The organism is Sphingomonas sp. UNC305MFCol5.2, from assembly GCF_000712135.1.
Taxonomy (GTDB): Bacteria; Pseudomonadota; Alphaproteobacteria; order Sphingomonadales; family Sphingomonadaceae; genus Sphingomonas.
This window is the reverse complement of the sequence record NZ_JOOE01000002.1, coordinates 854,427-908,026: the sequence shown is the minus strand read 5'-3', so window position 1 is coordinate 908,026 and position 53,600 is coordinate 854,427. Positions and strand designations below refer to the sequence as shown.

General features: G+C 66.1%; 59 protein-coding genes (2 of these 59 cut by a window edge). 32 read left to right on the top strand and 27 right to left on the bottom strand.

Annotated features, from left to right (window positions below):
- Nucleotides 1–538, bottom strand: the 5' portion of a protein-coding gene (locus tag BR78_RS21735) for a peptidoglycan-binding domain-containing protein (protein WP_156022295.1). 293 nt of this gene lie to the left of the window's left edge; 538 of the gene's 831 nt are visible here — the first part of the coding sequence; its start codon is at nucleotides 536–538; its stop codon lies off the left edge, out of view.
- 212 nt (nucleotides 539–750) lie between these two features.
- Nucleotides 751–2,061, bottom strand: coding sequence for an adenylosuccinate lyase (purB, locus tag BR78_RS0111620; protein WP_029936523.1), 1,311 nt, complete (start codon nucleotides 2,059–2,061; stop codon nucleotides 751–753).
- Nucleotides 2,062–2,266: 205 nt separating this feature from the next.
- Here purB and BR78_RS0111615 point away from each other — a divergent pair, with 205 nt between their 5' ends.
- Nucleotides 2,267–2,905 carry a hypothetical protein gene (locus BR78_RS0111615; protein ID WP_231478235.1) on the top strand — a complete coding sequence of 213 codons (639 nt, stop codon included), beginning with the start codon at nucleotides 2,267–2,269 and terminating at the stop codon, nucleotides 2,903–2,905.
- A gap of 158 nt (nucleotides 2,906–3,063) precedes the next feature.
- On the opposite strand, the gene radC is transcribed toward BR78_RS0111615, so the two are convergent.
- Complete coding sequence (radC, locus tag BR78_RS0111610) at nucleotides 3,064–3,747, bottom strand: RadC family protein (RefSeq protein WP_029728782.1); 684 nt, start codon at nucleotides 3,745–3,747, stop codon at nucleotides 3,064–3,066.
- A gap of 265 nt (nucleotides 3,748–4,012) precedes the next feature.
- Between radC and BR78_RS0111605 the strand changes: the two genes are divergently transcribed.
- From BR78_RS0111605 to BR78_RS0111585, 5 genes are all read left to right on the top strand, one after another.
- Nucleotides 4,013–4,330, top strand: coding sequence for an AtpZ/AtpI family protein (locus BR78_RS0111605; protein WP_029936522.1), 318 nt, complete (start codon nucleotides 4,013–4,015; stop codon nucleotides 4,328–4,330).
- Nucleotides 4,331–4,399: 69 nt separating this feature from the next.
- Nucleotides 4,400–5,152: a F0F1 ATP synthase subunit A gene (locus BR78_RS0111600; RefSeq protein ID WP_081855754.1), complete on the top strand. Its 753-nt coding sequence runs from the start codon at nucleotides 4,400–4,402 to the stop codon at nucleotides 5,150–5,152.
- 49 nt (nucleotides 5,153–5,201) lie between these two features.
- Nucleotides 5,202–5,429 (top strand): F0F1 ATP synthase subunit C, encoded by a 228-nt coding sequence (locus BR78_RS0111595; protein WP_029936520.1) that lies wholly within the window; start codon nucleotides 5,202–5,204, stop codon nucleotides 5,427–5,429.
- A 54-nt stretch (nucleotides 5,430–5,483) separates the two neighbouring features.
- Entirely contained in the window at nucleotides 5,484–5,975 is a 492-nt protein-coding gene (locus tag BR78_RS0111590; RefSeq protein WP_029936519.1) for a F0F1 ATP synthase subunit B family protein, read from the top strand.
- Nucleotides 5,968–6,537 (top strand): F0F1 ATP synthase subunit B family protein, encoded by a 570-nt coding sequence (locus BR78_RS0111585; RefSeq protein ID WP_029936518.1) that lies wholly within the window; start codon nucleotides 5,968–5,970, stop codon nucleotides 6,535–6,537. Before BR78_RS0111590 ends, BR78_RS0111585 begins: the two co-directional genes overlap by 8 nt.
- Nucleotides 6,538–6,562: 25 nt before the next feature.
- Here BR78_RS0111585 and BR78_RS0111580 read toward each other — a convergent pair whose 3' ends face one another.
- Entirely contained in the window at nucleotides 6,563–7,486 is a 924-nt protein-coding gene (locus BR78_RS0111580) for a hypothetical protein (protein WP_029936517.1), read from the bottom strand.
- 108 nt (nucleotides 7,487–7,594) lie between these two features.
- On the opposite strand from BR78_RS0111580, the gene BR78_RS20510 reads away from it, so the two are divergent.
- Nucleotides 7,595–7,834 (top strand): hypothetical protein, encoded by a 240-nt coding sequence (locus BR78_RS20510; protein WP_037566474.1) that lies wholly within the window; start codon nucleotides 7,595–7,597, stop codon nucleotides 7,832–7,834.
- A 214-nt stretch (nucleotides 7,835–8,048) separates the two neighbouring features.
- Here the strand turns inward: BR78_RS20510 and BR78_RS0111570 are convergent, their stop codons facing one another.
- Nucleotides 8,049–8,795, bottom strand: a complete 747-nt coding sequence (locus BR78_RS0111570) for a class I SAM-dependent methyltransferase (RefSeq protein WP_029936516.1) — start codon at nucleotides 8,793–8,795, stop codon at nucleotides 8,049–8,051.
- 95 nt (nucleotides 8,796–8,890) lie between these two features.
- On the opposite strand from BR78_RS0111570, the gene uvrC reads away from it, so the two are divergent.
- The 3 genes from uvrC (at nucleotide 8,891) to BR78_RS0111555 (ending at nucleotide 13,060) form a co-directional block, all read left to right on the top strand.
- Nucleotides 8,891–10,813 carry an excinuclease ABC subunit UvrC gene (uvrC, locus tag BR78_RS0111565; RefSeq protein ID WP_029936515.1) on the top strand — a complete coding sequence of 641 codons (1,923 nt, stop codon included), beginning with the start codon at nucleotides 8,891–8,893 and terminating at the stop codon, nucleotides 10,811–10,813.
- 352 nt (nucleotides 10,814–11,165) lie between these two features.
- On the top strand, nucleotides 11,166–12,122 hold the full coding sequence (locus tag BR78_RS0111560; protein WP_029936514.1) for a polysaccharide deacetylase: 957 nt from the start codon (nucleotides 11,166–11,168) through the stop codon (nucleotides 12,120–12,122).
- A complete protein-coding gene (locus BR78_RS0111555; RefSeq protein WP_029936513.1) occupies nucleotides 12,119–13,060 on the top strand; it encodes a GNAT family N-acetyltransferase in 942 nt (313 codons plus the stop codon). Before BR78_RS0111560 ends, BR78_RS0111555 begins: the two co-directional genes overlap by 4 nt.
- Here BR78_RS0111555 and BR78_RS0111550 read toward each other — a convergent pair.
- Nucleotides 13,057–13,698, bottom strand: a complete 642-nt coding sequence (locus BR78_RS0111550) for a glutathione S-transferase family protein (protein WP_029936512.1) — start codon at nucleotides 13,696–13,698, stop codon at nucleotides 13,057–13,059. The two genes, BR78_RS0111555 and BR78_RS0111550, sit on opposite strands and share 4 nt — an antisense overlap.
- 178 nt (nucleotides 13,699–13,876) lie before the next feature.
- Between BR78_RS0111550 and recO the strand changes: the two genes are divergently transcribed.
- Genes recO through BR78_RS0111535 form a run of 3 tightly spaced genes read left to right on the top strand, consistent with a single transcriptional unit; the run spans nucleotide 13,877 to nucleotide 16,810 of the window.
- A complete protein-coding gene (gene recO, locus BR78_RS0111545) occupies nucleotides 13,877–14,608 on the top strand; it encodes a DNA repair protein RecO (RefSeq protein ID WP_029936511.1) in 732 nt (243 codons plus the stop codon).
- Nucleotides 14,609–14,657: 49 nt separating this feature from the next.
- Entirely contained in the window at nucleotides 14,658–15,710 is a 1,053-nt protein-coding gene (gene leuB / locus BR78_RS0111540; RefSeq protein WP_029936510.1) for a 3-isopropylmalate dehydrogenase, read from the top strand.
- Nucleotides 15,707–16,810 carry a glycosyltransferase gene (locus BR78_RS0111535; protein WP_029936509.1) on the top strand — a complete coding sequence of 368 codons (1,104 nt, stop codon included), beginning with the start codon at nucleotides 15,707–15,709 and terminating at the stop codon, nucleotides 16,808–16,810. The genes leuB and BR78_RS0111535 overlap by 4 nt, the downstream gene beginning before the upstream one ends.
- Here BR78_RS0111535 and BR78_RS0111530 read toward each other — a convergent pair.
- The gene (locus BR78_RS0111530) at nucleotides 16,807–18,072 is read right to left on the bottom strand and encodes a phospholipid carrier-dependent glycosyltransferase (protein ID WP_029728603.1); all 1,266 of its coding nucleotides are present in this window, start codon (nucleotides 18,070–18,072) and stop codon (nucleotides 16,807–16,809) included. The genes BR78_RS0111535 and BR78_RS0111530 overlap by 4 nt on opposite strands.
- Nucleotides 18,073–18,176: 104 nt before the next feature.
- Here BR78_RS0111530 and BR78_RS0111525 point away from each other — a divergent pair, with 104 nt between their 5' ends.
- The 5 genes from BR78_RS0111525 (at nucleotide 18,177) to BR78_RS0111505 (ending at nucleotide 21,458) form a co-directional block, all read left to right on the top strand.
- Nucleotides 18,177–19,382, top strand: a complete 1,206-nt coding sequence (locus BR78_RS0111525) for a trans-sulfuration enzyme family protein (protein ID WP_029728602.1) — start codon at nucleotides 18,177–18,179, stop codon at nucleotides 19,380–19,382.
- Between the two features lie 11 nt (nucleotides 19,383–19,393).
- Nucleotides 19,394–19,792 (top strand): Co2+/Mg2+ efflux protein ApaG, encoded by a 399-nt coding sequence (apaG, locus tag BR78_RS0111520; protein WP_029728601.1) that lies wholly within the window; start codon nucleotides 19,394–19,396, stop codon nucleotides 19,790–19,792.
- Between the two features lie 100 nt (nucleotides 19,793–19,892).
- On the top strand, nucleotides 19,893–20,684 hold the full coding sequence (locus tag BR78_RS0111515; RefSeq protein WP_029728600.1) for a LysR family transcriptional regulator: 792 nt from the start codon (nucleotides 19,893–19,895) through the stop codon (nucleotides 20,682–20,684).
- On the top strand, nucleotides 20,684–21,217 hold the full coding sequence (locus BR78_RS0111510) for a GNAT family N-acetyltransferase (protein ID WP_029728599.1): 534 nt from the start codon (nucleotides 20,684–20,686) through the stop codon (nucleotides 21,215–21,217). The genes BR78_RS0111515 and BR78_RS0111510 overlap by 1 nt, the downstream gene beginning before the upstream one ends.
- On the top strand, nucleotides 21,204–21,458 hold the full coding sequence (locus tag BR78_RS0111505) for a hypothetical protein (RefSeq protein ID WP_029728598.1): 255 nt from the start codon (nucleotides 21,204–21,206) through the stop codon (nucleotides 21,456–21,458). The genes BR78_RS0111510 and BR78_RS0111505 overlap by 14 nt, the downstream gene beginning before the upstream one ends.
- Before the next feature lie 16 nt (nucleotides 21,459–21,474).
- Here the strand turns inward: BR78_RS0111505 and BR78_RS0111500 are convergent, their stop codons facing one another.
- From BR78_RS0111500 to BR78_RS0111470, 7 genes are all read right to left on the bottom strand, one after another.
- Complete coding sequence (locus tag BR78_RS0111500; RefSeq protein WP_197021354.1) at nucleotides 21,475–22,074, bottom strand: hypothetical protein; 600 nt, start codon at nucleotides 22,072–22,074, stop codon at nucleotides 21,475–21,477.
- 72 nt (nucleotides 22,075–22,146) lie between these two features.
- Nucleotides 22,147–23,472, bottom strand: coding sequence for a serine hydrolase (locus tag BR78_RS0111495; RefSeq protein WP_029728596.1), 1,326 nt, complete (start codon nucleotides 23,470–23,472; stop codon nucleotides 22,147–22,149).
- A 31-nt stretch (nucleotides 23,473–23,503) separates the two neighbouring features.
- A complete protein-coding gene (locus BR78_RS0111490) occupies nucleotides 23,504–24,076 on the bottom strand; it encodes a hypothetical protein (protein ID WP_029728595.1) in 573 nt (190 codons plus the stop codon).
- Complete coding sequence (locus BR78_RS0111485; RefSeq protein WP_029728594.1) at nucleotides 24,073–24,591, bottom strand: RNA polymerase sigma factor; 519 nt, start codon at nucleotides 24,589–24,591, stop codon at nucleotides 24,073–24,075. The genes BR78_RS0111490 and BR78_RS0111485 overlap by 4 nt, the downstream gene beginning before the upstream one ends.
- A gap of 72 nt (nucleotides 24,592–24,663) precedes the next feature.
- Nucleotides 24,664–26,643 carry a DNA topoisomerase IV subunit B gene (gene parE, locus BR78_RS0111480; protein ID WP_029728593.1) on the bottom strand — a complete coding sequence of 660 codons (1,980 nt, stop codon included), beginning with the start codon at nucleotides 26,641–26,643 and terminating at the stop codon, nucleotides 24,664–24,666.
- Nucleotides 26,644–26,658: 15 nt separating this feature from the next.
- Nucleotides 26,659–26,820 carry a hypothetical protein gene (locus tag BR78_RS21730; RefSeq protein WP_156022294.1) on the bottom strand — a complete coding sequence of 54 codons (162 nt, stop codon included), beginning with the start codon at nucleotides 26,818–26,820 and terminating at the stop codon, nucleotides 26,659–26,661.
- Between the two features lie 1,032 nt (nucleotides 26,821–27,852).
- Nucleotides 27,853–28,506 (bottom strand): GcrA family cell cycle regulator, encoded by a 654-nt coding sequence (locus BR78_RS0111470; RefSeq protein WP_029728592.1) that lies wholly within the window; start codon nucleotides 28,504–28,506, stop codon nucleotides 27,853–27,855.
- A gap of 53 nt (nucleotides 28,507–28,559) precedes the next feature.
- Here BR78_RS0111470 and BR78_RS0111465 point away from each other — a divergent pair, with 53 nt between their 5' ends.
- The 7 genes from BR78_RS0111465 (at nucleotide 28,560) to queE (ending at nucleotide 34,790) form a co-directional block, all read left to right on the top strand.
- A complete protein-coding gene (locus BR78_RS0111465) occupies nucleotides 28,560–29,414 on the top strand; it encodes an ABC transporter permease (protein WP_029728591.1) in 855 nt (284 codons plus the stop codon).
- A 152-nt stretch (nucleotides 29,415–29,566) separates the two neighbouring features.
- A complete protein-coding gene (locus BR78_RS0111460) occupies nucleotides 29,567–30,763 on the top strand; it encodes an aspartate aminotransferase family protein (RefSeq protein WP_029728590.1) in 1,197 nt (398 codons plus the stop codon).
- Nucleotides 30,764–30,868: 105 nt separating this feature from the next.
- Complete coding sequence (gene argF, locus BR78_RS0111455; protein ID WP_029728589.1) at nucleotides 30,869–31,792, top strand: ornithine carbamoyltransferase; 924 nt, start codon at nucleotides 30,869–30,871, stop codon at nucleotides 31,790–31,792.
- Between the two features lie 107 nt (nucleotides 31,793–31,899).
- Entirely contained in the window at nucleotides 31,900–32,823 is a 924-nt protein-coding gene (gene hslO, locus BR78_RS0111450; protein ID WP_029728588.1) for an Hsp33 family molecular chaperone HslO, read from the top strand.
- 89 nt (nucleotides 32,824–32,912) lie between these two features.
- The gene (locus tag BR78_RS0111445; protein ID WP_025560654.1) at nucleotides 32,913–33,317 is read left to right on the top strand and encodes a hypothetical protein; all 405 of its coding nucleotides are present in this window, start codon (nucleotides 32,913–32,915) and stop codon (nucleotides 33,315–33,317) included.
- 160 nt (nucleotides 33,318–33,477) lie between these two features.
- On the top strand, nucleotides 33,478–34,161 hold the full coding sequence (gene queC / locus BR78_RS0111440; protein ID WP_025560655.1) for a 7-cyano-7-deazaguanine synthase QueC: 684 nt from the start codon (nucleotides 33,478–33,480) through the stop codon (nucleotides 34,159–34,161).
- Nucleotides 34,158–34,790, top strand: coding sequence for a 7-carboxy-7-deazaguanine synthase (gene queE, locus BR78_RS0111435; RefSeq protein WP_025560656.1), 633 nt, complete (start codon nucleotides 34,158–34,160; stop codon nucleotides 34,788–34,790). The genes queC and queE overlap by 4 nt, the downstream gene beginning before the upstream one ends.
- 60 nt (nucleotides 34,791–34,850) lie before the next feature.
- On the opposite strand, the gene BR78_RS0111430 is transcribed toward queE, so the two are convergent.
- From BR78_RS0111430 to lipB, 3 genes are all read right to left on the bottom strand, one after another.
- Nucleotides 34,851–35,534 (bottom strand): hypothetical protein, encoded by a 684-nt coding sequence (locus BR78_RS0111430; protein WP_025560657.1) that lies wholly within the window; start codon nucleotides 35,532–35,534, stop codon nucleotides 34,851–34,853.
- A 155-nt stretch (nucleotides 35,535–35,689) separates the two neighbouring features.
- On the bottom strand, nucleotides 35,690–35,935 hold the full coding sequence (locus tag BR78_RS0111425; RefSeq protein ID WP_025560659.1) for a hypothetical protein: 246 nt from the start codon (nucleotides 35,933–35,935) through the stop codon (nucleotides 35,690–35,692).
- A 108-nt stretch (nucleotides 35,936–36,043) separates the two neighbouring features.
- Nucleotides 36,044–36,688, bottom strand: coding sequence for a lipoyl(octanoyl) transferase LipB (gene lipB / locus BR78_RS0111420; protein ID WP_025560660.1), 645 nt, complete (start codon nucleotides 36,686–36,688; stop codon nucleotides 36,044–36,046).
- Nucleotides 36,689–36,780: 92 nt separating this feature from the next.
- Here lipB and BR78_RS0111415 point away from each other — a divergent pair, with 92 nt between their 5' ends.
- Together BR78_RS0111415 and BR78_RS0111410 are read left to right on the top strand one after the other, a co-directional pair.
- A complete protein-coding gene (locus BR78_RS0111415) occupies nucleotides 36,781–37,608 on the top strand; it encodes a hypothetical protein (RefSeq protein ID WP_025560661.1) in 828 nt (275 codons plus the stop codon).
- Nucleotides 37,605–38,342 carry a hypothetical protein gene (locus BR78_RS0111410; protein WP_025560663.1) on the top strand — a complete coding sequence of 246 codons (738 nt, stop codon included), beginning with the start codon at nucleotides 37,605–37,607 and terminating at the stop codon, nucleotides 38,340–38,342. Before BR78_RS0111415 ends, BR78_RS0111410 begins: the two co-directional genes overlap by 4 nt.
- Here the strand turns inward: BR78_RS0111410 and BR78_RS0111405 are convergent.
- The 3 genes from BR78_RS0111405 to BR78_RS0111395 all read right to left on the bottom strand — a co-directional run bounded on the left by BR78_RS0111405 (nucleotide 38,309) and on the right by BR78_RS0111395 (nucleotide 40,249).
- Nucleotides 38,309–38,905, bottom strand: a complete 597-nt coding sequence (locus BR78_RS0111405; protein ID WP_025560664.1) for a GNAT family N-acetyltransferase — start codon at nucleotides 38,903–38,905, stop codon at nucleotides 38,309–38,311. The genes BR78_RS0111410 and BR78_RS0111405 overlap by 34 nt on opposite strands.
- Complete coding sequence (hemF, locus tag BR78_RS0111400; protein WP_025560665.1) at nucleotides 38,896–39,738, bottom strand: oxygen-dependent coproporphyrinogen oxidase; 843 nt, start codon at nucleotides 39,736–39,738, stop codon at nucleotides 38,896–38,898. Before hemF ends, BR78_RS0111405 begins: the two co-directional genes overlap by 10 nt.
- A gap of 61 nt (nucleotides 39,739–39,799) precedes the next feature.
- Nucleotides 39,800–40,249: a tRNA (cytidine(34)-2'-O)-methyltransferase gene (locus BR78_RS0111395; protein ID WP_025560666.1), complete on the bottom strand. Its 450-nt coding sequence runs from the start codon at nucleotides 40,247–40,249 to the stop codon at nucleotides 39,800–39,802.
- 214 nt (nucleotides 40,250–40,463) lie between these two features.
- Between BR78_RS0111395 and petA the strand changes: the two genes are divergently transcribed.
- From petA to BR78_RS0111370, 5 genes are all read left to right on the top strand, one after another.
- Nucleotides 40,464–41,048, top strand: coding sequence for a ubiquinol-cytochrome c reductase iron-sulfur subunit (gene petA / locus BR78_RS0111390; RefSeq protein WP_025560667.1), 585 nt, complete (start codon nucleotides 40,464–40,466; stop codon nucleotides 41,046–41,048).
- Nucleotides 41,049–41,060: 12 nt separating this feature from the next.
- The gene (locus BR78_RS0111385; protein WP_025560668.1) at nucleotides 41,061–42,350 is read left to right on the top strand and encodes a cytochrome b; all 1,290 of its coding nucleotides are present in this window, start codon (nucleotides 41,061–41,063) and stop codon (nucleotides 42,348–42,350) included.
- Nucleotides 42,351–42,365: 15 nt separating this feature from the next.
- Complete coding sequence (locus tag BR78_RS0111380) at nucleotides 42,366–43,199, top strand: cytochrome c1 (protein WP_029725363.1); 834 nt, start codon at nucleotides 42,366–42,368, stop codon at nucleotides 43,197–43,199.
- Nucleotides 43,200–43,265: 66 nt separating this feature from the next.
- Complete coding sequence (locus BR78_RS0111375; protein WP_025560670.1) at nucleotides 43,266–43,823, top strand: adenine phosphoribosyltransferase; 558 nt, start codon at nucleotides 43,266–43,268, stop codon at nucleotides 43,821–43,823.
- 226 nt (nucleotides 43,824–44,049) lie between these two features.
- The gene (locus tag BR78_RS0111370) at nucleotides 44,050–44,448 is read left to right on the top strand and encodes a hypothetical protein (RefSeq protein ID WP_025560671.1); all 399 of its coding nucleotides are present in this window, start codon (nucleotides 44,050–44,052) and stop codon (nucleotides 44,446–44,448) included.
- A 3-nt stretch (nucleotides 44,449–44,451) separates the two neighbouring features.
- Here BR78_RS0111370 and BR78_RS0111365 read toward each other — a convergent pair whose 3' ends face one another.
- From BR78_RS0111365 to BR78_RS0111335, 7 genes are all read right to left on the bottom strand, one after another.
- Entirely contained in the window at nucleotides 44,452–44,904 is a 453-nt protein-coding gene (locus BR78_RS0111365; RefSeq protein ID WP_025560672.1) for a MaoC family dehydratase, read from the bottom strand.
- A 38-nt stretch (nucleotides 44,905–44,942) separates the two neighbouring features.
- Nucleotides 44,943–46,265 (bottom strand): alkaline phosphatase family protein, encoded by a 1,323-nt coding sequence (locus BR78_RS0111360; RefSeq protein ID WP_025560674.1) that lies wholly within the window; start codon nucleotides 46,263–46,265, stop codon nucleotides 44,943–44,945.
- Nucleotides 46,266–46,500: 235 nt separating this feature from the next.
- The gene (locus tag BR78_RS0111355; RefSeq protein ID WP_025560675.1) at nucleotides 46,501–47,925 is read right to left on the bottom strand and encodes an aldehyde dehydrogenase family protein; all 1,425 of its coding nucleotides are present in this window, start codon (nucleotides 47,923–47,925) and stop codon (nucleotides 46,501–46,503) included.
- Between the two features lie 93 nt (nucleotides 47,926–48,018).
- Nucleotides 48,019–49,479: a PQQ-dependent sugar dehydrogenase gene (locus BR78_RS0111350; protein ID WP_051683303.1), complete on the bottom strand. Its 1,461-nt coding sequence runs from the start codon at nucleotides 49,477–49,479 to the stop codon at nucleotides 48,019–48,021.
- Nucleotides 49,480–49,535: 56 nt separating this feature from the next.
- On the bottom strand, nucleotides 49,536–50,834 hold the full coding sequence (locus tag BR78_RS0111345) for a M20/M25/M40 family metallo-hydrolase (RefSeq protein WP_025560678.1): 1,299 nt from the start codon (nucleotides 50,832–50,834) through the stop codon (nucleotides 49,536–49,538).
- A gap of 195 nt (nucleotides 50,835–51,029) precedes the next feature.
- Nucleotides 51,030–52,082 carry a phytase gene (locus tag BR78_RS0111340; protein WP_025560679.1) on the bottom strand — a complete coding sequence of 351 codons (1,053 nt, stop codon included), beginning with the start codon at nucleotides 52,080–52,082 and terminating at the stop codon, nucleotides 51,030–51,032.
- A protein-coding gene (locus BR78_RS0111335; RefSeq protein ID WP_231478234.1) for a TonB-dependent receptor crosses the window boundary here: on the bottom strand, nucleotides 52,082–53,600 show its 3' portion. Its footprint extends 1,208 nt past the window's final position; the window shows 1,519 of its 2,727 coding nt (coding positions 1,209–2,727); its start codon lies beyond the right edge, outside the window; it ends in the stop codon at nucleotides 52,082–52,084. Before BR78_RS0111335 ends, BR78_RS0111340 begins: the two co-directional genes overlap by 1 nt.

The window sequence follows — 53,600 nt, the reverse complement described above, 5'->3', positions numbered from 1 at the left end:
GGATCGTGCAGCCGGCGATGGCGGGGACGTCGCGCGGCGCGATCGAACCGTTGGCGACGCGGAAGCAGAAATGCATCAGCTGCGCCCGGCTGCGATTGCGGCGCGTGGCCGAGACCTTCACGTCGGCGCCGGCATCGCGGAGCGCCTTGACGAACGCAGTGACATTGTCGCGGAACGGCGGCACGAGATCGGTGATCGCGGCGCTGTTGGGGAATTGGGCCTGATTGGCGCGCCACCAGACGGCGCCGCTGAGCGCGGTCGGGGTCGGCGCGGGCGCGGGTGCGGGTGCGGAGGTTCCGGCGGTGAGCGCTTGCCACGTCCTGCCGCCGGGATCGATGCGCCCGTCGGGGTTCGCGGCGCCGAGCATGCGCGACTGGAAGGTCTTGATCGCGTCGATCGTGAGCGGGCCGCAGATCCCGGTGGTGGGGATCAGCTCCTGCCTGGTGGCGGTGAGCCAGCCGTTCAGCAGGTGCTGGACGACGATCACGTCGGCGAGTTCGTTGACTCCGCCTTTGCCCACCGATGCGCCGATCGCCATGGCATTTCCCCTTTGCCCTGGCGGAGGATACGCCCGATCGCGTGCAGTGGAAAGCGCCGCGGCGCTACTTCCCCCTCCCTTTTAGTGAGGGGTTAGGGGTGGGTAAGGAAAGCCGGGCTTGATGCCCGGCCTTTCCTTCTTTTCCGAGCGGCCCGATGGGCTCGCTACGCTCGCACCCACCCCCAACCCCTCCCTTGCAGGGAGGGGAGCAATCAGGCGAAGACGCGAGCGAAGATCGTGTCGACTTGGCGGAAGTGATAGCCGAGGTCGAATTTGTCCTCGAGTTCCTCGACCGAAAGCGCCGCGGTGACTTCGGGATCGGCCTTGAGCAGTTCGAGCAGCGAAAGCTCGCCGTCCGATTCCCACACTTTCATCGCGTTGCGCTGAACGAGGCGATAGCTGTCCTCGCGGCTGACCCCGGCCTGGGTGAGCGCGAGCAGCACGCGCTGCGAATGGACGAGGCCGCCCATGCGATCGAGATTCTTCTGCATCCGCGCGGGGTAGACGAGGAGCTTGTCGACGACGCCGGTGAGGCGGGCGAGTGCGAAATCGAGCGTGATCGTCGCGTCGGGGCCGATATAGCGCTCGACCGAAGAGTGCGAGATGTCGCGCTCGTGCCAGAGGGCGACATTCTCCATCGCGGGGATGGTGGCACTGCGGACCATGCGGGCGAGGCCGGTGAGGTTCTCGGTCAGCACCGGGTTGCGCTTGTGCGGCATCGCCGAGCTGCCTTTCTGGCCGGGTGAGAAATATTCCTCGGCTTCGAGCACTTCGGTGCGCTGCAAGTGGCGGACCTCGACCGCGAGGCGCTCGATCGAAGAGGCGATCACGCCGAGGGTCGCGAAGAACATCGCGTGGCGATCGCGCGGGATGACCTGCGTCGAGACCGGCTCGACCGCGAGGCCGAGCTTCGCGGCGACATGCGCTTCGACGCGCGGGTCGATATTGGCGAAGGTGCCGACCGCGCCGGAGATCGCGCAAGTGGCGATGTCTTCGCGGGCGGCGAGCAGGCGGGCGCGGTTGCGCTTGAACTCGGCATAGGCCTCGGCGAGCTTGAGGCCGAAGGTCACCGGCTCGGCATGGATGCCGTGGCTGCGGCCGATCGTCGGCGTGAACTTGTGCTCCTTGGCGCGGCGCTCGAGCACTTCGAGGAGCTTGTCGAGATCGGCGAGCAGGATGTCCGACGCGCGGGCGAGCTGGACGGCGAGGCACGTGTCGAGCACGTCCGAGCTGGTCATGCCCTGGTGCATGAAGCGCGCTTCCTCGCCGACCTGCTCGGCGACCCAGGTGAGGAAGGCGATCACGTCGTGCTTGGTCACTGCCTCGATGGCGTCGATCGCGGCGACGTCGATCGCAGGCTTGGTCGCCCACCAGTCCCACAAAGCCTTGGCCGCCGCCTTGGGCACCACGCCCAGTTCGGCGAGCGCCTCGGTCGCATGCGCCTCGATCTCGAACCAGATCGCGAAGCGGGTTTCGGGGGACCAGATCGCGGTCATCTCGGGCCGCGAATAACGGGGGACCATGCTTATACTCCGTGGACGGGCGTTGCGCGAACGCAACACGGCAATCGAAATGCGACGAGGCGCCACCTAGCAGGGGTGAGCCGTGACCGCAACGGCGGAAATTGGGAACTACAGTGCCAGTTTAGATGTTCATGGCTGCGAATAGAGACAGTTTCATGCTTCGTCGACTCAGATCTGATGAAGCAAATCACAGGAGATTCGCCCGATGTTGAAGACAGTTATTCTGGCCACGTCTATGCTTGTTGCTGTGCCCGCCTTTGCGCAGGACAAGCCTGCGACCAAGACTACGCATCCGCAGCAGCAAACGCCGGCCGCGACTCAGTCCAAGCCTGAGACCCCGGCGACGACCGACGACGCCGCGCCGGGAACGCAGGGTTCGGGCACGGTGGAGGAAGCTCCGCCCGCTACGACTCCGCCGGCCACCGAAGCCGCGCAGCCTACGCCGACCCAGCCGGCAACGCCCGCAGAGCCTGCGACTCCGGCACAACCGGGCACCGCGCCGGCCCAGCCGGCGACGCCCGCCACGCCCGCGCAGCCGGGCGCCACGACGCCGAGCGGCACCAGTGGCGCCGGCACCGCGCAGCCCGCAGCGACGCCGGATCAGGTTGGCCAGGCAGTCGGCCGCGATTTCGGCACCTATGACAAGGATTCGAACGGCTCGCTGAGCGATGTCGAATTCGGTGCGTGGATGAGCACGCTGCGCAAGGCGTCGGAGCCTGCCTTCGTGCCGGGTTCGCCCGAGGCCGGCGTCTGGCTCGGCCAGGCCTTCGCGCAGGCCGACACCGACCAGAGCAAGTCGGTCGACAAGGCCGAGCTCGCGAAGTTCCTGACGCCGAAGCCCTAAGCTCACCGCGCCGCACGCATGGCGCACCTCCCGAGCGGTCGCCGGATATCCGGCGGCCGTTTGGCATGTGGGGGTTTCGTGTCGGGTGCAGTCATTCTTCATTCTCCTCCCTTACAGGGAGGGGCGTGCCAGACGGCCACGCTATCGTTGAACTACGACTAGATCAGCCCCCGCGCGCGCAGGCTGGTATGGCCTTCCGCGCCCAGGATGATGTGATCGTGCACCGCGATGCCGAGGCGTTTGCCGGCCTCTGCGACTTGCCTGGTGATCTCGATGTCGGCGCGGCTGGGGGAGGGATCGCCCGAGGGGTGGTTGTGGACGAGGATGATCGCCGCCGAGCCGAGATCGATCGCGCGGCGGATCACCTCGCGGACATAGACCGGGGCTTCGTCGATCGAGCCCTCGTTCATCAGCTCGTCGCGGATCAGCATGTTGCGGGCGTTGAGATGGAGCACGCGGACGCGCTCGATCGCGTGGTGCGCCATGTCGGCGCGCAGGTAATCGAGCAGTGCCTGCCAATTGGCGAGGATCGGACGCGCGGCGACCTGATCGCGGAGCAGGCGGAGCGCGGCGGCGTGCGCGGCCTTCAACGCGGCGGCGCTGGTCTCGCCCATGCCGGGGATGCGCGCGATCGCCTCGGCATCGGCGTTGAGCAGGCCGGCGATGCCGCCGAATTCGGTGAGCAAAGCCTTGGCGAGCGGCTTGGTGTCGCGGCGGGGGATGGCGAGGGCGAGGAGATATTCGATCAACTCGTGATCGAGCAGGGCGTCCGGCCCGCCCTCGAACAGGCGCTGGCGCAGGCGGGCGCGATGGCCGGTGTTGTCGGGAGGGGCGACGGGCATGCGTGGACTATAACCGCATAAATCCATCCGTCATGCCGGACTTGTTCCGGCATCCACCGTGCTGCGAAGGAAAGGCTGGAACCTCTGGTCTTTTCGCTCGAAGGCGCGGTGGACCCCGGCACTTTGGCCGGGGTGACGGTTACGGAGGGCGCAGTTCGCAACGGTTGACTCAGCCGCCCCCCCATCCTAATCGGCCCCTGCCTTGGCGGGCTCGCCGCTCGGCACATGCGTCTGGCCTGCCGGAAACGGCTTACAGGAGAGGCAATTGGCCGAGAACGAGCCCGGACTGGACCCCTTGCCCGAGGATGCCCGCCTTAACTCGCTCGACGAGCGACTGAAGCGAGCCAAATCGGAAGAGGCGATCAGAACCGGCGCCGTGGATACCAAGGGCGATGCCAGCTATCGCCTCGGGAACCGCGTGCTGGCCGAACTGATCGGTTCCATGGTCGGAGGAGCAGTGATCGGCGGTACGCTCGATTGGCTGCTGGGAACCTCCCCGTGGCTCCTGCTCGTGCTGCTGTTCCTTGGAATAGCGAGTGCTTTCAGGAACATCATCAGGATTTCGAACCAGCGCTCGAAGTAGCTCTTCGGGCGCTTTGGCTAATGAAGCGGATCAACAAGCGTGGCGGCTGAATCAGGCAAGATCGACCCGATGCACCAGTTCGAGGTGCAGACGATCTGGGACGGCTTCAATGTTGCCGGCCATCAGATCGCCTTCACCAATTCGGCGCTGTGGATGTGCATCGCGGCCTTCGTCCTCTGGGCATTCATGCTGGGCGGCATGAAGCGCGCCGTGGTGCCCGGCCGCTGGCAGATGATGGTCGAGAATTTCACCGGCTTCATCGATTCGATGCTGGCGGCGAACGTGGGCAAGGAAGGGCGCAAATACCTTCCCTACGTGTTCTCGCTGTTCATGTTCATCCTGTTCGCCAACGTGCTCGGACTGCTGCCTCTGGGCCTGGTGGGCATCCATCCGTTCACTTTCACCAGCCATTTCACCGTCACCGGCGTGCTGGCGATCATGAGCTTCTCGATCGTGCTGATCGTCGGCTTCTGGAAGCACGGGCTGAAGTTCTTCTCGCTGTTCGTGCCGCACGGCACGCCGCTCTGGCTGATCTGGCTGATCCCCGCGATCGAGTTCGTCTCGTTCATGGTGCGCCCCTTCTCGCTGGGCCTGCGACTGTTCGTCGCGATGATCGCAGGGCACATCCTTCTGAAGGTGCTCGCGGGCTTCGTGATCAACGCCGGCAATGCCGGCCTGATCCCCGGCCTCGGCGTCGGCATCCCCAGCTTCGCGCTGATGGTCGGCATCTCGGCGCTCGAGATCCTCGTCGCCGGCATCCAGGCCTATGTCTTTGCGCTGCTCACGTCGCTGTACATCAACGACGCCGAGCATCTGCACTGAGTTTTCCGTAACCGTACCAACCAACAAGTTCGAAGCAGGAGTTTAGAAAATGGATCCAGCAGCAGCCAAGCTCATCGGCGCAGGTCTCGCGGCGATCGGCGCCGGCATGGCCGCCATCGGTGTGGGTAACGTCTTCGGTTCGTTCCTCGAGGGCGCGCTGCGCAACCCGGGTGCGGCCGACGGCCAGCAGGGTCGCCTGTTCATCGGCTTCGCGGCCGCCGAGCTTCTCGGTCTGCTCGCGTTCGTCGTCGCGATGATCCTGATCTTCGTCGCGTAACGTTTCCGGTTCGGGCCGGGGCGTGCCCCCGGCCTGCTCCTGGATAGGATAAAAATGCCTCAGATCTCCCAGCTCGCCGAGACCTTCGCGTCCCAGATCTTCTGGCTGCTCGTGACGTTCGGCTTCGTCTTCTTCGTCGTGGGCAAGATCATGCTGCCCAAGGTGCTGTCGACGGTCGATGCGCGCGACCAGTCGGTCGCCGGCGACCTCGCCGCCGCCGAGGCTGCGCGTGCCGCTGCCGACGCCGCGGAAGAGAAGTGGCGGGCCGAAGAGAATGCCGCGCGCGAAGGCGCGCAGAAGCGCATCGCCGAAGCGCGTGCGCAGGGCACTGCCGCGGCCGAGAAAAGGCTCGCCGCGGCGCATGCCGAGACCGATGCCCGCATCGCGGCGGCCGAGGCGCAGATCGCCGAAGCCAGCGTAGCGGCGGGCGCCGAGATCGAGGCAGTGGCAGCCGAGGCGGCACGCGACATCGTCGCGCGCTTCTCGGGCGCCAAGGTAACGGCCGCGGAGGCCAAGAAGGCAGTGAAGGCGGCGCTCAATGGCTGAGGCAGCACATCCGGTTACGGCCGAGCACGCCGTGACCACGGCTGAGGGCGGTGTCGCGCATCACGCCGACCCGTCGATCTTCGGGCTCGACGCCACGGTGTGGGTGTCGATCGCGATGGCGGTCTTCATCCTGATCCTGATCTGGAAGAAGGTCCCCGGACTGATCACGCGCGGGCTCGATGGTCAGATCGCGGCGATCCGCAACCGGCTCGACGAAGCGAAGCAGCTTCGCGCCGAAGCCGAGGCGCTGCGCGACGAATATGCCAAGAAGATCGCCGGCGCCGAGGCGCAGGCCCAGGCGATGCTCGCCCATGCCGACGAGGAGGCCAAGGCCGTGCTCGCCAAGGCCGAGAGCGACGCGGCCGAGCTCACCACCCGCCGCGCCAAGATGGCCGAAGACAAGATCGCCGCCGCCGAGCGCGCCGCGATCCAGGCGGTCCGCACCAAGGCCGCCGAAGCCGCGACCCGCGCCGCCGCGGCGATCATCGCCGACAAGCATGATGCCGGCGCCGACAAGGCGCTGGTCGACAAGACCATATCAGGGCTCGGCCGGCTCAACTGAGCCGCCGGGCGCCGCGTGCGCCCGGCTATGCCACCAGATCGTCCTGTATCTCCGTGCGGAAGCGTGCGGTGAGGAAGATGCGCGTGAGCACATATCCCTGGATCACGCCGACCGCCCAGAAATAGATGATCAGGCCGAGCGCATACGCGTGGGTTCGGCCGATATCCTGACTGAGCTGGGTCGCGAGCCCATCGACGAAGCGGCCGATCGACTGGAAGTTGACCAACCCGACGCCGACGAGGATCTTGGTCAGCCAGTCCGACACCGCCTCGACATTGGCGTTGGGGATCAATCGGCTGCGGATCTTCACTTCGGGATTGATCCGCGGCACCGCGAACAGGAAGCCGATCAGCGCGCCGACTGCGATGCTCGCCATCGCCCACAACACCGCGGCGCCGGTGTCGCGGCTGGGCCAGCCCGCGGCGAGAAAACCCGCGCAATTGGCCAATAATAGCAGCAGGGCGATCAGCGGCGTCCCCATGTCGCCGGATGCCCACCGGCTCGGATGGGCCTCCTGCGCTTCGACGCGCGTGCGCGGATCGGCGAGGCCGAGATGCGGATTGCGCCATAGATAGACCGAGCAGATCGCGAGCAGGATGTTGTTGGGCACCAGCACGGCACGCAGCCAGCCGGGAATCTGGCTGGCCGGATCGAGGCCGCTCTCGAGGATGTGATACATCGCCGGGAGCAACAGGACGAGCAGCACCAGCGAACCCATCGCCGCTGATTTGCGCATCTCGGGGACGAGGATCAGGATGCCCACCGCCACTTCGGCGATGCCGGTGACGATGACGATCGGAACGCGAAAGGGATCGTGGAAATAGCCGGGAAGCTGCAGGAGCGTGTCGGGAAGATGCGAAAAGTGCATCGATCCGAAGACGATCCACTGGATCGACAACATCAGGATGCTGATCCGCCCGGACAGCGTATAAGCGCGTTCCTGTGACATTCGGATTTCCCCCCGAAGTTCGACCGAGTGTCTCATACCCTTCGCCAATGTCCAGTGCGGGCCGTTTCGGGGTCTGGCGGGCGGGAGACATCGTGCTAGGCTGGAGCAATGGCATCGAAGCAACGGGACAGGCCGGCGGTCCAGGCGGATTCGGGAGCGAACCCCACGCGCTGGCTGAGCGTAGGCGGTGGGGTTGCGCTGGTGCTGGCGGCGCTGGCCGTATTGCTCGCCTGGCAACACGCGTCCGACGAGCGGCGTTCGGCCGAGGACGTGAAGGCACGCGTCGCGGCCGAGATGAACCGGATCGAAGCCGAAGCAGCGCGGATCGAACGCGAGGCGGGGAAATAGAGTATCGCCAACGCCGGGACCGCTGGCGTGGCGGCTGTGGTCCAGGTTGAGGACCTACACAAGCCATTGATAAATTGCAGTCATCCTGGCCTCGAGCCGGGATCCCGCTTCTTCTGCCGGTCCAGAACAGCGGGACCCCGCCTCAAGCCTGTCCTGAGCGCCTGCCTTGCAGGCAGTCGAAGGGGCTGGGGTGACGAGGAAGATATGAGTCAACCTAGCCCGGCTTGCGGAAGCGGTAGACGAACTGATCGGTTTTGCCGCGGATCGACGGGTCGAACACGATCGCGGTGTGCGGATCGGCCGGGTTGGCGAGCAGCGGCAGGCTGCCGTCGAACTTGAAGCCGGCGCCTTCGATCTCCGCGCGCGCGGCGGCGGGGTCGATGCGGTGGAGCTTGTCGGGCACCGCGAAGCCGGGATCGGCGGCGGCGACATGGTCGACCACCAGCAACACACCGCCGGGCTTGAGATTATCGTAGAGCCGCTTGGCCATCGCCGCGGCGAAGCCGGTGGGCGACTGCTTCAGGTGCAGATCGTGCCAGTTCTGCACGGTGACGATCGCGTCGAGCGGCTCGGCGAACTTCACCGTGGCGAGCGAATCGCTGAGCGGCGTGACATTGGCATAGCCCGTGGTCGCGGCCTTCTGCTCGTCGGCATAAGCGGCGCGAAACTTGATGAACTCGGCGGGCTGATAGGCATAGACATGCCCCTTGTCGCCGACCGTCTTCGCAAGGATGCGCGTGAAATAGCCGCCGCCCATGATGAAGTCGGCGACCTTGTCGCCGGGCTTCACGCCGGCAAAGGCGAGCAACTCGCCGGGATGGCGCGCCGCGTCGCGTTCCTTGTCGGTGGCGGGGCGGCCGGGATCGGCAAGCGCGGTCTGGATCGGCGCGGAGACGGTTTGCGCCTGTGCCGCGAGGGGTGCGGCGAGCGCGAGCAGGGCGGTGGTCACGAGCAGTTTCACGGCGACTCTCCCATGGTGTTTGAGCACACTATGACACGTTAATGTGACCGATCAAGTTGCCCGGAATCCTTGCCGCGCCTACATCGCTTCCGACGATGTCCGACCCCAATTCCCCCAACCGGTTCAACGAGGAAAAAGCCACTTACGCCGTTCGCGGCGAGGGGGTGCCCGATCTCGACGCCGGCGTGGCGGCGATCCGCAACGTGCTGAAGACGTTGCCGGTGCGGCCGGGGGTGTACCGGATGCAGGATGCGCGCGGCGACGTGCTGTACGTCGGCAAGGCGCGCGCGCTCAAGAATCGAGTGAACAACTATACGCAGGTGACGCGGCTCTCGAAGCGGCTGCAGCGAATGGTGGCGCAGACGCGGTCGATGACGATCGTCACGACCAACAACGAGGCCGAGGCGCTGCTGCTCGAGGCCCAGCTGATCAAGCGCTATCGCCCGCCGTACAATGTGCTGCTGCGCGACGACAAATCGTTCCCCTTCATCCTGCTGCGGCAGGATCACGCCTTCGCGCGCGTCCAGCTCCATCGCGGCGCGCGGCGCTACAAGGGCGATTATTTCGGGCCGTTCGCGGGGGCGGGGCAGGTCCGGAAGACGCTCAATGCGCTGCAGAAACTGTTCCTGCTGCGGAGCTGTACCGACGGCTTCTTCGCGACGCGCGACCGGCCGTGCCTGCTCTACCAGATCCGGCGCTGCTCGGCGCCGTGCGTGGGGCGGATCGACGAGGCGGGCTATGCCGAGCTGGTGAGCGACGCGCGCGACTTCCTGCAGGGCAAATCGACCAAGGTGCAGGCCAAGCTCGGCGAGCAGATGCAGGCCGCCGCCGAGAATCTCGATTTCGAGCTGGCCGCGATCCTGCGCGACCGGCTGAAGGCGCTGACGTTCATTCAGGGCAGCCAGGCGATCAACGCCGAAGGCGTGGGCGACGCCGACATCTTCGCACTCGCGTGCAAGCAGGGAGTGATGGGGATCCAGGCCTTCTTCATCCGCGGCGGGCAGAATTGGGGGCATCGCAGCTTCTTCCCCGCGCACACCAACGACGTGCCCGAGGACGAAGTGCTCAGCCAGTTCCTGATGCAATTCTACGAGGAAGTGCCGCCGCCGAAGACGATCTTCGTCGACCGCAATCTGGAAGAGGCGAAGCTGTTGAGCGAGGCTTTGGCCGAGCGGGCGGGGCACAAGGTTGCGCTCGGCGTGCCGCAGCGCGGGCCGCGCCGGCGGCTGCTCGAACAGGCGCAGCGCAACGCCGTCGAGGCGCTCGACCGGCGGATGGCGGAGAGCACGACGCAGGCGAAGCTGCTCGCCGAGATCGCCGACATCTTCGAATTGCCCGAGCCGCCCGACCGGATCGAGATCTACGACAACAGCCATATCCAGGGCACCAACGCGCTCGGCGCGATGGTCGTCGCGGGCCCCGAAGGGTTCCGCAAGAACCAGTATCGCAAGTTCAACATCAAGCGGCCCGAGACGATCGCGGGCGACGATTTCGGCATGATGCGCGAAGTGTTCGGCCGCCGCTTCGCCCGCGCGCAGGAGGAGGATCCCGACCGGCAGGGCGGCAATTGGCCCGATTTGGTGCTGATCGATGGCGGGCGCGGGCAATTGAACGCCGTAAAGGGAGTGCTCGAGGATCTCGGCATCGAGGACGTCTGCCTCGTCGGAGTCGCCAAGGGCCCGCACCATGGCCGCGACGGGCGCGAAGTCTTCCATTTGATGGACGGGCGCGAACTGACGCTGCCGGTCAATTCGCCGGTGCTCTTCTACCTCCAGCGGCTGCGCGACGAAGTGCACCGCTTCGCGATCGGGGCGCACCGCGACAAGCGCAGCAAGGCGATCGGCGCGAGCCCGCTCGACGAAGTCCCCGGCATCGGGCCGGCGCGCAAGAAAGCGCTGCTGATGCATTTCGGCACCGCGCGCGCGGTACGCGGCGCGAGCCTCGAGGATCTGCGCAAGGCGCCCGGCGTATCGGCGGCGGTGGCGCAGCAGGTGTATGATTATTTCCATTCGCGTTGAGCGTTTGCCCCCGACACACGAGGCGCTAGTCTCGGCACCTTGAACGGGGCTCAGGCGGCGATGCCGATCTCGCCGCCGCGCGGGTGACCTGGCCACGGGTGGACGAGGATTACGCACGCTACGGGATCAAGCCGTAAGTTTGAGAGCCCAAACAGACCATTGAATGAATTTCCGTCATCCCGGCCTCGAGCCGGGATCCCGCTTCTTCTGCCAGGCCAAAGGCAGCGGGACCCGGCTCGAGCCTGTCCTGAGCGTCTGCCTTGCAGGGAGTCGAAGGGGCCGGGGTGACGAAGAATAGGAGACTTCGACCGGGATTGGCGTTTTCTTCACCTGGATCGGATAGGGAGCCACCATGCCGACCCGCGTCTTCCTGACTGTCGATACCGAGCTGATGTGGCGCCACCACGTCGCCGGACTGGATGCCGATACGATCGTCCAGCGCTCGCTCGAGCCGGCGGGGGTCGGGATCAGCTGGCAGCTCGAACAACTGGCCGCGCACGGGCTCAAGGCGTGCTTCTTCGTCGATCCCATGCCGGCGCTCGTCTATGGGCTCGATCCGATCAAGCGCGTGGTGGGAGCGATCCTCGAGGCGGGGCAGGAAGTGCAATTGCACCTCCATCCAAACTGGACCGGCGCGCATGCCGGCGATCGCGGTGCCACTTATGGGCCGTTCGAGCTGATCGACTATAGCCTCGCCGAGCAGGTCGAGCTGATTTCGGGTGCGGCGGACATGCTGGCGGCGGCGGGCGCGCCCGATCCGATCGCCTTCCGGTCGGGTTCCTATTCGGCGAGCGACGACACGCTGGCGGCGCTGGCGAAGCTCGAATTCGCCTATGATTCGAGCCACAACGGCTCCGAACATCCCTGGCCGAGCGCTATCGGGCTCGAACCGCGCCAGATCGCGCCTGTCGTGCATCGCGGCGTGATCGAAGTGCCGGTGACTCTGATCGAGGACCAGAAGGGGCATCTGCGCCATTTCCAGATCTGCGCGCTCTCGGCCGCCGAAATGAAGGCCGCGCTCGATCACGCCGTGCGCGAGGAGCATGCCGCAGTGACGGTGGTGAGCCACGGCTTCGAACTCGCCAACCGCGCCGGCACGCGGCCCAACGCGGTGCATGTGCGGCGTTTCGAGGCGCTCTGCCGGATGCTGGCCGAACGGCGCGGTGCGCTGGAGACCGCGCATTTCGCCGATCGGCCGGAGATGGCGCTGGGGCGGGGCGATGCGCCGCTCGCGCCGAGCATGCTGCGGACGCGGCTGCGCCAGGCCGAGCAGCTCTGGTCGAACTGGGTCGAGGAGCGCGCGGCGTGAACGCAGTGCGGGAGATCGCGGCCGCGCCGCAGCCGGTGCGGCTCAAGTTCGAGATCGGGGCGCGAACGTTGCTGAGCGTGCGGCGATCGCTGGTGCGGGTGCCGTTGACGCTCGCCGAGGCGCGGAGCGGGGTGGCGCCCGCGCTGCCGCCGGTCGACCGCGATGCAGATGGGTATAGCGTGACGTCGTTGCCCGAAAGCCAGATGGCGGCGCTGGTCGCCGGATCGGGCGCGATGCTGCCCTTCGTGCGCCAGCGCTACACGCGCTATTATCTCGATTTCGCCGGGAGCTATGACGACTGGTTCGCCAGCCTGTCGTCGAACGCGCGGCAGGGACTGCGCCGCAAGGCGAAGAAGATCGCGGCGGCCTCGGGTGGCACGCTCGACGTGCGGCGCTTCCGCACGCCGGAGGAACTGGCGGCGTTCCATCCCGTGGCGCGGGCGATCTCGGCGACCACCTATCAGGAACGCTTGCTGGGATCGGGGCTTCCCGAGGACGCGGCGTTTCTCCGCACGATGCGCGAACTCGCTTCGGCGGATCAGGTGCGCGCGTGGCTGCTCAGCATCGCGGGGGAGCCGGCGGCCTATCTCTATTGCCCGATCCACGGCGATACGGTGCTCTACGCCTATGTCGGGCATGATCCGAAGTTCAACGAGTGGTCGCCGGGCGCGGTGCTCCAGTTGGAGGCGATGCAGGATCTGTTCGGCGAGGGGCGCTTCGCGGCGTTCGACTTCACCGAGGGCGAGGGGCAGCACAAGCGCCAGTTCGCGACCGGCGGCGTGGAATGCGTCGACCTGCTGCTGCTGCGGCCGAGCCTGGCGAACCGGGGGGTGATGGCGGCGCTGGGCGGGTTCAACCGGACGGTGGCGCTAGGGAAGAAGACAGTGAACGCCGCGGGGCTGGGCAAGCTGGCGAAGAAGCTGCGGCGGGGCGGCTAGCCGCCAACCGACGCCGCCCAGGCCTTGGTTCCGGGGCAGCTGTCCAACGCCCGCGCATAGGCTTCGCGCCCGGTGGTCCTCGCAATATAGGCCTGTTCCACTTCATCGGGAGAGTGGAAGCCCGTCCGCCGGGCGAATTGCAGCGCATAGGTGATCGAGATGTCGGCCGCGGTGAACCTGTCCCCCGCCATGTACGGCGCGCGCGCCAGCTGCCGGGTCACCAGTCGCATCCGTTGCTCGAAGATCCTGACTGCCCAGCGCACGCTCCAATTGTCCTTCTCGGCCTCGGGCGCGAGGATGTGAGCGGCGACGCCGATATTGATCGGCATGGCGAGTCCCGCCTCGCCGAGATGGAGGAATTGCAGATAGGTCGGGAAGGCGGGATCGCCGGGATCGGGCGCGAGCGGCGTGGGGCCGTGGCGTGCCACCAGATATTGGAGGATCGCGATCGATTCGACCATCACCGTGCCGCCGTCCTCGATCGCCGGGATGAAGGCGGCGGGGTTGATCGCGAGGAATTCGCTGTCGCTCTCGATGTCCGCGAGCAGATCGACGTCGCGCACGCGATAGGCGAGGCCCAATTCTTCGAGCAGCCAGATGACCCGGAAGCCTCGGCCCTCGCCCCAGACGGTGATCATGTGCCTCTCCTTTTCCCGACCCTTCCTCACCCGGCGAGCGCCCGGTTGCAACGATAGTTATTAAAAGAAACCGTCATCCCGGCCGAAGTGCCGGGAGCCCCTGCTACTCCGCGTCCCCCGGTGGACTCCGGTACAAGGCTGGGGTGACGGGTTGGGGATGTCGGGGTAAGCCCGGTCCATGCATTTGCGCGCCGAAGCCATTCTCCTCAGCGTCCGCGCGCATGGCGAGCATGGGGCGATCGTGCGCGCGCTCACCGAAAGCGACGGGCTGCAGGCGGGCTATGTCCGGGGCGGGCGTTCGCGGGCGCTGCGGCCGGTGCTGCAGCCGTCTAATCTCGTGCTCGGCGAATGGCGGTCGCGGACCGAGGAGCAACTGGCGGGACTCACCGTCGAATTGATCCACAGCCGCGCCCCCTTGTTCGGCGAGCCGCTGCCTGCCGCAGCGCTGCAATGGGCGACGGCGCTTACCGCCGCCGTGCTTCCGGATGCGCAACCTTATCCGCGGCTCTATTCGGCGCTCGACGGCGTACTCGCGGCGATCGAGGCGGCGCCCGCGGCGCGGGGTTGGGCAGTGGCGTTGGTGCGCTATGAATTGCTGCTGCTCGCCGAGCTCGGCTTCGGGCTCGATCTGGAGCGCTGCGCGGCGACCGGACGGAATGACGATCTGGTCTTCGTGAGCCCGAAAAGCGGCGTGGCGGTGAGCCGCGTCGGGGCGGAGGGCTATGAGCGTCAGCTGTTGCGATTGCCCCCGTTCCTGACCGCCGGCGGCGCGGCGGAATGGGACGACATCGTCGACGGGCTGCGGCTCACCGGCCATTTCCTCCTGCGCGACCTGCTGATCGGCAAGGGCGCCGAAATCGTCGCGGCGCGATCGCGATTGGTCGACCGGTTGATGCGGGCGGTTGCGTAACGGGGTGGGTGTGGGCAAAGCGGCCGGGCTTTTTCTTGAGGGAGCGAGAATGCCGCTGATTGCTGTTCTGCCCGGCGACGGGATCGGGCCCGAAGTCACCACCCAGGCGCGCCGCGTGCTCGAAGCGCTCGATCTCGGGCTGCAGTTCGAGGAGGCCCCGGTCGGCGGCGCGGCCTATCTCGTCGCGGGGCGGCCGCTTCCGCCCGACACGCTGGCGCTCGCCAAGCGCGCCAATGCGGTGTTGTTCGGGGCGATCGGCGATCCGCGGTTCGAGGCGCTCGAACGGCAATTGCGTCCGGAAGCCGCGTTGCTTGGCATCCGGCGCGAGCTGGGGCTGTTCGCAAATCTGCGCCCGGCCACGCTGTTCCCCGGCCTGGAGGACGCCTCACCGCTCAAGCCCGAAGTGGTCGCCGATCTCGATATCGTCATCGTCCGCGAGCTCGTCGGCGACGTCTATTTCGGCGAGAAGGGCCGGCGGACCAATGTCGAGGGCCTGCGCCAGGGCTATGACGTGATGAGCTACAACGAGGCCGAAGTGGAGCGCATCGCCCGGGTCGGGTTCGAGATGGCGAAGCGGCGCAAGAAGAAGCTCTGCTCGGTCGACAAGGCGAACGTGCTCGAGACCTCGCAGCTGTGGCGCGACGTGGTCAACGAGATGAGCACCGATTATCCCGAAATCGAATTGACCCACATGTATGTCGATAATGCCGCGATGCAGCTCGTCCGGCGGCCCACCGATTTCGACGTGATCGTCACCGGCAATCTGTTCGGCGACATTCTCTCCGATCAGGCGAGCATGTGCGCGGGCTCGATCGGGATGCTGCCTTCGGCCTCGCTGCGCGCATGGAGCGGCGACAACGGCATGTACGAGCCGATCCACGGCAGCGCACCCGACATCGCCGGGCAGGGCAAGGCCAATCCCTGTGCGGCGATCCTGTCGGCGGCGATGCTGCTGCGGCACAGCCTGACCGACGAGGCATCGGCGCAGCGCGTCGAGAAGGCAGTGGGCGCGGCGCTGGCCAAGGGCGCGCGGACCGCGGATCTGGGCGGCAGCCTGACCACCACCGAGATGGGCGACGCGGTGCTGCGGGAGCTGGTGTGACCCCCGACCTGCTCGAGCTTGCGGTCGTCATTCCGACGTTCAACGAGCGGGCAAACGTGCCCGTTTTGATCGCCAAGCTCGATCAGGCCCTCGCAGGCCGCAACTGGGAGGCAATCTTCGTCGATGACGACAGCCCCGACGGCACCGCGCAGGCGGCGCGCGAGCTGGCGCGGCTCGACAAGCGCGTGCGGGTGATCCAGCGAATCGGTCGGCGCGGGCTATCCTCGGCGTGCATCGAGGGGATGTGCGCGACCGCCGCGCCGTTCGTCGCGGTGATCGATGGCGATCTCCAGCATGACGAGACGATCCTGCCGGCGATGCTCGATGCGCTGGAGGGGGACGACAGCCTGGAAGTGGTGGTCGGATCGCGCTTCGTCGCGGGCGGCGGGACTGGGGAATGGGACCGCGATCGCGTCGCCAAGTCGGCGTTCGCGACCAAATTGTCGCGGCAGGTACTCAAGGCCGATCTGAGCGATCCGATGAGCGGCTTCTTCATGATCCGGACGCAAATCGTCCGCGATCTCGTCCCGACTTTGTCGGGGATCGGCTTCAAGATCCTGCTCGACATCATGACCGCGGCGCCGCACCCGCTCAAGTTCCGCGAGCTGCCCTACACGTTCCGCATCCGGACCGAGGGCGAGAGCAAGCTCGATCATGTCGTGGCGATGGAATATCTGATCGCGCTCTATGACCGGATGTTCGGCAAGGTCGTGCCGGTGCGGTTCGCGATGTTCTCGGCGATCGGGGCACTCGGAGCGGCGGTGCATTTCGTCGTGCTGGGGGTGCTGTTCCGCGGGCTCGACTGGCCGTTCGTCACCGGGACGATCATCGCCACGATCGTCGCGATGACCTTCAACTTCTTCCTCAACAACACGCTCACTTATCGCGAGCAGAGGCTCAAGGGCGCCAGGGAGTTGATCGGCGGCTGGGTGAGCTTCTGCCTCGTCTGTGCGGTGGGCGCGGCGGCGAATGTCGGCGTCTCGGCGTTCCTCCACAATGTCCAGCACGGCGACTGGCGCATGTCGGCGCTGGCGGGAATCGCCGTGGCGGCGGTGTGGAATTTCGCGCTGTCGTCGCGGTTTACGTGGGGACGCTACTAGCGCCAGCTGTTGAACCACATCCAGTAGGTGAAGCCCTGATCGTTCTTCAGCGGCGAGGCGGCGAGGATCGGGTAGAAGTAGACGAACGCGACCAGAGCCGCGAAGAGAAACCATTCCTCGCGGCCCTTGCCCCGACCGCGGTCGAAATGGTGGAACGCCACTGCCAGCGCGAGGCACAGGAAGATGCCCGAGAGGTGGTAATAATAATAGAAACCGATCGATTTCGGGATCACGACATAGATTGCGAGGCTGGCGATCCACAGCAAAGCCACCGCCAGCGGGCGCACTGCCTTCTCGCGAAACCCCGCCCATAAGCAGGCCAGCACCGCGAGCAGTCCGCCCCACATGATCACCGGATTGCCGATCAGCAGCACGCCGCGCTGGGCGCCCTGATCCCATTCGTAGAAATACCAGATCGGCCGGATCATCAGCGGCCAGCTCCACCAGTCGGACTGATAGGTGTGCTTCGCCAGCACCTGCGTCTGAAGCGCGTACATGTCGCGCTGGAGCGGGATCAGCCCGGCGAGGGTAAGCGGATCGCGCGCATAGAAGAAGGCGGGGAAGAAGGTCGCGAAATAGGTGACGATGCTCACCGCGCCGAGGATCAGCAGGCCGGTGATCGTGCCGAGACCGGGCCAGTGGGGCGGCCTTTTGGCGCGGGCGTCGCTGAGGCGGATGACGAGGAAGGCGAGGCCGGCGAGCGCGACATAGGGGATCGCGGCCCATTTGGTGCCGACGGCGAGGCCGAACAGCACCGCGGCGCCGATCCAGCGGCGGCGGACCTGGCCCGGACTGCCCTTCATCGCCCAAAGCATCAGCACCATCGCCCAGAGCAGGAAGGCGCCCAGGAAGATGTCGAGCATCGCGGTGCGGGCCTGGACGTACACGCTCTGGTTGAGCGCGGTGAGAACCGCGCCGACCAAAGCGGCGCGCATCGAGCCGAGGAGCAGCCACACGAACGCGAAGGCGCCAAGCACCGTCGCAGTGCCTGCCAGCGTCGTGAAAGCACGCCAGCCGACCGGATTGTCGCCGAACAGCACGATCCCCGCGCCGATCAGCTCCTTTCCGACAAGGGGGTGCTCGATATTGCGCGGACCTTCGAGGCCCAGCAGTGCCTTCGCGGCGGGAACGTAATGGACTTCGTCGAACATGATCCGGCTCGGCCGGTCGAGATGCACCGTGAACAGCAACTGGGCAGCGAGCCCCAGCAGCAGTGCGACGAGGAACGGACGGGTCTGGAGAGCCTTGAGGCGATCGCGCATGACGCGGTGGATAGCCGAAGGTTGAAGCGAGACGAACCCAAATCCTCCCTCGCGAGGGCCTTCGATGGTTGACGCGAGCCCTTCGCCACCTGCAAAGCAAATCCATGAAACGTCGTACTGGACAGGACCGTAGCGTCACGCGCAACTGGAAGCCCGCAACGCAGGCGATCCGCGGTGGGACGATGCGATCGGAGTTCGGCGAGACCAGCGAGGCGCTCTTCCTCACTTCGGGCTATGCCTATGACTGCGCGGGCGACGCCGCGGCGCGGTTCGCGGGCGAGCAGGAGGGCATGACCTATTCGCGCCTGCAGAACCCGACGGTGCAGATGCTTGAGGAGCGGATCGCATTGCTCGAAGGCGCCGAGGCGTGCCGGACGATGGCGAGCGGCATGGCAGCGATGACCGCAGCCCTGCTCTGCCAGCTCGAGCAGGGCGACCATCTGGTCGGCGGGCGCGCGGCGTTCGGATCGTGCCGCTGGCTGACCGACACCTTGCTGCCCAAATTCGGCATCGAGACGACGATCGTCGATGCGCGCGATCCGCAGCAGTTTCAGGACGCGATCCGCCCGAACACCAAAGTGTTCTTCTTCGAGACTCCTGCCAATCCGACGATGGACGTGGTCGATCTGGAAGCGGTGTGCGGGATCGCGAAGGCGCGCGGAATCGCCACGGTGGTCGACAATGCCTTCGCGACGCCCGCGCTCCAGCGGCCGATCGATTTCGGGGCGGACGTGGTGGCCTATTCGGCGACCAAGATGATGGACGGGCAGGGGCGCGTGCTCGCGGGCGCAGTGACCGGCAGCGAGAAATTCATCAACGAGACCTTGCTCGCCTTCACGCGCAACACCGGGCCGACGCTCAGTCCGTTCAATGCCTGGGTGGTACTGAAGGGGCTGGAGACGCTCGACCTGCGCATCCGCCGACAGAGCGAGAATGCGCTCCAGGTCGGGCGCTTCCTCGAAGGGCGCGTGCCGAGGATCAACTTCCCGGCGCTGCCCAGCCATCCGCAGCACAATCTCTTCATGCGCCAGATGGAAGCCGCCGGGCCGATCTTCTCGCTGGAAGTGGAGGGCCGTACGCAGGCGCATGGGCTGCTCGACGCGCTCGAACTGATCGACATCTCGAACAATATCGGCGACTCACGCTCGCTGATGACGCATCCTTCGTCGACTACCCATGCCGGAGTCACCGAGGAGAAGAGGATCGAGATGGGCGTGACCGAAGGCATGCTGCGGCTGAATGTCGGGCTCGAAGACCCCGAGGATCTGATCGCCGATCTCGATCAGGCCCTCGGACGCGTCGGGCTGTGAGCGACGCGGTGATGAAGGCGCTGTTCACCGACGAGGCCGAGACTCGCGGCATCGTCGTGCGCGTCTCGGTTTCCTATTTGCCCGAACAGTCCGAGCCGCAACGTGGCCGCTGGTTCTGGGCTTATCATATCCGCATCGAAAACACGGGGCCGTTCACGGTGCAATTGCTCACGCGCCATTGGGTGATCACCGACGGCCGCGGCGCGCACCATTCGGTGGAAGGCGAAGGCGTGGTCGGCGAGCAGCCGATGATCGAGCCAGGCGCGAGTTTCGACTATGTCTCGGGCTGCCCGCTCTCTACTCCGACCGGGCACATGCAGGGCAGCTATCACATGATCGGCGAGGACGGCGCGGCGTTCGACGTGGCAATCCCGAAATTCGCGCTGATGGCACCGGCGGTGACGGGGTGAGCCAATGGTCCGTTCGCTTCGAGCGCAGTCGAGAAGCCTGTCTGCAGCAACCGTTTCTCGACTTCGCTCGAAACGAACGGTGGGGTAAGGCGTCGGGGAAATGAAGCGGACCCACCTCCCCCTGAACGGTCTGCGCGTGCTCGACGCCGCGGCGCGGCATCTGTCGTTCACGCGTGCCGCGGACGAGCTGGCGGTGACGCCGGCCGCTGTCGGCCAGCAGATCCGTGCGCTGGAGGATACGCTTGGCGTGGTCCTGTTCCGCCGCACAACCAAGGGGTTGGAGCTGACGCCCGAGGCCGAGGCGGGGCTCGTCGCCTTGCGCGCGGGATTCCTCCAGTTCGAGGAATCGGTGCGTGCGATGCAGGCGGGACAATCGTCCAAGTCGCTGACCATCGCTGCGCCGCGCGACCTGACCGCCAAATGGCTGATGCCCAAGCTGGCCGAGATCGCCCGGGCCGACAGTGAATTGCGCTTCATGCTGGTGCCCGCCGACGAGTCGATCGACTTCACCGAAGCCAATCTCGATCTCGCGATCCGATGGGGCGAGGGCCCCGGCGAGCATGAGGGCGAGGCGTTGGAAAGCGACGGCATGATCACCGTCGAGCGTCCGGGCGGAGGCGTGGACACGCCGATCGCCTGGGCAGGATGCCTGGCCGAGGATGCCGGATCGCTGGTGCGCGTGGCCGATGCCGGGCTTGCGCTCGACGCCGCGGCCGAGGGGCTGGGGCGCGCGACGGTGCCCGAACTGATCGCCCGTGCCGATCTGGCGGCGGGGCGCGTGGTCGCGCTGGGCGAGCCCAAATCTTCGCGGCTCGGATACTGGCTGGTCGCGCCGCTGCCGCAATGGCGGCAGAAGAAGGTGAAGGCGCTGGTCGACGCGTTGGCGGTGTGATGCCGCGCGACACCGCAGTGCTGGAGACTGCGCGCCTGCGGTTGCGGCCGCGTACGGTGGGCGATGCCGAGGCGCTGCACCCGGCTTATGCCGACCATGTATTGATGCACTGGTGGTCGAGCGGTCCGCACGACACGATCGAGCAGACCCGCGAGCAACTGGCGCGGGAAGTGCCGGAGTGGCGGTGCTGGGCGATCACGCTGAAGAGCGACGACACCGCGATCGGCTTCGTGGCGGCGGGCGAGAAGCGGCAAGGCAATGTCAGCGAGATCGGCTACATGCTGCTGCGCGCACATTGGGGCACCGGGATCGCCGCCGAGGCGGTCGGCCGGGTGATCGACCAGATCTTCGCCGAAGGACAAAGGCGCGTGTTCGCCGATACCGATCCGGAGAATGCGGCGTCGCGGGGGCTGCTCGAACGGCTGGGCTTCAGGCTCGAGGGCATATTACGCGCCGAATGGGAGACGCATATCGGCGTGCGCGACACTGCGCTCTACGGGTTGCTGCGCGAGGAATGGCGTGGCGCCGCCTGATTTGAAGGACCCGGTCCAGCGCGCGGCCTATCACCGCGAGTTGCGCGGCGTGGCGCTGAGGCTGCGCCGCACGGGCATCGGCGTGTCGCTGGCTGGGGCGCTGCTCGTGCTGCTTCATCGCAAGGGCATGGAGGCGCTGCCGCTCTGGCTGGGCGTGGGCGTGCTCGGGATCGGCGTGCTGGTGACGATCGCGGCGATCTCCACGCGCGCGGCCTATCACCGGCTGCGGATGCGGGGGTGAGGCGGCAGGCTGGTGCTCACCGCCTCGTGTCGACCGCGATCCAGTTGGTTTCCCAATTCGCCCCGCCATCGGCCGAAAACGCCTGTTCGAAACGCGCGGATTTCGGCGTCACGTCCGAGATCACGAAGCGGACCAGGACCATGCGATCGTTGACGGTGTCCACGCCGTAGAAAGTACCTTTGCCCTTCTCGTCGAAGGACCCGGTGACAGGAGGCGTGAGAAGACCATTACGGACGCTCGCGAAATTGAGCGTCCACTGGCGTGCCTTTGGGTTGTAGAGCCGGAGCGATACGCCCTCGATCCGCCCGGAAGCACCTTCCACCGAGAGCTCGACGACATTGGCCCGGCCGCCCAGAAGGGCACGCACGTCGCTAATACCCCGATACTCGATCCATCGGTTCGAGCCGGTCAGCGGCTCGGGCAGATATCGCAACTGCGTCGTCCAGCTTCCGATTTCCCAGTCGAAATCATGGGATCCGTCGCGCGGCTGGGCGACAATCGGCGACGCCGCCTGGCCGAACGCCGGAAGGGAGCCAAGCGGGAGGGCCGCCAGAGCGAGCCAGATCGCCGTGCGTATCGGCCGCATCTTCGTGACGCGCTGGTATTCGTTCGCCATCCGTCTCTCCCAGGCCTTCGGGCATTATGCCCGTTCATAGGTTCGCGTGCGCGTTTCGATCAATGCGGTCCGCTACGGCGCCGGGGCGGCGAGCTCGGCGGCGCGGCCGATCAGTCCGATGAAGCGGGCCTCCGCCACGGCCTGCGCCGGATCGTTCCAGCTTCCGGTGAGCACGTACCAATCGCCGTTCTTCGCCTGGAGCAGCAGCGTCATGTTCATCACCCCGGGTTCCGAGCCCCCTTTGTAGCCGACCCATTGCCACTTGCCTGCGGCGGGCGGCGCGATGCCGGGATTCTTGGACAGCACCGCGCGGGCGTCGGCGCCCTTCGGGCCTTCGGTGTTGCGGCGCAGCCAGTCCATCACCCGCACCAGATCGGAAGGCGACAGGAACCATTCGAGCTGCTCGATCAGCACCGGTTTGCCGTCGCGGAACAGGTTCCCCCTGATCAGCATCATCGGCAGGTTGGCGATCTCGCCGTCGAGCATCTTGCGTCGGCCGGCCTCGTTCTCGGCGAGATAGCGCGTGGCGAGGTTGTTCGCCTCGATGCCCTTCAATTTGAACGCTTCGAGCGTGCCGAGGAAGGGGCGGTTGCGCGCGGGGGCGCTGACGCCGACCACCGGGAGCATCGCCTCGACCTTCTCGCGGCCCAATGTGCGGAGCAGGATGTCGGTCGCGCTGTTGTCGCTGATCGAGATCATCTGCGTCGCCAGCTCGCGCAAGGAGACCTGCGTGCCCTTGGACTTCATCATATAGCCACCGCCGGGGAGCGGGGTGCCGTCCAGCGTGACCATGTCGTCCCATTTGCGCTCGCCGGCATTGGTGGCGCGGACCAACTCGGCGAGGATGATGAGCTTGAAGGCGGACCCGATCGCGAAAAGGCGGTCGGCCTGGTGCTGGACGCGCAGCTCGGGGGCGCCGGCGCCCAGTCTGGCGAGCGCGAAGCCGGTGGCGCCAGGGAGCGCGCGGAGCGCGGCGGCCACCTCTTCGATGCTCTTCTCGCGGCCGCTGACATTGGTGACGCGCAGGCCCGAGACCTGATGCGGCGCAGCAGCATCGACCGCCATCGTCATCGTCGCCACGGCATCGCGATAATCGACCTCGAGCGTGCCCGTCCAGGGCGTGGCCATCGCCGTGATGCGCACGCCGGTGATCGGCCCGTTGGCCTCGCGCAGGCTGGTGCTGAGCGGCTCGAATCTCTCGCGCGGCACGGCGGTCCTGAAGCTGGGCGAAAAGAAGCCGTCATAACCGGCGGTGTCCGCGAGCAGGGTGGCGAGTTCCTTCGCGCGCGCTTCGAAGGCGGGTGCCGGCGCGGCGACCATGGCCTGGGCGGCAGGCGGCGTCTGCGCGTGCGCGGCGGCGGGCGCGAGGGCTAGCAGACAGGGCAACAACGTGCGCATTCGGAGGTCTCCCCTGAATCTGGTTTAGCCGTCAGACTCGGCCGCGGTCGAGTGCGTCGATCATCGCCTGGAGACGGCGGGCAGCGGCGCGGTTGAGGCGATGGATGCCCCAGAAGATCGCCACGACGGGTATCGCCACGGCGCCGGTGCCCAGAATGGCTGCCCAGAGCGGCATGTGCTCCGCCGAGGCACGCAGGACCGCGAGCAGGAGCAGCGCCATGCCGGGGACGACCGGCGCGAGGTACCAGCGCCAGACATTGGCGAGCGCGTCGCGCTGCGCGACGAGGTTCGCGCGGTGGAAGGCGATACTGGGGGCGCCGAGCGCAGCGTCGGGGGTCTGGGGGCGGCGGCGCCAGAGATTACGCATGACTATGCCCATGCCGAGGATGATCGCCGCGCAGCCGACGCGGATCGCCCAGTCCGGGGTCTGGACAGCCGTGTTGACGAAGACGCCCGCGGCGAGCAGCCCGGCGACATATTCCACGCTGTCGCGCCGGCGGATGCGGCGACGGAAGCGCGCGTCGGCGCGAGCGAGCGCTTCGGTGTCGAGCGGTACGGCGTCGCTGTGCTGCTGCGTCCAGAGACTGGTGATGGAGTCGGTCATGCCGCTTCTCCGGATTGGAAACGCCGTGCGAGCAGCGCCTTGATGCGGTGGACCTTCACCGCGACGGTGCCCGCGGCAAGCCCGGTAACCTCGGCGATCGCGTTCGCCTCGAGCCCTTCGAGATAGAGCAATATCACTTCGCGGTCGGGAGGCTGGAGGCGGCGGATCAGCGCGTGGAGACGCTCGATCGTACGGGCATGGCCGATCTCGGCTTCGGGATCGTCTCCGGCGAAGAGCTGCGCGTCGTCGAGCGCGACGAGCCGTGCCTGGCGCGCGCCGCGTGCGACATGGCTCGCGGCGACATTGTGCGCGACGCGATAGACCCAGGTCGCAAGCGCGCAGCGGCCGTCATAGCTGGCGAAGCTGCGCCAAAGCGCAAGATGGATCTCCTGTTCGAGGTCGCGGGCCTGATCGGAATTGGCCTCGACCGAGCGGGCGAGGCGGGCGATCGCGGGTGCGTGCACGGCGCCGGCCTCGGCATATAGCGCGTCCTGCCTCGTCCGGTTGCCGTGCATTCTGGGCTTCCCCTCCCGTTCACAGCTTTAGTCGGGAAGCGGCGGCATTTCTTACAGGCGCGGCGAAAAAAATCAGGCGTCGATGACTTCCTCGTCGAGCCGCGCGGCATTCTCCTGGATGAAGGCGAAGCGGTGCGCGGGATTGTTGCCCATCAGCCGGTCGACAAGGTCCTTCACCCCTGCGCGCTCTTCATATTCCTGCGGAAGCGTGACGCGGAGCAGACCCCGCGTCGCCGGGTCCATCGTGGTTTCCTTGAGCTGGTTGGGGTTCATCTCGCCGAGGCCCTTGAAACGACTGACCTCGACCTTCTTGCCCTTGAACGCCGTCGTCTCGATCTCGATGCGGTGCGCATCGTCGCGGGCATAGAGGCTCTTCGAGCCGACGGTCAGGCGATAGAGCGGCGGCTGGGCGAGATAGAGATGCCCCTGCCGGACCAGCTCGGGCATCTCCTGGAAGAAGAAGGTCATCAGCAAGGTCGCGATGTGCGCGCCGTCGACGTCGGCGTCGGTCATGATGATGATCTTGTCGTAGCGCAGATTCTCGGGGATGCAGTCCTTCCGCGTGCCGCAGCCCATCGCGAGGATCAGGTCGGCGATCTCCTGATTGGCGAGGATCTTGGCCGAGGTTGCGGAGGCGACGTTGAGGATCTTGCCGCGGATCGGCAGGATCGCCTGGGTCTTCCGGTTGCGCGCCTGCTTGGCCGAGCCGCCGGCCGAATCGCCTTCGACGATGAAGAGTTCGGTGCCCTCGGGGCTGTCGGCGGCGCAATCGGTGAGCTTGCCGGGAAGGCGGAGCTTACGCGCGGAGGTGGCGGTCTTGCGCTTGACCTCGCGCTCCTGCTTGCGGCGGAGGCGCTCGTCCATGCGATCAAGGACATAGGAAAGCAACGCCTTGCCGCGGTCCATATGGTCCGAGAGGAAATGATCGAAATGGTCACGCACGGCCTTTTCGACGAGGCCGGTGGCTTCGGGCGAGGTGAGGCGGTCCTTGGTCTGCGACTGGAATTGCGGCTCGCGGATGAACACCGAGAGCATCAGCTCGGAGCCGACCATCACGTCGTCGGCAGTGATGTCCTTCGCCTTTTTCTGGCCGATCAGCTCACCGAACGCGCGGATGCCGCGCGTCAGCGCCTGGCGCAGGCCCTGCTCGTGGCTGCCGCCGTCGGGCGTCGGGATGGTGTTGCAATACCAGCTGTAGCTGCCGTCGCTCCACAGCGGCCACGCCACTGCCCATTCGACGCGGCCCTGATCCTCGCCGGGAAAATCCTGTTGCCCGACGAAGAATTCGGCAGTCGCGCATTCGCGGGTGGCGATCTGCTCCTTGAGATGGTCGGCGAGGCCGCCGGGGAACTGGAACGCCGCTTCGGGCGGGGTTTCATCGGTGATCAGCGAGGGGTCGCATTTCCAGCGGATCTCGACGCCGGCGAACAGATAGGCCTTGGACCGCGCCAGCTTGTAGAGCCGAGCGGGCTTGAACAGCATCTCGCCGAAAATCTCGGTGTCGGGCGTGAACGCCACCGACGTGCCGCGCCGGTTGGGCGTGCCGCCGAGATGCTCGAGCGGCCCGAGCGTCTGGCCCTGGCTGAAGCGCTGGCGGTAGAGCTGCTTGTCGCGCGCCACTTCGATGACGGTGTCGACCGACAGCGCGTTGACGACGCTGATGCCCACGCCATGCAAGCCTCCGCTCGTGGCATAGGCCTTGCCCGAGAACTTGCCGCCCGAATGGAGCATCGAGAGGATCACTTCGAGCGCCGATTTGTCGGGGAACTTCGGGTGCGGATCGATCGGCATGCCGCGGCCATTGTCGACGATGGTCAGCCGGTTGCCGGCTTCGAGCACGATCTCGATGCGATTGGCATGGCCCGCGACGGCCTCGTCCATCGCATTGTCGAGCACTTCGGCGGCGAGGTGATGGAGCGCACGCTCGTCGGTGCCGCCGATATACATGCCCGGGCGCCGCCGGACGGGCTCGAGCCCTTCCAGCACTTCGATCGAGGAGGCGTCATAGGTGCCGGAGGGAACGCCCGGCGCGGCAAACAGGTCTTCGGACATGTCAGGGGTATAGGGTCACGCCGAATTGCGGCGCAAGGCATTGCGCGGGGTGGTGGCCCGTCCTCGCGTTCGAAGCAGGGCAACCTCGCGCATTTCGCCGAGGATGCTGCCGATGCTGCGCGCTTCGGGCGCGCGGGTCTCGCCGAGGTTCGACCATTCGCCGGGCTGTACATACATGATGGACGTTCTCCTTGGACGATTCCTAGCAGAAGGCCGGACGTCGGAAAAGAACAAAAAGCGAACAGTCGGGGACGGTGCCTGGAAGGCCCGAGGCGTGGCGCGCGCGCTCGGTTATTTTGAATCGCCAAAAATAGGATTTGGCGGGCTTAACTTCACACTTTTCCCGCGAATCGTGAACTTTCGTTGCGCGAGGCCGTAAGATTATTGCGCTACATCCTGCGCCAGATTTCACGATTTCAAAGAGCCCGACGCAATGCTGACACAGCAAATCCTACATTGCCAGCGCCCGTTGCCGAGACCTTTCGGCTTAGGCACGGCAGGGACATGAGGAGTCTGTATTGGATGGGAGCTGCCCAGCAGATTTCGGGACGTCATTCGACGTAGCGGTAAAACATGCTGGCAGCTGCTTCAGTCTGACGGTTCGCCCTGACAAAACGGTCCTGCCCGCTCCCGCGTATGAGGATTGTAACGGACGGTCATGACTGCGCACCCGCCATCAAAAACGGATTCGATCAGCCGGTAATCCGAAACCCATCGCCGCTGGCCTGCTTCCAGATTATCCCACGCTTTCGGATTGCCGGCGTTCAGCGGGACGGTGATAAGTCCTATGATCGACCCGTCAGGTGTTCTCGCATAATATCTCGCATACCTGTCGAAGGAGGCTGCACGCCGCGGCATTCTTAGCCCCGCCTCCATGGCGTCCATCATGTCGTGGCGCCTTTTGTCTTCGGACGGAGCGCAACTTGCGAGCAGTGCGGCAAGTAACGGAACGACTTTGGAATGCCTCATCCCTGTCAACCTGTCACGTCGAGCTGCGACCCGCAATCGGCAGTGAAGCTTCACGCAGGGGGCGTGCTGCGTGACCGCTTACAGCGCCGGCATCGAGTGCCGGAACGACCGGGATGGGGGCGCTAGCCGACGGGCCGCTTTCCGGCGCGGAACCTGACCGGGAACCCCTCGATCCGGCGAGGCCGCGAAAGCAATCGCCCCGGAAGCGGGTTCCGGGGCGATGCGAAATTCAGGACGGGATCAGCGCACCCGCGGGCCGCCGAAGGGCAGAGGCGGCGGGGGGCGGCGATCGCGGCGTGGGAGCTGCGCCTGATAGGCATGGCCGCAATGCGCGACGCAATAGGGGAAGCCCGGATTCACTTTGTCGCCGCAGAAATGGAAGTCAGGCTCGCCCGGATGGCCGAGCGGCCATTTGCAGATGCGGTCGTTGAGATCGAGCAGGCTGGTCTTGCCCGCGATCGCGTCGCTCGGCTTGGCCGGGACCAGACGGCGCGGCGGCGCCGGGGTGATCGGCGCGGACTGCTCGCCGGGGTTCTGACGGAGGAAGCCGCCGGGGCCGACAGAGCGGAGCACGGGCGCGTTCGATTCGGGCTTGGCCTCGGTCGTGGGCGGCGCCGCGCTGGGCGGGGCGGCCGGCGCTTGCGGTGCAACGGCGGCGGGCGCTCTTGGTGCCGGCGCGGCAGGCGCTGCCGGCCTGGGTGCTGCAGGCTCAGCCGCGGCCTTGGGCTCGTTCGGCTTGACCGGCGACGGGCGCGACTGGAGGCCCAGCCGGTGCGCCTTGCCGATCACGGCATTGCGCGACACGCCGCCGAGCTCCTCGGCGATCTGGGTCGCGGTCAGGCCGCTGTCCCACATCTTCTTCAGCGTATCGATACGCTCTTCGGTCCAGCTCAACTTCACATCCTTCAACTTGCGGGGCGCGCGGGCAGCGTTTACGCGAACACGCGATGAGCAGCCACCCGGAATCCGGCCCCAAAACCAGCCATAGTCTCCCCGAACCCGGCGTTCCGGTGATTCGCAACGTGAACTGGGGAGGACTGCGTACGCTCTATATCAAGGAGGTGCGCCGTTTCTTCAAGGTGCAGCTCCAGACGATCTGGGCACCGGCGGTCACGACCTTGCTGTTTCTGGTGATTTTCACCGTCGCTTTGGGCGGCGGCGGGCGCACGATCGAGCTGCAGGGGCACAGCATTCACTTCGCCGATTTCATCGCGCCGGGGCTGATCGTGATGGGGATGCTGCAGAATGCCTTCGCCAATTCGAGCTTTTCGCTGCTCGTCGGCAAGATCCAGGGGACGATCGTCGATTATCTGATGCCGCCGCTTTCGACCGGTGAATTGCTCGCGGGACTGTGCGGCGGGGCAGTGACGCGGGCGTTCTGCGTCGGCGCGACGGTGTGGCTGGCAATGGCGCTGTGGCCGGGGGTGAGCGTCGTGCCGCACCATTTCTGGGCGATCCTGTGGTTCGGCTTTCTCGGCGCATTGTTCCTGTCGCTGCTCGGCGTGCTGACTTCGATCTGGGCGGAGAAGTTCGATCATGCCGCGGCGGTGAGCAATTTCGTGGTGGCGCCGCTGTCTTTGCTGTCGGGCACCTTCTACTCGGTCGATAAATTGTCGCCGGTCTTCCAGACGATCAGCCACTTCAACCCGTTCTTCTACATCATCTCGGGGTTCCGCTACGGGTTCCTCGGGGTCGCGGATTCGCCGATCCTGACGGGCAGCGGAATCATCCTCGCGCTCGATGCGGGGCTGGGGCTGATCTGCTATTGGCTGCTCCGCCGGGGCTGGAACCTCAAGAATTAGCCGTGCATGGCGGCTGGGCATGGCCTCCCGCCGAAACCATTATTGACGCAGATGTGGCGCTGCTCGTAAACACCCGTTCCGGGCGGTCCGGTTGGCCGCCCTTTTGCGTTTCTGGAGCTCAACCCAGCTTTCTCGAAGGAGGTACCGTTCCCATGCCTATCACTCCGCTCATGCCCGTCTATCCGCGGTGCGGTGTGCGGCCGGTGCGAGGCGAGGGCGTGTACCTCTATGGCGAGCGCGGTGAGAAATATCTCGATTTCGCCGCGGGGATCGCCGTCAATGCGCTGGGCCATGGCCACCCGCATCTGACCAAGGCGATCCAGGAGCAGGCGGCAACGCTGATGCACGTCTCCAACCTGTACGGCAGCCCGCAGGGCGAGGCGCTGGCGCAGCGGATCGTCGACAACAGCTTCGCCGACACGGTGTTCTTCACCAATTCGGGCGTCGAGGCGATCGAATGCGCGATCAAGACCGCGCGCCGCTATCACTACGTCAACGGCAATCCGCAGCGCCACAAATTGATCACGTTCAAGAACGCCTTTCACGGGCGTTCGATCGGGGCGATCTCGGCGACCGACCAGCCGAAGATGCGCGACGGCTTCGAGCCGCTGCTGCCGGGCTTCGATTATGTGAAGTTCAACGATCTCGAAGGCGCCCTCGCCGCGATCGACGACGAGACCGCGGGTTTCCTGGTCGAGACGGTGCAGGGCGAGGGCGGGATGACGGCGGGCACGCCCGAGTTCATCCAGGGCCTGCGCAAGGCGTGCGACGAGCATGGCCTGCTGCTCATCCTCGACGAGATCCAGTGCGGCTATGGCCGGACCGGCAAGATGTGGGCCTATGAGCATTACGGCATCACGCCGGACATCCTGACCGCGGCGAAGGGCATCGGCGGCGGCTTCCCGCTCGGCGCGTGCCTCGCGACCGAGGAAGCGGCCAAGGGCATGGTGATCGGCACCCACGGCTCGACCTATGGCGGCAATCCGCTCGGCATGGCGGCGGGGCAGGCGATCCTCGACGTGATGCTAGAGCCCGGCTTCTTCGAACATGTCGCCAAGATGGGCGACCGGCTGCGCCAGGCATTCGAGCAGATGATCCCGAACCACGACCATTTGTTCGAGGAGATCCGCGGCAAGGGGCTGATGCTGGGCATCAAGCTCAAGGAGCCGGCCGTGGCGCGCGATTTCGTGGCGCATCTGCGCGACAATCACGGGCTGCTCACCGTGGCGGCGGGCGAGAACGTGTTCCGCGTGCTGCCGCCGCTGGTGATCGACGAGAGCCATATCGCGGAATGCGTCGAGCGGATGAGCGCGGGCGCACGCGCCTATGCGCCGCCGAGCGATGACTGATGTTCGGGCGTTTGCAGGATTAAATCCCTCCGTTCGTGTCGAGCCCAGTCGAGACACATTGCTTCTCGACTGCGCTCGAAGCGAACGGGGGCAGGGGATGATTTCATGACCTACCGGAACTTCCTCGATCTGTCCGATGCCGGCACCACGGGCGTGCAGGCGATGCTGGACGATGCCGTCGCCCGCAAGGCCGCGCGCAAGGGCTGGCCCAAAGGCAAGGCCGATGCCGACGCGCCGCTCGCCGGGCATGTCCTCGCGATGATCTTCGAGAAGAATTCGACGCGCACCCGGGTGTCGTTCGACATGGCGATCCGCCAGCTCGGCGGGACCAGCATCGTGATGGATGCCGGCAGCATGCAGCTCGGGCGCGGCGAGAGCATCGCCGATACCGCGCGGGTCCTCTCGGGCTATTGCGACGCGATCATGATCCGCACCGACGATCACGCCAAGGTGGTCGACATGGCGAAATACGCGTCGATCCCGGTGATCAACGGACTCACCGACGCTTCGCACCCCTGCCAGATCATGGCCGACTTGCTGACGATCCTCGAGAGCGGGCGGGCGTTGCCGGGGCTCAAGGTCGCGTGGCTCGGCGACGGCAACAACGTCCTCGCCTCGATCATGGAAGCGGGTGGGCTGATGGGCTTCGACGTCGTCGCCGCATGCCCGCAGGGCTTCCAGCCGAGCGACGAGGATGTCGCGCGCGGCAAGGGCCGTGCCCGTGTCGTCGGCAGCGCGAAGGAAGCGGTCGAGAGTGCCGACGTGATCGTCACCGACACCTGGATATCGATGGGCCAGGCACATGCCGAGACCAAGCTCGCGGCGATGATGCCGTTCCAGGTCACCGAACAGCTGATGGCTGCGGCGAAGCCCGATGCGGCGTTCCTCCACTGCCTGCCCGCACATCGCGGTGAGGAAGTGGTCGACGCCGTGATCGACGGGCCCCAGTCGCTGATCTGGCCCGAGGCCGAGAACCGGCTGCACGCGCAGAAGTCGGTCCTGCGCTGGTGCTTCGGGCAGATCGGCTGAGTTGTTTTGGGGCTAACGCTTCCTATTTAGGCGCAGAACCCCAAAAACCCGTTCGACAGGCCCGCGCGGAACGATGCTGCGTGCCGCGGACGGCGGAGATTTGAGCGATGAACACCACCGCCCCCACCGCCGATCTCGATCGTGTCGTCGGCTTTGCCATTCCGGAGCGTCATGCCCGCGGCCGTGTCGCGCGGCTGGGGCCGGTGCTCGATCAGATCCTGTCGGCACATGCCTATCCGCCGGTGATCGAGAGGCTGCTCGCCGAGGCGCTGACCCTGACCGCTTTGCTGGGGGCGATGCTCAAGAATGCCGAGGGGCAGATGACGCTGCAGGCGCAGACCAAGGGCGGCATCGTCAGCCTGCTGGTGTGCGACTACAAGAACGGCGAGCTGCGCGGCTATGTCCAGTTCGACGCCGAGCGGCTCGCGCGGCTGGGCAAGAACCCGTCGCTCTATGCGCTGTTCAACCAGGGCTATCTGGCGATCACCTTCGACCAGTCGACCACGAAGGAGCGCTACCAGGGCATCGTGCCGCTGGACGGCGAATCGCTGAGCGCCGCGGCGGAGAGCTATTTCCTGCAATCCGAGCAGATCCCGAGCCTCGTGCGGCTCGGCGTGGGCCGCGGCGCCGACGGAAAGCTGGTCGCGGGGGGCATCTTCCTCCAGCATCTGCCCGAGGGCGAGCTGGGCCGCGAGCGGCTGCATACCCGGCTCGACCATCCCGAATGGCAGCATGTCGAGGCACTCGGATCGACCATGGGCGCCGACGAGCTCGCCGATCCCGCGATCCCGCTCGAGAACCTCGTCTGGCGGCTGTTCAACGAGGAGAGCGAGGTGCGGCTGCTGAGCGGCGCCCAGCTTTCGCGCGGCTGTCGCTGCGACGCTGCGTACATCACGCAGGTGCTCGGCAAGTTCCCGGCCGAAGAGCGCGCGGCGATGGCCGACGAGAACGGCGTGATCAGCGTGGATTGCGCTTTTTGTTCGACGAAGTTCCCGGTGCAGCTCGCGGATTTTGTTTCACCCCCGTTGTAATCGCGATGCCGGTTTCCATATCTTTGTGGAACCGGGGACGCGGATTCGATTGGGGCGACGAAGATGCGGCCCCGGGGCGGGGAGTTGTTATGGTGCTTAAGCGTTCGATGCGCCTGGCGATTGCGGGCGCGCTGCTTCTGTTCGGTGCCGCGGGCGCGACTGCGCAGCGCGATCCTGTGCCGAACGCGCTCAACGGGATCGAGCGCGGCCAATGGCAGCTCAAGGCAGCGGATGGTGGTTTGCGGCGGCTATGCGTGCGCGACCCCTCAGTGCTGCTCCAGATCATGCACGGCGATACCCAGTGCGAGCATTTCGTGATGGAGAACGGCGCGCATGGCGGCACCATTCGCTATACATGCCCGAGCCATGGCCATGGCCGTACCACCATTTCGGTCGACACGCCGCGCGTGATCAACATCGAGACGCAGGGAGTGGCGGACGGGTCACCCTTCTCCGAACGCTTCGAGGGGCGGCGGACGGGCGCCTGCAACTGATCCTTCGCGCGGTTACGTTTCGTTAACCCTGGTCGGTTAGCTTTGCACTGCTCCTTCAGGGGCATCCTCTCTGGTAATACTCCCTGACTGGGCCGCCTAGGCGGCCCATTTTGATTCGGCCATTTTGATTCAGGGCGCGAAAGCGGCTAGCGGCAGCGTCATGACCGACAGCGTAGCGATTGCCCTGATCTCCGGCGGGCTGGATTCGATGGTTTCGGCCGCGCGTGCCCGCGAGGATGGGCACCGGCTGCTCGCGCTCTCGATCGATTATAACCAGCGCCACCATGTCGAACTCGCGGCGGCGCGCCGGATCGCGCAGACGCTGGGCGCCGAACGTCATGTCGTGCTGCCGCTCGACCTGCGCGCGTTCGGCGGCTCGGCGCTGACCGACGAGATCGACGTGCCCAAAGGCGGCGTCGGCGCCGACATCCCCGTCACTTATGTGCCCGCGCGCAACACGATCTTCCTCAGTCTCGCGCTTGGCTGGGCCGAGGCGGCGGGCGCGCGCGACATCTATATCGGCGTCAATGCGCTCGATTATTCGGGCTATCCCGATTGCCGTCCCGAATTCATCCAGGGCTTCGAGAAGCTGGCCGAACTCGCGACCAAGGCCGGGGTGGAGGGCGAGCCCTTCCACATCCGGGCGCCGCTGCAGGACATGACCAAGGCCGATATCGTTCGCGAGGCGGCGCGGCTCGGGCTCGACGCGGGGATGAGCTGGTCGTGCTACGATCCCGCGCCCGGCAGCCTGCATTGCGGACTGTGCGACAGCTGCCGCCTGCGTTCGAAGGGATTCGAGGAAGCCGGCATCCCCGATCCGACGCGGTACGCGACCGCCCCATGAGCTACGCGGTCAAGGAGATGTTCCTCACGCTCCAGGGCGAGGGCGTGAATGCCGGCGCGCGCGCGGTGTTCGTACGGTTCGCCGGGTGCAACCTCTGGTCGGGGCGCGAGCAGGACCGCGCGACTGCGATCTGCCGGTTTTGCGACACCGATTTCGTCGGAACCGATGGTCTGGGCGGCGGCAGGTTCGCCGATGCGGACGCGCTGGCGGACGCGGTCGCCGGATATTGGGGGGCAGAGCCTCTCGCGCGCTTCGTCGTCCTGACCGGGGGCGAGCCGATGCTGCAGGTCGACGATGCGCTGGTCGACGCGCTCCATGCGCGCGGCTTCCGGATCGCGATCGAGAGCAACGGCACGCTGCCGGTGCATCCCGGGATCGACTGGGTGTGCATCAGCCCCAAGGCGGGGAGCGAAGTGGTCCAGCGCTCGGGCGACGAGCTCAAGCTGGTCTGGCCGCAGGCGGGGACGGATCTCGATACGCTGGAAACGTGGGACTTCCGCCACTTCCTCGTCCAGCCGATGGACAGCGCCGACGGCGAAGCGAATATTCGCGCCGCGGTCGCGCTGGCGATGGAGCGGCCGCGCTGGCGGCTGTCGCTCCAGACGCACAAGCTGTTGGGCTTGCGCTAGAGACCTGTTTCTCGACTTCGCTCGAAACGAACGGGTAAGGTAAGCCTCAGTCCACAGCCTCTAGCGCGTCGCTATCAGCGCGCCGCATTTCTTCACCTGATAGGTGCCCTTGCGCCAGCATTTGTCGTTGCTGAAGAAGGGAGGAAGCGATGCGGCGGTCAGCCCCTGATAGCTGAGGCTGCGGCGCAGCTGCTCGCCCCACGGCGTGAGGCTGGCGCGGAGTTCGCGTATCCGCTCCTGCGCGACATCGCCGAAAGCGCCGCGCCTGGCGAACAGCGCTTCATGGCCGATTGAGGCGGCGGTCTGGCAGAAAGATAGCTGGCCAGAGACAGTCGAAAAGCCCGAATAGACACGGGTTCCGAACTTGTCGAGTTCGGTTTGCCCCGCCTTCTTGGTCTTGTTCTGGCGTGTAAAATATTTCTCGAGCGTTCCATAGGATTCACGCAGTTCGACTTCGTGATCTTTCAGGATGGCATTGTAATTGCCGAGCGTCAGCAGCGTGGGCTCGAACTGGCATTGGAGCGCGGCGACGTTGAGTGCAGCGCGCAGATTCCACACCAGAGCGGCGCGGAGCTCGGCAGGGGTCGCATCCGGCAATGCGGGGCCGGTCATGCCGGGTTCGGCGCCGGTCACTCGCCCGCTCGGCATGGCCGCGGACTTCAGGAAGAATTGTGCCGATGCAGGTGCCGCCGCGAGAAAGCCAGCCGCCACGGCAAGAACGGATACGATACGCGGAACTGGCATTATTCCCTCTTTCTGCTGGTCCCACGCGTGGTTAGGGCTTTTCGACTCCGTGCCCAAGCCCTTTTTTCGCTGCTTCGTGGCGGCGCTGCGAGGCCCAACGAAAAGGGCCGCCCGGTTGCCCGGACGGCCCTCTCAAACACGCTGACGCGCGATGATTACATCGCGTTGGCGGTGGTGTTCTCGGTCGTCGTGGTGTTCACCTCGGCGCCCATGTTGTCCATCGGAGCAGCCGCATCGATGTTGGTGACCATCGTGTCGGTCGTGGTGACGTTCTCGGTCGGCACGACTTCAGTGGTGTTGGTGACGTTGGTCGCCGACTCGTTGCTGGTGCACGCCGAGGCCAGAAGGGCCGCACCGGCGATCATCGAACCTGCAACGATCTTGGAAAGGACTGCACGCATGTAATAGCTCCCTAGATAGTGGATTTGGACAGCGGATACGCCGTTAATACCCAAACCGACGTGGACATTAGTCGGTTTGGGGCAAGCCCTCAAGACTCGATTTGCCCTTCAGCTAGAGAGAGCCTGCAAAAATGGCAGGAATGTGGCGGAGAGTGCTGAATCGAAGCGCTCCTTGCTCACATCCTTGCCGAGAGCGGCGGCGCTCGTCACCGGAAATTCGGCGATGCCGCAGGGCACGATGCCGGTGAAGTGGCTGAGATCGGGGGAGAGGTTCACTGCGAAACCGTGGAGCGTCACCCATTGCCGGATGCGCACGCCGATCGCGCCGATCTTGGCTTCGCGGCCGGCCGCGTCATGCGTCCAGATGCCGATCCGGCCCTGGGCGTGGAACGCCTCGATCCCGCAATGGGCCAAAGCGGCGATCACCCAGCCTTCGAGCGCATGGACATAGCAGCGCACGTCGCGACGGCGGTCGCGCAGATCGAGCACGACATAGCCGATCCGCTGGCCGGGTCCGTGATAGGTGTAGCGCCCGCCACGGCCGGTCTTGTGCACGGGGAAACGCGGGTCGAGCAGTTCACCAGCGTCGGTCGCGCTGGTGCCTGCAGTATAGACCGGCGGATGCTCGAGCAGCCAGATCAGCTCGCGCGCCTCGTGCCGCGTCACCGCGGCGGCGCGCGCCTCCATTTGCGCCAGCGCCACGCCATAGTCGACCTGCCCGGGCTCGACGCGCCATTCGATTTCGGATGTCATGCCCCGCCGATAAAGGGATTTTCGCAACCATTGGCAAGCCTCTGGCCGGCGGCTAACACGGGGCTCGGGAGGCGAAGGAAAATGTGCGTATCATGGTGAAGATGAGCATTGTCTGGGATCGGACGGCCGAGTTCCTGAGCGACAACATCGCCGCCGTGCTGCCGATCGCCTTGCTCACCTTCTTCGTGCCCGCGTCGATCGAAGGCAATTTCGCGGCAGCGATGATCGGAGCGGACGAGGGGTTGAAGATCCTGCTTACCGTCCTCCAGATCGTGTTCGCCGTGGTATCGCTCTGGGGATCGCTGGCGATCACCGCGATGGCGCTCGACATCGCCACCGAGCGCAGCGCGGCGAACATCGCCACGCGGCGCCTGATCCCCGCGCTGGTCGTATCGATCGTGATGATCGTAGTGGCTTCGGCGCTGGTGCTGCCGGTGCCCGGCATATTGGCGTTCAGTGGCTATGACATGGCGGCGATGGCGCGCGGCGAGAATGTGAACATGAGCGCGGGAGTGGCGAGCTTCATCGCCCTCTATTTGCTCGCGCTGATTCTCTTCCTGCTCTGGCTGATTGCGCGGCTGGTAGTCGCGACGCCGCTGGTTGTGCGCGAGAATCGCGTGCTGAGCGCGCTCGGCCAATCATGGCGGCTGACGCGCGGCACGGCGCTGCGCATCGTCGGCGTGATCACCCTTTTCGCGATCGTGAGCTGGGTGGCCGCGCTTGCCGCCAAAACCGTGTTCGGCAGCGTCTTCGCGCTCGTCGCGGGCAATGGCGACGGTGTGACGCTGTCGAGCGTGATGACTGCGATCGTCGTCGCCGCGGTGCAATCGGCCTTCATGGTCATCCCGCCGGCCTTCACTGCCAAACTGTATCTCGCGCTGACCGCGGCGAGCTTCCGCCAGACCGAAGCCGGCGCATGACGCTCAGCCTTGCCGGCGTTCTCGCCGACGCCCGGACGCTCTGGCGCAGCGAGCGCGAATTGCTGCTGCCGATCGCGGGGATGTTCTTCGTCGTGCCGATGCTGGGGATCGTGCTGCTGCTCGCCGGCAGTGGCTTTCCCGGCGACGTGGCGCCGGAGCAGGTGCGCGAGGCGGTGATGGGGTTCTACGCCGCCAATCTGCTGCCGATCCTGCTCGCCAATCTCGCGATCGATTTCGGCACCTTCGCGGTGCTCAACCTCTATCTGCAGGGCGGCGGACGCACGCTGGGCGAAGTGCTGGTGCTCACGGTCAGGCGGTTGCTGCCATGGCTGGCGATCGACATCGTCGCGGCACTGTTGTTCAGCTTCGGCTCGTCGTTGTTCCTGCTGCCCGGGCTCTTCGCCTTTGGGCGGACCTGGCTCGCGGGCCCGGCCTTCGCGGCGGCGCCCGAGCGCGGCGTGATCGAAGCATTCCGGCAAGGCTGGCGGGGTAGCGCCGGCTTCGGCTGGATCGTGTTGCTGGCAGTGTCCGGGTTCGTGCTGCTCGGCGCGTTGCTGTTGGTAATAGTGTCGACCGGCTTGCTAGCGTTGCTCGGCGCGGCGGTCGGGGACGAGCGGATCGTCGTGGCGATCGGCTATGTCGTCACCGCGCTGATCGGAGGATTCGCCTGGTCAGCGCTCGCGGTGCTTCGCGTCGCCGCTTATTTGCGGACGGCGCCCAGACAAGGAATGTGAGGCGCGGCTTCGGGCGCGAGCATGCCCGCGATTCGCGGATCGGCGAAGGTCTCGACGGTGCGCTTATAGGGCATGAAGCCGTGGCGCCGGTAGAAGCCGAGCGCCGCCGGATGATCGAGCGTACAAGTATGGACCCAGACGCGCGCCACGCTTTTGCGCCAGGCGAGGCCCAGTGCCTGCGCCATCAGCCAGCCGCCATTGCCCTTGCCGGTTAGTTCGGGGACGAGCCCGAAATAAGAGAGCTCGCAGGTCCCCTCGACGCGGAAATCGAGCTCGAGCATGCCGAGCTCGATCCCGGCGCGGTCGGTTGCGGCATAAACCTCGATCTTTTCGTCATCGAGAATCCGGCGCAGCGCCTCTTCGGGAATCACCAGCCGCGAGAACCAGAGCCAGGGCTCGCCGACGCGGCGGAACAGCGCGCGATATTTGTCGCTCGCCGGCGCGGGCCAGTGCGTGAGCTTGAGCGGCGAGGGCGGTGCCGGGCGCAGCGGCGGCTTTTGGCGCATCTCCAGCGAGGTGACGATCGTCGCGATCTGGTCGTTGGGGACGGGCGTCAGGCCCATGCCGCGACCGGGGGCAGGCTCATCAGGATCGCGTCGACATTGCCGCCGGTCTTGAGGCCGAACAAGGTGCCGCGATCATAGATCAGGTTGAACTCGGCATAGCGGCCGCGCCATTCGAGCTGTCGGGCCTTGTCCGCCTCGGTGAAGGGCGCATGCATCCTCCGGCGGACGATACGCGGAAACGCGTCGAGGAACGCGCGGCCGACATCCTGGGTGAACGCGAAATTCGCGTCCCAATCGCCTTCGAGGTGATCGTAGAAGATCCCGCCGACGCCGCGATGCACTTTCCGGTGCGGAATGTAGAAATAGTCGTCGGCCCATTTCTTGAAGCGCGGATAATGGTCCGAAGCATGCGCGTCGCATGCCGCTTTCAGTGCCGCATGGAACTCGGCGGTATCCTCTTCGACCGGGATCGGCGGGTTGAGATCGGCCCCGCCGCCGAACCAGCGTTTGGTGGTGCACAGGAAACGCGTGTTCATGTGGACCGCGGGCACGTGCGGGTTGGCCATGTGCGCGACGAGGCTGATGCCGGTGGCGAAGAAGGCCGGGTCCTCGGCGGCGCCGTGGATCGTCTTCGCGAAATCGCCTTCGAACGTGCCGCCGACGGTCGAGACGTTGACGCCGACCTTCTCGAAGACCTGGCCCTTCATCACGCCGCGCACGCCGCCACCACCCGGCGCGCCGCTCGGGTCGGTGCGGTCCCAGGCGAGATAGTCAAACTTCGCGTCCGATCCTGCCTCGGCTTCGATCGCTTCGAATTCGGCGCAGATCGATGTGCGCAGGCTTTCGAACCAGATACGGGCGGCTTGCTGCTGGGGGTCGAGCTCTTGCATGGCCGGCCTAGTAAGCGGGGGCAGGGAAGCGTGTCGAGTGGACATAATGTCCCTCGAGCGCTCAGGCGGGCCAGCCGCCGGTCTGGCGCAGCGCCTCGCCGAGCCCGATTCCGGCGGCGACCGAGAGGTTGAGCGAGCGCAGCCCCGCGGCAAGCGGAATGCGCACCGCCAGATCGGCGCCGGCATGCACGAAATCGGCGGCGCCGGCGCTTTCCGATCCGAACAGCAAAGTGTCGTTCGGCTGGAACATCGCCTCCGGCAGCCGCGTGCCGCCCCGCGTGGTGAACAGGACCAGCCGGCCGGGAGCGCACGCCTTGAATGCGTCGAAATCGGCGTGGCGAGCGACTTCGACTTTGTCGTCATAGTCCATCGCCGATCGCTTGCGGCGCTTGTCGCTCCACGGAAACCCCATCGGTTCGATAATGTCGATGCCGACGCTGAAACAGGCGCCGAGGCGGAGGACGGCGCCGACATTGCCGGCGATCTCAGGCTGGAACAGTGCGATGCGCATGAGGCGCCCATAGCGTGTCGCGCCTCCGTGCGGGAGAGGGCGCGCCCGCGCCGGCCACCCGCGGCGCAAAATCCCTGTTGGCAAAGGCGCTTCCCCGCGTCTATCAGGCCGCCCAAGCCACCGGGGGCACCGGGCGGCTCTGGGCGCGCATGCGCCTGCGTCCTCTTAAGCCGCGCGTTCCTCGCGGATTGTTTCGAAGTGCAAGGGCTGATGCATGGCAACGCTTGAAGACGGTGTTTCCCCGACCCAGACCGTGGTCCCCCCCGGCGATGTGATCGAGAACCCGCGGCGCCGCGACTATCTCACGATCGCCGCCGTTTCGTTCGCAGGCGTGGGCGCCGGCGTCACGGTGCTGCCGCTGATCAATTCGATGAATCCCTCGGCGGACGTGCTCGCGCAGTCGACCACCGAGCTCGACGTCTCGGCGATCGAGCCGGGCCAGGCGATCAAGGCGAGCTTCCGCAAGCAGCCCTTGTTCGTGCGCAATCTCACGCCGGCGGAGATCGCCGCGGCCGATGCGGTTCCCGTGTCGAGCCTGCGCGACCCGCAGACGCTCGAGCAGCGCACCAAGGAAGGCCATACCAACTGGCTGATCACGCTGGGCGTGTGCACCCATCTCGGCTGCGTGCCGCTGGGCGCGGGCGAGGGCGAGAATCGCGGGCCGTTCGGCGGCTATTTCTGCCCGTGCCACGGCTCGGCCTACGACACCGCAGGCCGCATCCGCCAGGGTCCGGCACCGAAGAACCTCGAGGTTCCCGAATATGCATTCACGTCCGACACTGTCGTCGTGGTCGGTTGAGGATAGACGCAGATGAGCTTCCCCTGGGCACGCCACTACGAACCCAAGAACCCGCTGATGCAGTGGATCGACAGCCGTCTTCCGCTGCCGCGCTTCGTCTATAACGCAGTCGGCGCCGGCTATCCGGTCCCGCGCAACCTCAACTATTTCTGGAACTTCGGCGTGCTCGCCGGCGTCGCTCTGGTTGTCCAGATCGTCACCGGCATCGTGCTCGCGATGCACTTCCACTCCTCGGCCGCCGGCGCGTTCGAGAGCGTCAACGTGGGCATCATGCGCGACGTCAACGCGGGCTGGTTCCTGCGCTTCGCGCACGCCAACGGCGCCAGCATGTTCCTCACCGTGGTCTATATCCACATCTTCCGCGGCCTTTATTACGGATCGTACAAGGCGCCGCGCGAGATGGTGTGGCTGATCGGCGTGGTGATCTTCCTGCTGCTGATGGCCACTGCGTTCATGGGCTATGTGCTTCCCTGGGGGCAGATGAGCTTCTGGGGTGCACAGGTGATCACCGGCTTCTTCTCGGCAATCCCCGTGGTCGGCGAATGGGTCCGCGTGTGGCTGCTCGGCGGCTATGCACCGGACGACGCGACGCTCAACCGCTTCTTCTCGCTCCATTATCTGCTGCCCTTCGTGATCGCGGGCGCCGTGATCCTGCACATCTGGGCGCTCCACATCCCGGGCTCGGGCAACCCGACCGGCGTGGAAGTGAAGGGCGAGCAGGACACCGTTCCGTTCCATCCTTATTACACCGCCAAGGACGGCTTCGGGGTCGGCGTGTTCATGATCGTCTTCGCGATCCTGATCTTCTTCCTGCCCGACTATCTGGGCCACCCGGACAATTACATCCCGGCGAACCCGCTCTCGACGCCTGCGCACATCGTCCCCGAATGGTATTTCTGGCCGTTCTACGCGATCCTGCGCGCGTTCACCGCGGACTTCATCATCCCGGCGAAGCTGTGGGGCGTGCTGGCGATGTTCGGATCGATCCTGCTGCTGTTCTTCCTGCCCTGGCTCGACAAGTCGCCGGTGCGCTCGGCGAACTTCCGCCCGGCCTATCGCGTCGCCTTCTGGGTGCTGGTGGCCGACGTGCTGGTGCTGGGTTATTGCGGCGGTTCGGCCGCGACCCCGGGGATCGTGCTGCTCAGCCAGATCACCGCGATGTATTATTTCGCGCACTTCCTGATCATCGTGCCGATCATCTCGCGCCTCGAGCGTCCGAAGCCGCTGCCCAACTCGATCACCGAGGCAGTGCTGGGCGACAAGAGCGGCTCGCGGATGAGCGAAACGGCGCTGAGCGCGTAAAGGGGAATCGAAAACATGCTTCCGCTGTTCCTGCGCTCGGTCAAATTCCTTGTCGGTGGCGCCTTTATCTTCGTCCTGGCGCTCGCGCTGTTCGGTACCGTCTCGGGCTGGATCACCGATCCCCCGAAGCCGACCGCCGAGGAGGAGTTCCATCACCATCCGAAGGAGCTTGCGCTCAAGTCCGATGGTCCCTTCGGCAAGTTCGACAACCAGCAGCTGCAGCGCGGCTTCCTGGTCTTCGAAAAGGTCTGCGCGACCTGCCACTCGCTGAACCTCGTCTCGTTCCGCGATCTTCAGCAGATCGGCTATAACGAGGCCGAAGTGAAGAAGATCGCCAAGGATTGGCCGATCAAGCAGCCGGTGCAGGACGCAAAGGCGGGCACCTGGGGCGAGCGCGACAATCTGCCGTCGGATCGCTTCCCCAAGGTCTATTATCCGGGCACCGGCACGCCGCCGGATCTCAGCCTGATCACCAAGGCGCGGCATGGCGGCGCCGCCTACGTCCACTCGCTGTTGACGGGATATGAGGAAAAGCAGCCGGCCGAGCTGCTGGCCAAGTTCCCCGGTGCCAAGACGCCCGACGGCTCGCACTACAACCCGTATTTCGCGAACCTCAACATCGCGATGCCGCCGCCGCTGACCAGCGAGAACCAGGTCACCTATTCGGACGGCACGCGCGCGACGGTCGACCAGATGGCGCAGGACGTCTCGGCGTTCCTCGTCTGGACCGCCGAACCGACGATGGAGCGTCGCCATGCGGCAGGCCTCGCAGTGGTGATCTTCCTGCTGATCGCGACGGGCCTCGCTTATGGCGCGTATCTGACCGTGTGGCGGGGCGTGAAGCACTGAGGCTAGCGCTGCGACATCGCTGAACTGACGAAATCCCGCCGCAGCCCAGCTCGGCGGGATTTCTTTTTGGACGGAGCCGACGACGTGGCGAACGACAATGACGACATCCGGCGGCGTATCCGCACCATCCCCGATTTCCCCAAGCCGGGGATCATGTTCCGCGACATCACCACGCTGCTGCTCGACGCGGAAGGGTTGCGGCTGACGATCGACCGTATGGCCGAAGCGGTCGACGGGCAAATCGATCTCGTCGCGGGGGTCGAGGCGCGCGGCTTCCTGTTCGGCGCGGCGCTGGCAGTGAAGCTGGGCACCGGGGTGCTGCTGATCCGCAAGGACGGCAAGCTGCCCGGCGCGACGATCGCCGAGGACTATGCGCTGGAGTACGGCACCGATCGCATCGCCATCCACGCCGATGCCTGCGCACCCGGCGCTCGGGTGCTGCTGGTCGACGATCTGATCGCCACCGGCGGCACGGCGCGCGCCGCCGTCCGGCTGCTGCACAAGGCGGGGGCCGAAGTGGTCCAGGCGGCGTTCGTGGTCGACTTGCCCGAACTGGGCGGGGCGGACGCGCTGCGCGGCGACGGGATCGCGGTGAATGCGCTGGTGGCGTTCGACGGCCACTGAGCGAGATGGACAGGGGGTGAACTCACGCCCTTCCGTTCGTTTCGAGCGAAGTCGAGAAACCTCACACGCTCGAGATCCGTTTCTCGACTTCGCTCGAAACGAACGGGAGCTAGGGCCGTCAGACGCGAGAGCGTGGCTGGAACATCCCCTCGGGCGTAAACGTTCCTTATAGTTAGCCGTCCGCGAGGCGCCTCCAGAGTGCCGCGGCGGCGCTGGAGAGACCGCCATGTTGATTCACCGCATTTCCGCCGCTACCCTCGCCGTCGCGCTGGGGCTCACCGCCGCCGCCTGCACCGAGGACGGCTATGGCTATTCGGGCGTTTCGGTCGGCTATTCCAGCGGCGGCTATTATGACGGGTACGACCCTTATTACCGCTATGGGCCAAGCTCGTACTTTGGCTGGTATGGGGACTATTATTACCCGGGTACCGGCTATTACGTGTACGATCGCTACCGGCGCCCGCATCGCTGGAACGACGGGCAGCGCCGCTATTGGTACGATCGTGGCCGCGAATGGCGCGGCGACCGCCGGGAGAATTGGCGCGGCTTCGACAACCGGCGCGGCGAACGGCGCGACTGGGATCGCGGCGACCGACGCGGCGACGGCCGCTATCGGCGCCACTGAGCTTTAGCCGCTCGCCGGCCGCCGCCGCATCAGCGCGAGCGCGGTGAAGCGCAGCACGGGCTCGTCGTGCTGGTTGAACGTGGTCATCTGGCTGCGCAGGCTGCCCATGTCGGGCCGGCTCTGCGACGGCCGCACGTCGAGCACTTCACTCTCGCAGCGCAGCACGTCCCCGGGGTGGACCGGCTTGAGCCAGCGCAATTCGTCGACTCCGGCGGCGCCGAGGCTCGCCTGGGGATGGACGTTCATCTCGGCCACGAACATCGACATGGTCATAGCGCAGGTGTGCCAGCCGCTCGCCGCCAGCCGCCCGAAATGAGTCTCCGCGGCCGCCTCGTCGGAGAGGTGGAAGGGCTGCGGATCGTATTTCGCGGCAAAGGCGAGCACTTCCTCGCGCGTCACTTCATAACGGCCGAAGCTGCGCTTCATGCCCACATGGATATCGTCCAGATACAGCATGATTTTAGTTTCGGATAGAAACTGAAACTTGGCAAGCCCTAGCGGATCGCGATCCTGAATACGGCGTCGGTGCCGTCGACGCCCGGTTTCGCCGGAAGGCCCATCAGGTCGCGCAGCAATGGATAGACGTCGACATTGTCGAACGCGGGCAGCGTGGCCGGACGGAAAGCGGGGCCATGTCCGATGAACAAGGCCGCCATTTCGGGGGAATAATTGTCATAGCCGTGATTGCCGCCCGCGAAGCGCTTCTCGGGTGCCTTCGCATTGATCAGCCATCCGGTTTCGGCGAGGCAGAAGATCGGCGGGATGCGGGGATTGGCGCCGTAGTGGAAGCGCGCGGGGATATCGCGCTTGCGCCAGCATTCCATATGGGCGTGCTTGCCCAGCAGCACCTTCTCGACCGCGGCTTCCTTGCCCGGCACGGGAGTCAGGCTGGCATAGGTTCCGGATTCGAACAGCTCGATATCGTCGAGCGGCAGCATCTGCCCGAGCACGACGACGCGGCTGCTCTGCGTCGGCGCCATACCGTGATCGGAAACGATCACCAGATTGGCGGGCTGGCCCAATGCGGCGAGGCCGTCGACGAGCTGTCCCATCCATTTGTCGACCTGCGCCACTGCTTCGAGCGTCCGCCCGTCGCTGGGGCCGAATTCGTGTCCGGCGCTGTCCACGACATCGAAATAGAGCGTCAGGAACCGCGGGCGCTTCGCGGCGGGGCGCCGCAGCCAGTCGAGGATCCCGTCGACCCGCTGCTCGCCGGTGATCGCCTGGTTGAATTCCGCCCAGTCCGCGGGACGCTCGCCGCCGATCGTTTCCCAATCGGTCGGCTTCTCCTTGCGCCCGCCGATCGCCACGTTGGAGCCGGGCCAGAACTGCGCCCCGGTGCGAATACCGGCGCGCTCGGCGTCGAGCCAGACCGGCTCGGCGGCGTTCCACCAGAAGGGATCGTCGGTGGCCATGGTGAAGGTCTCGCCGGGGCGCCTGGCGTCCTCCATCTTGTTGGCGACGATGCCGTGGCGATCAGGGCGCAGGCCGGTCACCAATGTCCAGTGATTGGGATAGGTCTTGCTCGGGAAGCTCGGCCGCATCGCCGCAGACGCGCCTTCGGCTGCGAGGCGCGACAGCACCGGAGTCACGCCGCGATCGAGATAGTCGGGCCGGAAGCCGTCGATCGAGATCAGGATCGTTACCGGCGCTCTGGTTTCCTGCGGGCAATCGCAGATCGGCCCCGTCCGCCCCGGCGTGCCCTTGGCGGGCGAGATCTGGGGAACGGCGGCGGTCTGGGCAGCGGCTGCCGGCAAGAACGCGCAGGCCTGGAGGGCGGCCAGGGCGGCGAGGCCCAGCTGGAAGGTCGAACGCATCGTCGATCCTTGCCATTCCAATGTTGCGGCGGGAAGTCTTGCCGGCCGACCGCAGCCGCGCGTGGATGGTTACGACCAGGGTGAGAACCTAAACGGCCCTTGATAAATTTCAGTCATCCCGGCCTTGAGCCGGGATCCCGCTTCCTCTGCCCGGCCTGAAAGCAGCGGGACCCCGGCTCAAGGCCGGGGTGACGAAGAAAGATGGGAATCCTCAACCTGGGCGGTCCGGGACCTCCTAGGCGAAGGCGCCGACCACTGCCTTGACCTCGAGGAATTCGGCGAGGCCGAACTTGCCGTGCTCGCGTCCGTTGCCCGATTGCTTGAAGCCGCCGAAGGGCAGGTTCGGATCGGGCTGGCCGCCATTCACATAGACCATGCCGGCGCGCAGCCGCGGCACCACGCGCTTGACGGACTCCGCGTCGCCGAACACCACTGCCGACAAGCCGTAATCGGTGTCGTTGGCGATGCGGACCGCATCTTCCTCGTCCGCGTACGGGATGATCGTGACGACGGGGCCGAAGATCTCCTCGCGCGCGATGGTCATGTCGTTGCGGACATTCGAGAACAGGGTCGGCTTGACGAAATAGCCGGTTTCCACGCCGTCTGGCCGGCCGGGACCGCCGGTCTCGAGCTTCGCGCCTTCCTCGAGGCCCTTGGCGATCAGCCCCTGGATCTTGTCCCACTGCGTCTTGTTGACCACGGGGCCGATGTGCCGGCCTTCCTCGGAAGGGTCGCCGGTCTGCGTGGCCTTCATGATCTCGGCCGCGATTGCCGCGACCTGCTCCTGCAACTGCTTCGGCACCAGCAAGCGGGTGGGGGCGATGCAGCTCTGGCCCGAGTTCAGCAGCACGCTGAACAAGGTGACGGGCACCGCCCTGCCGAGATCGGCGCCTTCGAGGACGAGCGCCGGCGATTTGCCGCCGAGTTCCTGGTGGACGCGCTTGACCGTGTCGGCGGCGTTCTTCGCGACGAGCACGCCGGCACGAGTCGAGCCGGTGAAGCTCACCATGTCGACATGCTTGTGCTGCGAAAGCGCGGTGCCGACGCCGGGGCCGTCGCCATTGACGAGATTGAACACGCCCGCCGGCACGCCTGCGGCATGCATCACCTCGGCGAAGATCGCGGCGCAGCCCGGCGCTTCCTCCGAAGGCTTGAGCACCATCGTGCAGCCCGCCGCCAGCGCAGGCGCGACCTTGGAGACGATCTGGTTGAGCGGCCAGTTCCACGGCGTGATCAGCGCGACCACGCCGATCGGTTCGTGGACGACGAGGCTGTTGCCGATCTGCTCCTCGAACTGGAATTCCCCGAGCGCGTGCGCGGCGGACTGCAGATGGCCGATCCCCGAGCCGACCTGCGCGGTCTTGGCCAGGCTCAGCGGTGCGCCCATTTCGAGGCTGATCGCCTCGGCCATGTCGGCGGCGCGTGTCTTGTACGCTTCTATCACGCGTTCGATGAGGGCGATCCGTTCGTCGACGCTGGTGCGCGAGAAGCTTTCGAAGGCGCGTCTGGCGGCAGCGACCGCCTTGTCGACATCGGCCGTCGAGCCGAGCGTGATCTCGGTGACGGGCGCTTCGGTGGCGGGATCGATCACCTCGTGGCGCGTACCGCCTTCGCTCTCGACCCAGGCACCGTCGATATAGTGCTTCAGATAGCTGCGCATCCCCGACTCCGATTCGAACTTGCGGTATGGCGCCTTAGATGGCGGGCACCGTCAATGGTTGCAAGCTGCAACGCATCGCGCGGAGGCCTGGTTCTATCCCGGAAGCACTTCGAATATCTCGCCGGCGAAATCGACGATGTAGAGGTTGCCGCCGCCGTCGAGGCCGAACGATACGAGCTGGTCGATCGTGCCGGCATCGGGCGCGAAATCCTGATTGCGGCGTTCGTAGCTCGACGAGGGGAACAGCGAGCCTTGCACGAGCGACGCGGCGGGAAGCGTCCAGATATTGCCGCTGATGAAATCGCCGAAGACATAGGCGCCCTGCAGCGACGTGACCGGGCCGCGATAGACATGTCCGCCGATGATCGATCCGCCTTCGCGCGGGCCGCTGCCATGGCCATATTGCGAGACGGGTGCCGTCAGCCCGGCGGGGGCGGTGCCGGTATAGGGCTGGGTGCCCTCGAGATAGTGCCAGCCGAAGTTGAGCCCGGGCTGATCGGTACGGACGAGGTCGAGCTCCTCGATCGCGCTCTGGCCGACATCGGCAACGATGATCCGGTTGCCGTCGAACGAATTGCGGAACGGGTTCCGGAGACCGAGCGCGAAGACATAGGGATCGCCGCCGCCGCCCACGAATGGGTTGCCCGGCGCAGCGACGAAGCCTGAACCACTCCGCGCAAGTCGCAGGATCTTGCCGAGCCGCGAATTGGGGTTCTGGGCATTGTTGTTCGGATCGCCCGCGCCGCCGCCGTCGCCCACCGCGACATAGAGATTGCCGTCCGGCCCCCAGGCGATCCAGCCGCCATTGTGATTGGCGTTCGTCGGATGCGGGATCGACAATATGTCGGTGCACCCGCCACTCGTTACGAAGCACCGGCGGGTGAAAATCGTTCCCGCCGCACCGGTCATGTGGATCATCACCTCGCTGGTGGTGGCAAAGTTGGGAGAGGGCGCGATCCCGAGTAGTCCGCGCTCGTTCTCGGTAGTGAGGTCGGTCACGCGGAAGGCCAAGGTCTTCACGCCGGTGGCGGGCGTCAGGAACCAGACCCCGCCGGTCTTCTCGGCGACGAGCACGCGGCTGTTGTCGCCCGGCACCGCCACGACGTCGACCGGCTGATCGAAGCCGGTGCCGACGCGTTTGACTGCGATCCCTTCGCGGCTGTTGGTCACGGTGACCTGCAGGTTGAGCGTACTGCTCGCCGTGCCGTCGCTAGCCGCGAGCTGGACGGTGTAGACATTGTTGCCGTCCGCGTCGGTCGGAAGCTCGAAATTGGGCGCGGCGACAAAGCTCAGCGCGCCGGCGGCAGTGATCGCGAAGCGCGCCGCGTCGGCGCCGCCGGCGACCGAGAAGGTGATCGGATTGCCGTCCGGATCGCTGGCGGTGGCCTGATAAGCGAGCGTCGTGTTTTCGGCGACGCTGGCGGTGGCGGCGGAAGTGAAGCTGGGCGGGCTGTTGGCAGGCGTCGGAGTCGGCGTGGGGGTTGCGCCACCTCCTCCGCCATCGCTGCTGCAAGCGGCGAGCAAGAGGAGCGAGCCGAACATCGCACGACGCATGACCGATCTCCCTCGACGCTCGCGTCGAACGCGACAAATGCCCGGTTCGTTCCGGATCAGCGCTTCTCGCGCGCGAGCCGGCTCATCAGGATCGCGCTGCGCTTGGCCTGAAGGACGATGCTGGGAATGTCGAGCCATTCGCCCTCGGCATGGAGCGTGCCGCCGCTCGGGCCCATGCCGGCGAGCGTGTCGGCATAGGCCGCGACGAAGCTCGAATCCGCCGCGCCGCGCTTGGCGGGCGCGAACTCGGCCATCTCCGGCAGGCCGAGATCGCGATTGGTCTTGTTGAGCCGGGCGAGGAGCGCGCGATTGCCTTCGGTCGGCGCCATCGGCGGGGTATTGTCCTGGAAGCTGAGCGTCGCCGAGGTGCCCGGCAGATGCTTGTCGACGATCGCCTGCATCTTCGCGCGCGCCGCGGCGTCCTGCTCGGGGGTGAGGCTGCGCAGGTCGCCGCGGGCGATCGCCGTCGCCGGCACCACATTGGTCTTGCCCGAAGCTGCGATGCGGACGCCGTCCTTGTCGATCGTCGCGGGGGTGCCGCCGCCGATCACGCCGACATTGAAGGTGAGGTTTTCCTCGATCAATTCGCTGCGCCATGCATCGAGAATGCGGGCGATCTCGTAGATCGCGCCATAGCCGGTCTCGGCGTTGAAGATGCCGCCGCCATGGCCGGTCTTGCCGGTGGCGGTGAGCGTCCAATTATTGGCGCTGCGCCGGGCCACGGTGCCGAAATCCTGCCCGCCCTCGCGCGCGAGATTCTCGAATTCGAGCGCGACGTCGGCCCATTTGCCCGCCTCGATCAGGTCGCGGCGGGCCACCGGGATCGGATCGCCGGTCTTCTCCTCGTCGCCGGTGAGCATCACCTTGATATCGGCGTTCTTCAGCGTGCCGGCTTTGTCCATCGCGCGCAGCGCCGCGAGGATCACTGCGATCCCGCCTTTGTCGTCGACCACACCGGGGCCGATCGCCTTGTCGCCCTCGCGGTTGAATTTCTGGAAGGGGGAACTTGCCTCGAAGACGGTATCGACATGCGCGATCAGCAGCATGCGCTTGCCGCGGCCATTGCCCTTGTGGGTGGCCAGGAAATGGCCGGCGCGGTGCGTTTCGGGAAGCTCGATCCATTCGACCTCGAAGCCGAGCGCTTCGAATTCCGGGCGCAGCATCTCGCCCATCGCGCGGACGCCGGCGAGGTTCAGCGTGCCGCTATTCCGGTTCACCATCCGCTCGAGCAACGTGAGCGTGCCCTCCGCATCGGCATCGACCGCCGCGGCGATCTTGCGCTCGGCGGTGCTGAGCTGGGCGGAGGCGGGCAAGGCGGCGGTCAGCACGAGCGCGCAGAGCAGGGAGCGGAACATGGGCCGAGGCTAGGTTGACGACCTCTCCGACGCAATCCCGCTCTCCTGCCGGACGTTTTTGTATCTGCTCCTCGGCGAAGGCCGGGGCCCAGTTGCGATGATATTTGAGAGGGTCGACCCAGTTCGCCAGTTCGTCGAACCTGGGCCCCGGCCTTCGCCGGGGAACAGCGCGCTTCAAACTGACTGGATCAAAGTCTATTCCAGTCCGAGCGCCGCCTTGATGTCGGCCCAGGCAGCGAGCTTGAAGTTCTGCGCGGAGGGCGCGTTCTGCCCATCCTGCGCCACGAACAGCCCGCCGGGGAAATCGGGGCCGAAATCGCCGGTCACCACGTCGATCCCGTCGGTCTCCTCAGTCGAGCCGACGCGGCCCTTGGTGATCCGGAAGCGGCCGACATAGCTTTCGTCGCTCAGGCGATAGACCGCATAGGCGTTGTCGCCCTGGCTCGACACCAGCAGATAGCCGCCATCGGCATCGCCTTCGGTCGCCAGCGCGACACCTTCGGTGTCGGCGACGATCTGGACGCCATCGGCTGCGGCGATCTTGACCGGTGCGGTGCTGCCGGCGGCGCGGGCGTCGAAGCGCCACAGGCCGACATCTTCCTCCGCGACGTAGAGCCGGTGGGTGCGCGCGTCGACGGCGCAGCCTTCGGACTGGGTCGCCAGCTTCATGCGGCGGACGATCTTGCCCGTCGGCGCGGTGCCCGAAAGATCGAGCGCAACCTGGTTGATCGTGCCGTCCTTGAGGACGTTGAACGCGTGGAGTGCGGTGCCGTCGCGATAGAGGCAGACGCCATATGCCTCACCCGCGCCCGCGGCGATCTTGCCGAGCCGAGTCAGCTTGCGCGTCGCCGGATCGAGCCGGAACAGCGCAAGCTTCGCGTTGAGCGGATCGTTGCGGTCGCTCGCCGCGACGATGATCCCGGCCGCACCCATGTCGCGCAGGTCGACATTGTTGACCCGGCCCGCGTCGAGGAACGACTGCTGACTGCCGGACAGGTCATAGACATAGAGTCCGGCCTTCTTGTCGGTACCGACGATCAGGCTCGCCGCCGGATCGGCGGGATTGCGCCAGATCGCGGGATCGTCCGCCGCATCGGCATTGGCGGTGCCGACCGCCGCCGTCTCGCCGCGCGCCTGCACCGAAGCGGTGGGCGCGGAGGAGAAAGCGGGGCGGGGCTCGCCGGCCGTGCAGCCTGCCGCCAGCAAGGGCAGCAGGCCGAACAGCATCCTTGCCTGATCGATGCGCATCAGAAGTTTACTCGGATGCCACCCGAATAGCGGCGGCCGAAACGTTCCCACTCGATCGTCTGGATGTCGCTGCGCGGGCTCGCCGTGCCGGTCGCGCTCAGCAAATTGCCCGGCTCCGAATAGCGGCGGCCCGGCTTGTTGAGCACGTTCGAGGCATCGACATAGATTTCGAAGTTCGGGCTGATCGCGTAGCGCGCCGAGATGTCCATTTCGTCGTCGGCCGCCCAATAGGTGTCGCCGGCATCGGCCAGGTCGTCGGCGATGCCGTCCAGCCAGGTGCTGCGGCGCTGATACTGGACGCGCACCGACAGGCCGTATTTCTCGTAATAGGCGCCGACATTATAGACCAGGTCCGAAGTGCCGGGCAGCCGCACCTTGCGTGCCGGAATCGTGCCGACCGCGGGCTTGGTCACTTCGCTGTCGTTCACCGTGACGTTAGCGCTGACGCCGAAGCCGCCCATCCAGCCGGGCAGGCCGAGATCGTCGGTCCACGGCTCGAGCTGGAACTGTGCGGCGGCTTCCGCGCCGAACACGCGTCCGTCGCCACCATTGGTGATGCCCGAAAAGGCATAGGCCGAACGATCGATGCCGTTGCTGTCGAGTGCGTTCGATCCGAACGTCCGCGTCTGGCGATACAGCACATCCTTGACCTTCTTGTAGAACAAGCCGGCCATCAGATAACCCTGCGGGCGCACATACCATTCGAAATATCCGTCCACGCCATAAGCGCGCTCGGGCTTCACTGCCGGGTTGCCGCCCGAGATCGACTGGGCGGTATCGCTCACCACCACGTTGGGGCGAAGCTGGTCGTAGTCGGCGCGCGCCGCGCCCGAGTTGAACGACAGGCGCAGCTTCTTGGTGTCGTCCAGGTTGTAATTGAAGTGCAGGCTGGGGAAAGCGAGCGTCTGGCTCGAGTCCGCAGTCACGGGCCCGGTCGTGGCGCCGACGGTCGCGATGGCCGAGCCGCGGTTCTTCAGATGCTCGATGCGCACGCCGCCGAGGATCGAGCCCCAGTCATATTTCACCGTGCCCATCACGAAGCCGGCGAACACCTGTTCGCGCACTTCGTAATTGTTCGCGGTGTTGGGCGTGAAGGCGAAATTGGCGCGCGCCGCATCGGACACCGTGCGCATCTTGTCGGTGTCGAAATAATGGAAGGTGTACCCCATCGGGATCTTGCCGAGGAACGAATCGTTCAGCGAGAACTGGTTGAAATTGGTGGGCAGGCCGACCGTGGCGAACTGGGCGGCGGTGTTGAGCAGGATCTGCTGCTCGTCGGCCACCTTGGTGCGCTGGTCGAACTGGAAGCCGATCTTGAATGTCGCTTCACCCCCCACAAACCCGGTCTCGCGCGAGAGGACGAGCTTGCCGGTATAGGCCTTGGTCGTGTCGATAGCGTCGAGAACGGTGAGCGACGAAGGCGGCTTGGTGAAGGTGTCGATATCGGTGACCGCTGCGCCGGCGGTGTAACGGGTCGGGCCGCTCAGCTGGAGCGTGTTGAACAGCGACAAACGCGAG

What these genes read in the sequence shown, in the direction of transcription:
- queC (WP_025560655.1), top strand. Translation starts at nt 33,478, where the DNA reads ATGACCGACAGCGTAGCGATTGCCCTGATCTCCGGCGGGCTGGATTCG.
- BR78_RS0111500 (WP_197021354.1), bottom strand. Translation starts at nt 22,074, where the DNA reads ATGGCGAACGAATACCAGCGCGTCACGAAGATGCGGCCGATACGCACG.
- BR78_RS0111380 (WP_029725363.1), top strand. Translation starts at nt 42,366, where the DNA reads ATGCTTCCGCTGTTCCTGCGCTCGGTCAAATTCCTTGTCGGTGGCGCC.
- radC (WP_029728782.1), bottom strand. Translation starts at nt 3,747, where the DNA reads ATGCCCGTCGCCCCTCCCGACAACACCGGCCATCGCGCCCGCCTGCGC.
- parE (WP_029728593.1), bottom strand. Translation starts at nt 26,643, where the DNA reads ATGTCCGAAGACCTGTTTGCCGCGCCGGGCGTTCCCTCCGGCACCTAT.
- leuB (WP_029936510.1), top strand. Translation starts at nt 14,658, where the DNA reads ATGCCGCTGATTGCTGTTCTGCCCGGCGACGGGATCGGGCCCGAAGTC.
- BR78_RS0111445 (WP_025560654.1), top strand. Translation starts at nt 32,913, where the DNA reads ATGGTGCTTAAGCGTTCGATGCGCCTGGCGATTGCGGGCGCGCTGCTT.
- BR78_RS0111345 (WP_025560678.1), bottom strand. Translation starts at nt 50,834, where the DNA reads ATGTTCCGCTCCCTGCTCTGCGCGCTCGTGCTGACCGCCGCCTTGCCC.
- BR78_RS0111460 (WP_029728590.1), top strand. Translation starts at nt 29,567, where the DNA reads ATGCCTATCACTCCGCTCATGCCCGTCTATCCGCGGTGCGGTGTGCGG.
- BR78_RS20510 (WP_037566474.1), top strand. Translation starts at nt 7,595, where the DNA reads ATGGCATCGAAGCAACGGGACAGGCCGGCGGTCCAGGCGGATTCGGGA.
- queE (WP_025560656.1), top strand. Translation starts at nt 34,158, where the DNA reads ATGAGCTACGCGGTCAAGGAGATGTTCCTCACGCTCCAGGGCGAGGGC.
- hemF (WP_025560665.1), bottom strand. Translation starts at nt 39,738, where the DNA reads ATGCAAGAGCTCGACCCCCAGCAGCAAGCCGCCCGTATCTGGTTCGAA.
- BR78_RS0111590 (WP_029936519.1), top strand. Translation starts at nt 5,484, where the DNA reads ATGCCTCAGATCTCCCAGCTCGCCGAGACCTTCGCGTCCCAGATCTTC.
- BR78_RS0111350 (WP_051683303.1), bottom strand. Translation starts at nt 49,479, where the DNA reads ATGCGTCGTGCGATGTTCGGCTCGCTCCTCTTGCTCGCCGCTTGCAGC.
- apaG (WP_029728601.1), top strand. Translation starts at nt 19,394, where the DNA reads ATGAAGGCGCTGTTCACCGACGAGGCCGAGACTCGCGGCATCGTCGTG.
- argF (WP_029728589.1), top strand. Translation starts at nt 30,869, where the DNA reads ATGACCTACCGGAACTTCCTCGATCTGTCCGATGCCGGCACCACGGGC.
- uvrC (WP_029936515.1), top strand. Translation starts at nt 8,891, where the DNA reads ATGTCCGACCCCAATTCCCCCAACCGGTTCAACGAGGAAAAAGCCACT.
- BR78_RS0111525 (WP_029728602.1), top strand. Translation starts at nt 18,177, where the DNA reads ATGAAACGTCGTACTGGACAGGACCGTAGCGTCACGCGCAACTGGAAG.
- BR78_RS0111615 (WP_231478235.1), top strand. Translation starts at nt 2,267, where the DNA reads ATGTTGAAGACAGTTATTCTGGCCACGTCTATGCTTGTTGCTGTGCCC.
- BR78_RS0111410 (WP_025560663.1), top strand. Translation starts at nt 37,605, where the DNA reads ATGACGCTCAGCCTTGCCGGCGTTCTCGCCGACGCCCGGACGCTCTGG.
- BR78_RS0111430 (WP_025560657.1), bottom strand. Translation starts at nt 35,534, where the DNA reads ATGCCAGTTCCGCGTATCGTATCCGTTCTTGCCGTGGCGGCTGGCTTT.
- BR78_RS0111560 (WP_029936514.1), top strand. Translation starts at nt 11,166, where the DNA reads ATGCCGACCCGCGTCTTCCTGACTGTCGATACCGAGCTGATGTGGCGC.
- recO (WP_029936511.1), top strand. Translation starts at nt 13,877, where the DNA reads ATGCATTTGCGCGCCGAAGCCATTCTCCTCAGCGTCCGCGCGCATGGC.
- BR78_RS0111360 (WP_025560674.1), bottom strand. Translation starts at nt 46,265, where the DNA reads ATGCGTTCGACCTTCCAGCTGGGCCTCGCCGCCCTGGCCGCCCTCCAG.
- BR78_RS0111465 (WP_029728591.1), top strand. Translation starts at nt 28,560, where the DNA reads ATGAGCAGCCACCCGGAATCCGGCCCCAAAACCAGCCATAGTCTCCCC.
- BR78_RS0111385 (WP_025560668.1), top strand. Translation starts at nt 41,061, where the DNA reads ATGAGCTTCCCCTGGGCACGCCACTACGAACCCAAGAACCCGCTGATG.
- BR78_RS0111395 (WP_025560666.1), bottom strand. Translation starts at nt 40,249, where the DNA reads ATGCGCATCGCACTGTTCCAGCCTGAGATCGCCGGCAATGTCGGCGCC.
- lipB (WP_025560660.1), bottom strand. Translation starts at nt 36,688, where the DNA reads ATGACATCCGAAATCGAATGGCGCGTCGAGCCCGGGCAGGTCGACTAT.
- BR78_RS0111495 (WP_029728596.1), bottom strand. Translation starts at nt 23,472, where the DNA reads ATGCGCACGTTGTTGCCCTGTCTGCTAGCCCTCGCGCCCGCCGCCGCG.
- BR78_RS0111425 (WP_025560659.1), bottom strand. Translation starts at nt 35,935, where the DNA reads ATGCGTGCAGTCCTTTCCAAGATCGTTGCAGGTTCGATGATCGCCGGT.
- BR78_RS0111530 (WP_029728603.1), bottom strand. Translation starts at nt 18,072, where the DNA reads ATGCGCGATCGCCTCAAGGCTCTCCAGACCCGTCCGTTCCTCGTCGCA.
- BR78_RS0111580 (WP_029936517.1), bottom strand. Translation starts at nt 7,486, where the DNA reads ATGTCACAGGAACGCGCTTATACGCTGTCCGGGCGGATCAGCATCCTG.
- BR78_RS0111485 (WP_029728594.1), bottom strand. Translation starts at nt 24,591, where the DNA reads ATGCACGGCAACCGGACGAGGCAGGACGCGCTATATGCCGAGGCCGGC.
- BR78_RS0111510 (WP_029728599.1), top strand. Translation starts at nt 20,684, where the DNA reads ATGCCGCGCGACACCGCAGTGCTGGAGACTGCGCGCCTGCGGTTGCGG.
- BR78_RS0111355 (WP_025560675.1), bottom strand. Translation starts at nt 47,925, where the DNA reads ATGCGCAGCTATCTGAAGCACTATATCGACGGTGCCTGGGTCGAGAGC.
- BR78_RS0111585 (WP_029936518.1), top strand. Translation starts at nt 5,968, where the DNA reads ATGGCTGAGGCAGCACATCCGGTTACGGCCGAGCACGCCGTGACCACG.
- BR78_RS0111600 (WP_081855754.1), top strand. Translation starts at nt 4,400, where the DNA reads ATGCACCAGTTCGAGGTGCAGACGATCTGGGACGGCTTCAATGTTGCC.
- purB (WP_029936523.1), bottom strand. Translation starts at nt 2,061, where the DNA reads ATGGTCCCCCGTTATTCGCGGCCCGAGATGACCGCGATCTGGTCCCCC.
- BR78_RS0111370 (WP_025560671.1), top strand. Translation starts at nt 44,050, where the DNA reads ATGTTGATTCACCGCATTTCCGCCGCTACCCTCGCCGTCGCGCTGGGG.
- BR78_RS0111515 (WP_029728600.1), top strand. Translation starts at nt 19,893, where the DNA reads ATGAAGCGGACCCACCTCCCCCTGAACGGTCTGCGCGTGCTCGACGCC.
- hslO (WP_029728588.1), top strand. Translation starts at nt 31,900, where the DNA reads ATGAACACCACCGCCCCCACCGCCGATCTCGATCGTGTCGTCGGCTTT.
- BR78_RS0111340 (WP_025560679.1), bottom strand. Translation starts at nt 52,082, where the DNA reads ATGCGCATCGATCAGGCAAGGATGCTGTTCGGCCTGCTGCCCTTGCTG.
- BR78_RS0111415 (WP_025560661.1), top strand. Translation starts at nt 36,781, where the DNA reads ATGGTGAAGATGAGCATTGTCTGGGATCGGACGGCCGAGTTCCTGAGC.
- BR78_RS0111550 (WP_029936512.1), bottom strand. Translation starts at nt 13,698, where the DNA reads ATGATCACCGTCTGGGGCGAGGGCCGAGGCTTCCGGGTCATCTGGCTG.
- BR78_RS0111365 (WP_025560672.1), bottom strand. Translation starts at nt 44,904, where the DNA reads ATGCTGTATCTGGACGATATCCATGTGGGCATGAAGCGCAGCTTCGGC.
- BR78_RS0111595 (WP_029936520.1), top strand. Translation starts at nt 5,202, where the DNA reads ATGGATCCAGCAGCAGCCAAGCTCATCGGCGCAGGTCTCGCGGCGATC.
- BR78_RS21730 (WP_156022294.1), bottom strand. Translation starts at nt 26,820, where the DNA reads ATGTATGTACAGCCCGGCGAATGGTCGAACCTCGGCGAGACCCGCGCG.
- BR78_RS0111405 (WP_025560664.1), bottom strand. Translation starts at nt 38,905, where the DNA reads ATGGGCCTGACGCCCGTCCCCAACGACCAGATCGCGACGATCGTCACC.
- BR78_RS0111490 (WP_029728595.1), bottom strand. Translation starts at nt 24,076, where the DNA reads ATGACCGACTCCATCACCAGTCTCTGGACGCAGCAGCACAGCGACGCC.
- petA (WP_025560667.1), top strand. Translation starts at nt 40,464, where the DNA reads ATGGCAACGCTTGAAGACGGTGTTTCCCCGACCCAGACCGTGGTCCCC.